At 48.0% G+C, this 57,671-nt stretch carries 30 protein-coding genes, 2 pseudogenes and 1 riboswitch (1 of these 33 running past the window's edge); of the genes and pseudogenes, 11 read left to right on the plus strand and 21 right to left on the minus strand.

The window, feature by feature from the left end; genetic code table 11:
* Nucleotides 1–639: 639 nt before the first annotated feature.
* Both QUW60_RS06990 and QUW60_RS06995 read left to right on the plus strand, forming a co-directional pair.
* Nucleotides 640–3,726 carry a SusC/RagA family TonB-linked outer membrane protein gene (locus tag QUW60_RS06990; RefSeq protein WP_434736797.1) on the plus strand — a complete coding sequence of 1,029 codons (3,087 nt, stop codon included), beginning with the start codon at nucleotides 640–642 and terminating at the stop codon, nucleotides 3,724–3,726.
* Nucleotides 3,727–3,758: 32 nt separating this feature from the next.
* Complete coding sequence (locus tag QUW60_RS06995; protein WP_289559441.1) at nucleotides 3,759–5,315, plus strand: RagB/SusD family nutrient uptake outer membrane protein; 1,557 nt, start codon at nucleotides 3,759–3,761, stop codon at nucleotides 5,313–5,315.
* 234 nt (nucleotides 5,316–5,549) lie between these two features.
* On the opposite strand, the gene QUW60_RS07000 is transcribed toward QUW60_RS06995, so the two are convergent.
* The 11 genes and pseudogenes from QUW60_RS07000 to QUW60_RS07050 all read right to left on the minus strand — a co-directional run bounded on the left by QUW60_RS07000 (nucleotide 5,550) and on the right by QUW60_RS07050 (nucleotide 26,522).
* On the minus strand, nucleotides 5,550–8,390 hold the full coding sequence (locus QUW60_RS07000; RefSeq protein ID WP_289559443.1) for a beta-glucosidase: 2,841 nt from the start codon (nucleotides 8,388–8,390) through the stop codon (nucleotides 5,550–5,552).
* Between the two features lie 862 nt (nucleotides 8,391–9,252).
* Entirely contained in the window at nucleotides 9,253–11,232 is a 1,980-nt protein-coding gene (locus QUW60_RS07005) for an alpha-L-arabinofuranosidase family protein (protein WP_289559445.1), read from the minus strand.
* A gap of 89 nt (nucleotides 11,233–11,321) precedes the next feature.
* On the minus strand, nucleotides 11,322–12,590 hold the full coding sequence (locus QUW60_RS07010) for a DUF5074 domain-containing protein (protein ID WP_289559447.1): 1,269 nt from the start codon (nucleotides 12,588–12,590) through the stop codon (nucleotides 11,322–11,324).
* An 86-nt stretch (nucleotides 12,591–12,676) separates the two neighbouring features.
* Complete coding sequence (locus QUW60_RS07015; RefSeq protein WP_289559449.1) at nucleotides 12,677–14,116, minus strand: DUF5074 domain-containing protein; 1,440 nt, start codon at nucleotides 14,114–14,116, stop codon at nucleotides 12,677–12,679.
* A gap of 1,087 nt (nucleotides 14,117–15,203) precedes the next feature.
* Nucleotides 15,204–16,328 (minus strand): annotated as a pseudogene (locus tag QUW60_RS07020) (YncE family protein); the annotation flags it as partial.
* A gap of 16 nt (nucleotides 16,329–16,344) precedes the next feature.
* On the minus strand, nucleotides 16,345–18,363 hold the full coding sequence (locus tag QUW60_RS07025) for a TonB-dependent receptor (RefSeq protein ID WP_289559451.1): 2,019 nt from the start codon (nucleotides 18,361–18,363) through the stop codon (nucleotides 16,345–16,347).
* A gap of 50 nt (nucleotides 18,364–18,413) precedes the next feature.
* Nucleotides 18,414–18,616, minus strand: a riboswitch (cobalamin riboswitch).
* Between the two features lie 209 nt (nucleotides 18,617–18,825).
* Nucleotides 18,826–19,161 carry a heavy-metal-associated domain-containing protein gene (locus tag QUW60_RS07030; RefSeq protein WP_258338564.1) on the minus strand — a complete coding sequence of 112 codons (336 nt, stop codon included), beginning with the start codon at nucleotides 19,159–19,161 and terminating at the stop codon, nucleotides 18,826–18,828.
* A gap of 21 nt (nucleotides 19,162–19,182) precedes the next feature.
* On the minus strand, nucleotides 19,183–21,402 hold the full coding sequence (locus QUW60_RS07035; protein ID WP_289559454.1) for a TonB-dependent receptor: 2,220 nt from the start codon (nucleotides 21,400–21,402) through the stop codon (nucleotides 19,183–19,185).
* Nucleotides 21,403–21,476: 74 nt separating this feature from the next.
* Nucleotides 21,477–22,046: a helix-turn-helix domain-containing protein gene (locus tag QUW60_RS07040; protein WP_289559456.1), complete on the minus strand. Its 570-nt coding sequence runs from the start codon at nucleotides 22,044–22,046 to the stop codon at nucleotides 21,477–21,479.
* Between the two features lie 236 nt (nucleotides 22,047–22,282).
* Nucleotides 22,283–24,085 carry an alpha-L-fucosidase gene (locus tag QUW60_RS07045; protein WP_289559459.1) on the minus strand — a complete coding sequence of 601 codons (1,803 nt, stop codon included), beginning with the start codon at nucleotides 24,083–24,085 and terminating at the stop codon, nucleotides 22,283–22,285.
* Nucleotides 24,086–24,092: 7 nt separating this feature from the next.
* Nucleotides 24,093–26,522, minus strand: a complete 2,430-nt coding sequence (locus QUW60_RS07050) for a polysaccharide lyase family 8 super-sandwich domain-containing protein (RefSeq protein WP_289559460.1) — start codon at nucleotides 26,520–26,522, stop codon at nucleotides 24,093–24,095.
* Between the two features lie 335 nt (nucleotides 26,523–26,857).
* Between QUW60_RS07050 and mnmA the strand changes: the two genes are divergently transcribed.
* Nucleotides 26,858–27,919, plus strand: coding sequence for a tRNA 2-thiouridine(34) synthase MnmA (gene mnmA, locus QUW60_RS07055; RefSeq protein ID WP_258338559.1), 1,062 nt, complete (start codon nucleotides 26,858–26,860; stop codon nucleotides 27,917–27,919).
* Between the two features lie 66 nt (nucleotides 27,920–27,985).
* On the opposite strand, the gene QUW60_RS07060 is transcribed toward mnmA, so the two are convergent.
* A complete protein-coding gene (locus QUW60_RS07060; RefSeq protein WP_289559463.1) occupies nucleotides 27,986–30,040 on the minus strand; it encodes a TonB-dependent receptor plug domain-containing protein in 2,055 nt (684 codons plus the stop codon).
* A gap of 237 nt (nucleotides 30,041–30,277) precedes the next feature.
* Between QUW60_RS07060 and QUW60_RS07065 the strand changes: the two genes are divergently transcribed.
* The 3 genes from QUW60_RS07065 (at nucleotide 30,278) to QUW60_RS07075 (ending at nucleotide 35,505) form a co-directional block, all read left to right on the plus strand.
* Nucleotides 30,278–34,489: an acyl-CoA dehydratase activase gene (locus QUW60_RS07065; RefSeq protein ID WP_289559465.1), complete on the plus strand. Its 4,212-nt coding sequence runs from the start codon at nucleotides 30,278–30,280 to the stop codon at nucleotides 34,487–34,489.
* Nucleotides 34,490–34,499: 10 nt separating this feature from the next.
* Nucleotides 34,500–35,129 carry a TetR/AcrR family transcriptional regulator gene (locus tag QUW60_RS07070; protein WP_258338556.1) on the plus strand — a complete coding sequence of 210 codons (630 nt, stop codon included), beginning with the start codon at nucleotides 34,500–34,502 and terminating at the stop codon, nucleotides 35,127–35,129.
* A gap of 82 nt (nucleotides 35,130–35,211) precedes the next feature.
* Nucleotides 35,212–35,505, plus strand: a complete 294-nt coding sequence (locus tag QUW60_RS07075; RefSeq protein WP_289559467.1) for a hypothetical protein — start codon at nucleotides 35,212–35,214, stop codon at nucleotides 35,503–35,505.
* Nucleotides 35,506–35,576: 71 nt separating this feature from the next.
* Here the strand turns inward: QUW60_RS07075 and QUW60_RS07080 are convergent, their stop codons facing one another.
* Nucleotides 35,577–36,845, minus strand: a complete 1,269-nt coding sequence (locus tag QUW60_RS07080) for a peptidase U32 family protein (protein ID WP_289559469.1) — start codon at nucleotides 36,843–36,845, stop codon at nucleotides 35,577–35,579.
* 87 nt (nucleotides 36,846–36,932) lie between these two features.
* Between QUW60_RS07080 and dusB the strand changes: the two genes are divergently transcribed.
* Nucleotides 36,933–37,925 carry a tRNA dihydrouridine synthase DusB gene (gene dusB, locus QUW60_RS07085; RefSeq protein ID WP_289559471.1) on the plus strand — a complete coding sequence of 331 codons (993 nt, stop codon included), beginning with the start codon at nucleotides 36,933–36,935 and terminating at the stop codon, nucleotides 37,923–37,925.
* Between the two features lie 221 nt (nucleotides 37,926–38,146).
* Here dusB and QUW60_RS07090 read toward each other — a convergent pair whose 3' ends face one another.
* Both QUW60_RS07090 and QUW60_RS07095 read right to left on the minus strand, forming a co-directional pair.
* The gene (locus QUW60_RS07090; RefSeq protein WP_289559473.1) at nucleotides 38,147–39,322 is read right to left on the minus strand and encodes a clostripain-related cysteine peptidase; all 1,176 of its coding nucleotides are present in this window, start codon (nucleotides 39,320–39,322) and stop codon (nucleotides 38,147–38,149) included.
* A gap of 11 nt (nucleotides 39,323–39,333) precedes the next feature.
* The gene (locus tag QUW60_RS07095; RefSeq protein ID WP_258338551.1) at nucleotides 39,334–40,359 is read right to left on the minus strand and encodes an endonuclease/exonuclease/phosphatase family protein; all 1,026 of its coding nucleotides are present in this window, start codon (nucleotides 40,357–40,359) and stop codon (nucleotides 39,334–39,336) included.
* 873 nt (nucleotides 40,360–41,232) lie between these two features.
* Here QUW60_RS07095 and trxA point away from each other — a divergent pair.
* The gene (trxA, locus tag QUW60_RS07100; RefSeq protein ID WP_258337233.1) at nucleotides 41,233–41,715 is read left to right on the plus strand and encodes a thioredoxin; all 483 of its coding nucleotides are present in this window, start codon (nucleotides 41,233–41,235) and stop codon (nucleotides 41,713–41,715) included.
* A 199-nt stretch (nucleotides 41,716–41,914) separates the two neighbouring features.
* On the opposite strand, the gene QUW60_RS07105 is transcribed toward trxA, so the two are convergent.
* The 4 genes and pseudogenes from QUW60_RS07105 to QUW60_RS07120 all read right to left on the minus strand — a co-directional run bounded on the left by QUW60_RS07105 (nucleotide 41,915) and on the right by QUW60_RS07120 (nucleotide 50,197).
* Complete coding sequence (locus QUW60_RS07105) at nucleotides 41,915–43,075, minus strand: SusE domain-containing protein (protein WP_289559476.1); 1,161 nt, start codon at nucleotides 43,073–43,075, stop codon at nucleotides 41,915–41,917.
* Nucleotides 43,076–43,109: 34 nt separating this feature from the next.
* Complete coding sequence (locus tag QUW60_RS07110; protein ID WP_289559479.1) at nucleotides 43,110–44,816, minus strand: RagB/SusD family nutrient uptake outer membrane protein; 1,707 nt, start codon at nucleotides 44,814–44,816, stop codon at nucleotides 43,110–43,112.
* A 17-nt stretch (nucleotides 44,817–44,833) separates the two neighbouring features.
* Nucleotides 44,834–47,824: a SusC/RagA family TonB-linked outer membrane protein gene (locus QUW60_RS07115; RefSeq protein ID WP_289559481.1), complete on the minus strand. Its 2,991-nt coding sequence runs from the start codon at nucleotides 47,822–47,824 to the stop codon at nucleotides 44,834–44,836.
* A gap of 194 nt (nucleotides 47,825–48,018) precedes the next feature.
* A pseudogene (locus tag QUW60_RS07120) lies at nucleotides 48,019–50,197 on the minus strand (glycoside hydrolase family 97 protein).
* A gap of 372 nt (nucleotides 50,198–50,569) precedes the next feature.
* Here QUW60_RS07120 and susR point away from each other — a divergent pair.
* From susR to QUW60_RS07135, 3 genes are read left to right on the plus strand one after another with little or no spacing between them, the layout of a single operon-like run.
* Entirely contained in the window at nucleotides 50,570–52,165 is a 1,596-nt protein-coding gene (susR, locus tag QUW60_RS07125; RefSeq protein WP_434736850.1) for a SusR family glycan utilization regulator, read from the plus strand.
* A gap of 37 nt (nucleotides 52,166–52,202) precedes the next feature.
* A complete protein-coding gene (locus QUW60_RS07130; RefSeq protein WP_289559483.1) occupies nucleotides 52,203–53,570 on the plus strand; it encodes an MFS transporter in 1,368 nt (455 codons plus the stop codon).
* Nucleotides 53,571–53,592: 22 nt separating this feature from the next.
* Entirely contained in the window at nucleotides 53,593–53,898 is a 306-nt protein-coding gene (locus QUW60_RS07135) for a hypothetical protein (protein ID WP_289559485.1), read from the plus strand.
* On the opposite strand, the gene QUW60_RS07140 is transcribed toward QUW60_RS07135, so the two are convergent.
* Together QUW60_RS07140 and gyrB are read right to left on the minus strand one after the other, a co-directional pair.
* Nucleotides 53,864–56,545 (minus strand): 4-alpha-glucanotransferase, encoded by a 2,682-nt coding sequence (locus tag QUW60_RS07140; protein ID WP_289559487.1) that lies wholly within the window; start codon nucleotides 56,543–56,545, stop codon nucleotides 53,864–53,866. The two genes, QUW60_RS07135 and QUW60_RS07140, sit on opposite strands and share 35 nt — an antisense overlap.
* 274 nt (nucleotides 56,546–56,819) lie before the next feature.
* On the minus strand, nucleotides 56,820–57,671 hold the final stretch of the coding sequence (gene gyrB / locus QUW60_RS07145; protein WP_258337225.1) for a DNA topoisomerase (ATP-hydrolyzing) subunit B. It continues 1,113 nt past the right edge of the window; the window shows 852 of its 1,965 coding nt (coding positions 1,114–1,965); its start codon lies off the right edge, out of view; the stop codon is at nucleotides 56,820–56,822.

A 57,671-nucleotide genomic window follows, 5' to 3' on the forward strand; every position in this document is an offset into this window, starting at 1 on the left:
TGAATTGTATTTATATAGTGTTAGAGTTACAATCAATCACAAGCGGCGGCAAGTTATTAAAAATATTTTATATAGACAAAAACTCAAGCCGGCTCATAATAGCCCATGCAACAAAATATTATGAATGTCCGCCACATACCGGCACTGTCGGATAAAGCAAAGAAGCAATCTTGCCCCGAAAAGAAGAAGCTTTGAAGCCTTTAAAAATTCTGTTTTCAGGCTAGAGATATAAATCTCCAGCCTAAGGACATATATTTTCAGGCTAGAGATACTGATCTCCAGGCTGAAAATAAACCTTTTCCAGAGGGTCCTGCTTCTTTTATGCAGTTCTTTCAGACTTTTCAGAATGGAAATGATAATGCCCGGTCGGACAATCCGATTCGGTTTGTCTTGAACTATGCAGTTGTCTTTCTTCAGCATCTGCTTTTTTTTACCGGCACGACATTGTACGGAAATTATTTCAAACTCATAAAACATGATGATTTTCAGAGAAAGACATTAGAAAAAGCACATGGTTTCCTCCATCTTTTGGATTATTTTGTCCTTTTTCTGTACAATTTTCTTCTTGATGAGATTATTTTTACTTACTTTTGTCCAACGGAAACAAACTTAATATCTAATTTTAAAAATTTAATGTCTATGAATTACATTCTTTCTTATCGAAAGGCTGTGATGAGCTTTGCGCTTTCTTGTTTATGCGTGCTATGCGCTTTTTCACAGCAATTGACGGTGAATGGTATTGTCAAAGATTCAAACGGAGAGGCTGTAATCGGGGCCTCAGTAGTGGTTGAAGGGACAACCAACGGTTCGATTACGGACTTGGACGGAGCATTCACCCTTCAAAATGTTCCCTCAAACGCTAATTTGTCCGTGTCTTATATAGGTTATAAGACACAAGTCATTCCGGTAAACGGAAAAACAACATTCAATGTTGTGTTGCAAAGCGATTCTGAATTGCTTGACGAAGTAGTTGTCGTTGGTTACGGTGTTCAGCGCAAAAGCGACTTGACGGGTTCTGTAGCATCCGTAAAGGCGACAGACGCTTTGAAGACCATGCCGACAGGAAACGTATCTGATGCGTTGCAAGGACGTATGGCAGGTGTATCTGTGTTGAGCGGTTCGGGTGATCCGAGTCAGGACAATACCATCCGTGTGCGCGGTATCAATTCAATTACGGCAGAAACGGGCCCGCTGGTAGTTGTAGACGGTTTTATCGGGGGCTCACTCCAAAACCTGAACCCTTCGGATATCGCTTCTATCGAAGTGCTGAAGGACGCTTCTGCAACGGCGGTATATGGATCTCGCGGTGCCAACGGTGTGATTCTTGTGACGACAAAGAATCCGGGAGAAGGAAAGATGATGGTCAACTTCAACGCCTTTGCCAACATCAAGACCGTAGCCAAGTATCCCGACACGATGTCGCCGTATGATTATGCAGTGATGGTCAACGAGTATGGCAATGACATCGGCCATGGCGATTATTTTGATGCCACCCAATTGGCAGATTTGCAGGCAGGACGTGCCGGTTACGACTACAGCCGTGAAATATTCCGTACAGCCGTAACGCAGAACTATGACTTGTCTATAAGCGGCGGTAACGAAAAGACCAAATTCTTGGCTTCATTCCGCTATCAGAACGACCAAGGAGTTCTGCAGAAATCCATGAGCGAAACCTATAACTGGCGTTTGAAGGTAGATACCAAGATCAAGAAATGGCTGGAAGTCGGCTTGAACTTCTATGGCAACTACCGCAAGAGTTCTTCTCCGCGTGTCAACGCTTACCGCGGTATTTTGCAGACAGCCATGTATTTTGACAATACATTGTCACCTAAAAACGAGAACGGCGAATACAACAACGATGACTGGAGCGGTACTCACATGTATAATCCGATGGGGCATATCTGGGAATTGGACAGCGAAACTCAGACCATCAACAACCGCCTGCAAGGTTATGTACAGTTCAATATCATCGATGGTCTGACTTTCCGTTCGCAAATGGGTGTTCTGTTTGACAACCGCTTGTCAACAACGCTGGAGAATGAAAACAGCTACCAGATGTTTGCACAGTCTAACAGCCGTGCTTACGCCCGCAGTTATTTTAACCTCAGTTGGCTGAACACCAATACATTGAGCTATGTAAAAGAGTTTAATGAGAATCATCGTATCAATGCTACGGCTGTGTTTGAACAGTCTTATGACAACAACTATAATCATTTGGGACGTGCTTACTTCCCAGATTATGTAGATCTGACTCACGGTTACAACAATCTGGCAATGAGCCAAAACGCGACATTGAATGAATTGTCGAGCGACCGGAGCATCAATACATTAATGTCTGGCATGTTCCGTGTGAACTATGTGTTCAAGAATCGTTATATGATAACGGCTTCTATCCGTGCCGACGGTTCTTCTCGTCTGAAAGACAAATGGGCTTATTTCCCTTCAGCAGCCCTTGCATGGGATATGAAGCAGGAAAACTTCCTGAAAGATGTCAACTTCATCGACCAGTTGAAACTTCGTCTTGGCTATGGTTCTGTAGGCAATCAGTCGGTAGAGCCTTATCGCATCTACTCAATGATGAGTGCCACACTTGGTGATGGTGGCAAAACCGTTTATGCGGTAGACCGCCCGAGTGCTCCTTATCTGAAATGGGAACGCAATGACCAGTTTAACGTGGGTATAGATTTCAGTGTCTTGAACGGACGTCTTCGCTTGACAGCCGACTGGTATAATAAAATGTCTAAAGACATTTTGCTGGAGCTTGCTCAGCCCACTCACATGGGTTATGGAGAACTGTTGCAGAATGCGGGTGAGATAAAAAATACCGGTGTGGAATTTACCATCAGTGCTGATCCGTTCGTAAGCAATGATCCTACAGGATTCAGTTGGCATACTGATCTGACTTTGACACACAACAAGGGTACTTTTAATAAAATACCAACCTATAATCATCGCCAGCAGCAAGCCGGAAACTATCAGAATGAACTGTTCCAGATGGTGGAAGGCGAAAAACTGGCCAGCTTCTGGGGATATACTTACGAAGGTTTGTGGCAGGAAAGTGATGTAAATGCCTTGTTCGTAGATGCTCAAGGCAATACAGACGGACGCACAAACGGCGATGTCTATGGTGTAGTAGCAGGTAACTCAAAGTATACCGATGTAAATAAGGATGGCGTGCTGAATGAAGAAGACCAGGGCATTATCGGTTGCGGCCAGCCTACTTTCAACTGGGGATGGAACAACACATTCAGCTACAAGAACTTTGACTTGTCATTCTTCTTGGTTGGATTCCACGGCTTCGACATTTACAATGCAACAAAGCAAATCGGTTTCAACCTTATCGGCAGTCAGCAAGTTGCTACCATTACTCCGATGAAAGATTGGCTGAATCACTGGACACCGGAGAATACCAATACAGATGTGCCTCGTTGGGATGGCAAGGGTACAGAAAACAAGGGTATGTACAGCACTCGTTTTGTAGAAAACGGAAGCTTTGTCAAGATGAAAAGCATTACGCTGGGATATACAATACCTCAGCAGGTCTGCCAGAAATGGGGCATTACCAATCTGCGCATCTATGCTTCTGTTCAGAATCCGTTCCATATCACAGGATATTCTGGCCTTGATCCGGAAGCAACGTTGGGTGATCCGTTAATTCAAGGTGTAGACTGGGGTAATTATCCGAATAGCCGTAATTACTTGATTGGTCTGAACTTTGCGTTTTAATTTGTTAAATCTAATAAACACAGTATAGCGATATGAAAAAACTAACATATTTTACAGCCCTCGCGGGAAGTCTGCTCTTTGCCACTTCCTGTGTAGATCTAGACCAAGAACCGCAATCATTTATTACGGAAGAAGACTATATAGCCAAAATGGATCAGGCTGCCCTTGAAAATGCAGTTTCAGCGTTGTATAATGATTTGTGGTATGGCAATTATGGTTTCAACTGCCGTATCCAGCGGATTCAGGTCTGTGCAGATGAAATTACTTACCGTGCGGCTAAAGCAGGTAACGCCTTGGCTTATTATGAAGAGCTTCGTCCCAATATCACAGCCTTAAACGATGATTATGCACAGACTTGGGAAGGTTTTTACAGCACGATCAACAATGCGAACAAATTGATCAACAAAACGGTTATGCCGGAAGAAGCAGCCGCAGCAGACGAATATAAGAGGGTGTTGGGCGAAGCTTATTTCTTACGTGCCCTGAGTTACTTCTATTTAGTGCGTATGTATGGTGATGTACCTCTCATCATGCAGGAAACGGATGCATCCAACAATATGCCGCGTACCTCTGTAGAAGAAATTTATAGCACAGCTATTATCCCCAGTCTTCAGAGAGCTATTGAATGGCTGCCGGAGGAACCTCGAAACAGCGGTTCGACCCCGACCAAATGGGCTGCTGAAACTTGTTTGGCCGACGTGTATATTACCATGGCAGGTTGGCCGTTGAACAAGGGTCAGGAGTATTATGAGTTGGCGGCTTCTGCTGCCAAAGATGTATTGGACAACAATCAATATCATCAGCAAGAGGTTAATTACGAAGATTTGTGGAAAGAATCCAACAAGACCAGCACGGAGTTTATGTTTTGTCTGTTCCATAGTCAGGCCAATAAGGTAATGCCCAGCAATTATGGCAAGTCTTATTATCCGGCGGATTATTACAACAATGAAACAAAGACAGTGAGAAACGGTTGGGCAGACTATTATGCCCGCAAGGAAGCTTTCTTGAACTATCCGGATGACAAGCGCAAGGACTGGAACTTTATGACCGAATGGTATTCTACCAGCAATCAGGTTGGCACTGATGAAAATAACAAGCCGATCTATGGTATTGTACAGTGGCAGAATAGCCCCGACGGTCTGCCTTGCATCAGCAAGTACTATGATTATGATCAAGGGCAAGCTGGACAAAACGCGCAGGCTAATGGTGTGACCAGCATTTATCGTTTGGCCGATACCAAGTTGATTTATGCAGAGGCTTCCACTCGCGCTTCCGGTACTGTAAACGGGCAAGCCATACAGGCTGTACGCGAATTGCAAGAACGTGCGGGTTATAGTGAAAGAGGGATTGCTGAAGTACCAGACAATGTCAGTGCTGAAGAATTCCTTAATATCGTATCAAACGAACGTAGCTATGAGTTCTATGCTGAGATGCGCCGCTGGTTTGAACTGGTACGCTTGGAGATGGTAGATGACAAACGTCCTGAATCATGGGACGGATCATTGTTCAAGGCTAACAATCACTATTATTTCCCGATTCCGTACAATCAGATTATGTTGACCGGTTGGACAAACAATCCGGGTTATTAAAACGTCAGCCAGACTATTAGTCTGTAATACGAGAGAGGATGCTTTGCCGTGTGCATCCTCTCTCTTTTTTATGCTATTCTGAAGGCATTCAGGTGCAGAATGATATCCGGAACTTCTGCATCAGAAAAGCGGACAAAAAATAAAGCCACAAAGTCGCAGAACATGCATTAAACCAGACGGCAAGTTCTGAGCCTTTGTGGCTTTGTTTTCAGAAGAGGTTATAATCAGAAAAGTCTATTCCTTCCTCAGCTCCGGCAATTTCACTTCTGCGATTTCTGCCTTTCCGCTGGTAATCAGGATACGGATGTCGCTTCCGCTGGTAAGATTGAAGCGGATGTCATCGTCGGCATTCGGCTTGACGGCTCCTTTCTGTACCGGAAGGAACTGGCCGCCTCCGCTTGAAATCTGTATCTCATAGGTCGAACCGGCCTCCGCATTCTTCCATGTAACAAGCATGTGGTCGATCTTCGTGTTGTCTGCAAGTTCAAACGAAATGTATTCGCCCTTATCGCCGGTCCATGTGGTCGAATAGTCGCCGTCTACCACGTGGATGATATGGCTTGCGTTTTTGCTGGCACTGATGAAGTCGGTCGGATCAGACTGGATCGTTTCGCCTGTTGCCCCTCTGCCGTATGCCCTTATTTCAAGACCTTTCTTCAGGCGGATATCCTCGGATGAAGCTCCGATCATCAGTTGGAACATTCCCGGTTCAACCACCCAGTGCTTGTCGATGTCCAGAAGCTGGAAGTCACGCGGAAGAAGTTCGAACTTCACTTCTTTCGTTTCACCCGGTTCCAGATGCACGCGTTCGAACCCTCTCAGACTTTTCTCGTAAGTGGTTACCGAACTGACAACATCGCGCATGTAAAGTTGCACCACTTCATCTCCTGCACGGCTGCCGGTGTTTTTGACCTTGCATGTCACCGTTACCGGCTGATGGTCGGTGATGACAGAAGAAGAAAGCTGCATGTCGGAATATTCGAATGTGGTGTAGCTCAATCCATAGCCGAACGGATAAAGCGGTCCGTTGATCCGCGCCTGGTTTCCTCCCATGCCCGGAGTCTGCCCTCCGTCAACCTGCGATGCCGGTTTGGCAGGGAAATTGAACGGAATCTGCCCTACGGTTTTCGGGAATGTAACCGTCAGCTTTCCTCCCGGGTTATAGTCGCCGAACAATGCTTCTGCAATTGCCCTGCCTCCTTGCGATCCGGGATACCACGCTTCCAGAATGGCCGGAACAAACTTGTCGGCCCAGTTGATGCTTAAAGGGCGGCCGTTTATCAGTACAAGCACAACGGGCTTTCCCGTTTCCATTACCGCTTCGAGCAGCTCCTGCTGATGGCCAGGGAGTTCGAGGCTGGTGCGCGATTTGTTTTCTCCGCAGGTCCGTATGCCTCCGCCCAACACCATTACCGCCACATCACTTTGCTTCACCTTTTCCACGGCTTCGGCTATGCCTTTCTTTTCATCGCCGGTAAGCGGATAGTCGATGATTTCCGATTCCGGCCAATGCGGATCCACCAGGTCGCATCCTTTTGCATACACCACCTCCGTGCCTTCGTTCACTTGATTTCTGATGCCCTCCAGTACGGTTGTGACTTCCACGGCAACCGGTCCGTAATGTGTAAGAGCGAATGATTTTTCATCGGCATTGGGCCCGCATACGGCAATGCGTCTGATTTTTGACTTGTCGAGCGGAAGCAGGTTGTCCTGATTCTTCAGCAGCACGAGTCCTTCGCGTGAGGCTTGCAGAGCCACGGCCTGGTGTTCGGCGCTGTTCACCTCCTTGTCGGCCAATTCCAGATCAGTCTGGTAGGGAGAGTCGAACAGGCCCAGCATAAATTTGACCCGAAGCACATCACGCACGCGGTTGTCAATGGTTTCCATGCTGATTCCGCCTTCCTTGACCAGTTCACGGAGCGGGAGCACAAACGAATCGGGCGAGCGGAATGTGCACCTCACGTTCAGTCCCGCTTCAACGCTTTGGCGGACCGCTTCTTTCATGTCCTTGGCTGTTTTGTGTTTGCTGTAGAGATATTCTACGGCATCACTGTCTGATACTACATAGCCACGGAAACCCATTTCACCGCGCAGACGCTTGGTGAGCCAGTAATAGCTTCCTTGAATCGGGAAGCCGTCATAGTCGTTGTATGAGCTCATGACGCCTAAAATCCCTGCCTCACGGATCACTCTGGAGAAAGGATATACATGGATGTTTTCCACTTCACGCCAGGACATCTGCGGATCGACGCGGGCAAAGCCTTCGCGCGCCCCTTTGTTGTTGCTGTACGCGATGAAGTGTTTTGCGGTTGACGCCACCTGCATGTCGGTCTGCAGGCCTTTAGCCATTTCAATGCCCAGTTCGGCCACCAGGTAAGGACTTTCGCCGTATACCTCTTCGTAGCGTCCCCAACGCTGGTCACGGCCTACGTCCAGAATCGGAGCATACACATTGGTGTAGCCCAACAGCCTGGCCTCCCGTCCGGTGATATATCCGACCTTGTGTATCAGGTCGCGGTTCCATGAATGCCCCAGCGCAAGCTGTGTGGGGAAATTGGTGGCGATGTAATTCTCCACCCCTCTGATGCCTTCGTTCGTGAAGTCTACCGGGATTCCGAGCCGTGTTTCTTCTATAAAGAAGCGTTGCACCTCATTCAGCGCCCACGCATGGTTTGATGCCGGCCATACCAGATCGTTCTTGAGAGGCGGCACTCCCCATCCGCGGAAAGCGTTCAGATGTTCGTCGATTGCGCCGATTCCGTCCTTCCACAGCTGGTTTTTCCATTCCGATGTAGGAAGCGAGTCCTTCAGCACCCGCTGGTAGCCGTAGAGCGTTACCATCTGGCAGGTCTTTTCTTCCATTGTCATTTGAGAGAGAAGGTCCTCGATGCGTGCATTGATGTCAGCGTTCGGGTCTTCGTAAACATCTTTCTGTCCGTTCTTGTTGAAATCGATCCATTCCTTGTGATACATGCTCTTGTTTTTGGGCACATATGTTTTGGGAATGTTCAGGGCATTTGCCTCGGTGCCGAGTGCGGTGCAGGCAAGGATGCAGTAAAGGAATTGTTTTCTCATTCGATCTTAAAGCTTTGGTTAATATGTGCATAAAGATAGGCTTATTTTTTTGAAGAACGAGAACAAAATCGTTCATAAAATGGATTCTCCTGTCAAAATCTTCAGAATTGTTTGGACGAATCTTCAGACCGCAATGAGGTTTGTACAAACCACAGTGTGGTTTTTGTAAACCGCAATGTCGTTTATACGAACCACAATGCGGTTTACAGTTTCTGGCGGGAGAAACGATTTTTTTGTCCTTCCTGCCGAAATAACGGAAGAAGGTCTTTTCTTTTTCTGAATGCGGATGCCGTCGGAACATGTATGCGGGCGGTTTGTATGGCTGAGGGAGAAGCCGGCAATGACAGGCGGAACATACAGGCATAAAAAAAGGAGTACCGCTGTACTCCAACCTTTGTTAACCTTAAAATCTAATACTATGAAAAACACATTGCAAAGATACGGACTTTTGGGTTATCTGCAAACATTTGGGTTTAAAAAGCATGTTTTATAACATGTATTAAGATTCTCTTCCGCAGAGTTAAGGGATTTTCAGTAAAATGACAATGTCATGCACAAGTCATCTCTTCTTCATCGTTTTGTCATACGGAATGGCGATTTTTGAAACCGGCAAAAAAACGTCCGGAATGAAGTGCAATTCAAATGACAAACGGAAAGCTTGGGGAGTTGCTTTGCTGATGCTGCTCCTTTCATGCGGCTATCTTTTCTTTTTGGGATACCGTCTTTGCGCATATGGAGAATGGTAGGGAAACGCCATCCCTGATGTAAAGGTCGGGCGCAGAGCCGCAAAGGCGCAGGGGTTTTCTCTGCGCCCTTTGTGGCTCTGCGCCCGAAATATTATTCAGACAGGTGCTGCCTCAGATCATTTCTTGGACTTGACGAATTTGTATACGGCAAATGTCATCGGACCAATTTGGGTGTCCAATGTATTGCCTTCGATTCCGATTGAAGTTTCTTTCGGAACGATTCTGTCCGGTTCGTCCAGCGTATTTTCGGCATCCGGATTGTCACAGTGCAGGGTAATGCATTTTCCGTCAGTCAGTTGGAACGACTTTTTCATTCCGGCGAACTCCACGTTGAGCTGCTGGGCCTTGTCGGAGGTGTTCACTACCTTTACAATGTAGCTTTGCGTCGGTTCGTCCCATACGGCGCTGGCAAAAAGCCCGTTCTGGCCTTCCTGTCCGCTGACCGGTTTTTTATCCATCGTAAGAGGAACCACATTGCTTCCGGCATTATGCCCGTAGATTGACTGGACATACCAGCTGCATGTGCGTACAGAGCGCAAGTTGTCGAACCAGATGAGGTCCGGACGCCATTGCCATCCTTCCACATGAGCCAGCAGCGGGGCATAGGTTGCCATATGAACCACATCGGCGTTGCGTTCCACACCGGTCAGGAAAGCGGCTTCCAGCAGCGAAGCGTGGAAATGGTTCCATTTCTTTCCTCTGCCGTGGCATGCATATTCGCCGGCAAAGACTTTCGGACCTTTGCGGTCGTAGTTGTCATAACGGCTGCCTGATTTCAGGAACCAGTCTTCCGGACGGTAGAAATGTTCGTCCACCAGGTCTACTTTCAGCTTTTTCATTTCGGGCCAAAGATAGTCGAAATCCTTGCCTTCAGAGTTCGGGCCGGACGAGCCGATAATCTTTATGTCGGGGTATGCCTTGCGGATGGCTTCTACAAACGGTTTCAGCCGTTCCGGGTATTCCGGTCCCCATTGCTCGTTTCCTACGCCGATGAATTTCAGGTTGAACGGATCCGGATGCCCCATGTCGGCGCGGAGTTTTCCCCATTTGGTATTGGTGTCACCGTTTGCAAATTCAATCAGGTCGAGGGCGTCCTGGATATAGCTTCCCAAGTCCTCAACCTTGACATGCGCTTCGGGCGAATTGTTCTGATACTGGCATGCAAGTCCGCAGTTTACAACCGGAAGCGGTTCTGCGCCCAGATCTTCGGCCAACAGGAAAAGTTCGAAGAATCCCATTCCATACGACTGGAAATAGTCGGGATAGAAGCGGTGGGGGAATGTGTATTCCCAACGGTTGGAATTCAACGGACGGTTTTCCACAGGGCCTACCGAGTTTTTCCATTGGTAGCGGTCGTCGATATCGGTTCCTTCAACGATGCATCCTCCGGGAAAGCGGAAAACGCCCGGCTTTGTATCTGCAAGTGCCTGTACCAGATCCTTGCGCAAACCGTTTTCACGGTTTTTCCACGTGTTGACGGGGAACAATGAAACATGTTCCAGATCGACAGTACCCGGTGAATCCAGGAAAATACGCAGATGAGCTTTTGCAAATGTAACATTCGGAGTAAGCACGACCTGATATTTTTTCCATTCCTTCGAATTGATGTTCAGATCTTTTGCCGTGATTACCTGCGTTTCCCCCATCGAAGCGTTGTCTATCAGTTCCACTCTGATTTTCTGGTTTTCTCCGCGCGCCCACACCGTGAACCGATAAGGCTCGCCGGATTTGATTCCGATGCCGAAGAAACCTTCGTTTTCAATGCCGGTGCGTTTGTGCGGATGTCCCGGAGCCGCGAGCCGCACATAATGCGGATTGCGTTCAAACGGTCCGTCGTCTTGCAGGGTGACATTGCCGAATGTGTCCCACCCCATCAGATTCTGCGGAAATTCAAACGAACGGTTCTTTACAAGTTCGGCATACAAGCCCCCGTCTGCCCCGAAGTTGATGTCTTCGAAAAAGTGTCCGTACATGGTGGGTTGAATCTCCGCACCGATCTTGTTCGTTTGAACAGTCAGCCGGTTGGCGTTCTGAGCGTTCAGGTTCAGCCCGGCAGCGATGGCCAGTGCTGAGAGAAAGGTTAGGTGTTTGTTCATGGTAATGTTGTTAAATGAGTTATCATCGGCAAATATACTCATTTATAGTGTTTCTCCTACACTTTTTATGCAAAAATGTAGGAGAATTATTAATTTGCTGAAAATCTATTGGTTGGATAGATTCCGGCTGCGTATCGGGTGAGGTTGGAAAAGTCTTTTAAAAGCCTGGGCGTTTCTTCGTTCAAGTCATAGATCAAAAGGTTAGATTCTGGGATAATGCTTTCGGAATTTTGCATGTGCGTTGAAATGTAGAGCCATCCTTTCGTCGCATCCACGGTCATGCAGTCGAATCCGTTGGCGTTGGCCGCATCATTCCGGACATTCAGCACTTCTTCGGTCCTTCCCGTCTTTGATGAGATGCGTGCAAGCGACGCATCATCTTGCGGGAAATAGATATCTCCGTTATAAGCGAATATGCCTGAGGAGGTTGCAGTGAAAACGTCCGGCGAGATGGTTTCATTGATTCTCTTTTCGTCTTTGACCGCCCAGTCCTTGATGTCTATATAATAAAGGTAGCTGCTTTTGCTCTCCCTTGCATAAGTGCCCGCCACTAACGTGCTGTCATTTAATTTGCATAAGCCGCTGATGAGGTTTCCTTTCCCAAGCTTCAGCGTGCGGTTGACTTTATCGCTTCCTTTGACAAACTCCACCAGCATGGTTTCCGACCAGAAGCCTCCGGCTCCTGCATAGATGAATCCGTTGATGGCTGTCATGCCGCTGGGAGAAATGATGGATTCGATGGTTACTCCCTGATTTCCGAATGCATAGCTTCCTTCTATCAGAGCCAGCTTTCCGGTGGTGCTGTCAAAACGATATACGGCCTGTGCGTCTGCAATGAAGATGTTCTTTTCGTCCAGTACGATGATATTCGACAGGCTGGATTCCATTTCAAGATATTCGTTTTCCTGTTTGCATCCTTCCGGGCGGGCGAACACCATTTCTTCGCGCTGATAAGCCTTCTCTTTCTGAAGAGTTTCCGCATTGGCGATAATCAGCAGACCGTCGCCTTCGGACACTCCTTCCGGTTTCAGGTAGTCGTTGCAGATAATATAGAGCTTGTTCCCGTATAAATCAAGAGCTATGGCCTGATTGCCTAATTCTGTTCCGTTGGTGCTTTTGTATATATCGGACTGGATGTTTCCGTCCGGACTGATATAGGCAAGAGAACCGTTTTCAAGCATACGTGCGCCTTCGTTTAGAATCAGCACGCTCTCCGGAGAGGCATATCCGCCTAAAGTGACAGATGCCGGTACAGTATCTGTCGGCTCTGTATCTGGTTGTGATTCATTTGGCTGTTCGCTAGTGCAGGCAGCAAGCCACAAGCTGGTGGCGAAAAAATAGGTGAATGTCTTGTTCATAAAAGTATGTTTTTGTAAAAGCCTGCTTGTCCGGTTCTGAAGAACCGCTCCGTGGGGAAAGACAAACAGGCTCTGAGGTTTGTATATCAATAGTTAAAGAAGAATCCTGCGGGGAAACGGGTGTAATTTTCAAACTTGAACAACGGCGCGTTTACATTGTCGGAGAAGTTGAATACCCAGATCTGATTGGTTGTGTAGAACGGGCCGACTCCCTTCAACGTGTTTGCATAGACATAGCCTGTGGTAGGATTTACGCCCAGCCCGTTATACAGGATAGCCGCATTGTCGTCAAGATAAGAAAGATCGACCAGCATTTCGTCCTGCGGATCTTTGCTGCCTGTCTTTACGTCCGGATTGAACACCAGGCGATAGATTGCTGTTCCGCTGGCATAATAGATTGTGTTGCCTTGCGCCGTAAAGGAGCGGCCGGAGGAGCCTTCAGAAGGCAGTTCGCTGATATAGTTCCGTTTCAATTTTCCGTCGTTTCCTGCAGACGGATCATAAAGGTTCATTGAAATTTCTCCTCCGAATTTCGAACTCATAATCCAAAGGCAGTCGTTATCGGCGGGAGCTATTCCTGTTATTCCGTAAAGCGAATAGAATGGAACGGAAATGTCTGTTGCCCTGTCATTTCCCGGAGTTATTTCAAGGAGTCCTGTCATGTTGAACGATCCGTTATAATACGTGTACACTTTTCCTCCAACCACGGCAAACGGTGCTTTGGGGGCACTCTCGGTTCCTTCAATGAATGTCAGTGACAGGTCTTCCATATTCAGCCGCCATACTCCCCGGTTGTCTCGGATATAGATATGCTGTTCATCGATGACGGCGATATGCGTGGGCCAGTCCAGCTGGCTGAACTCTTCTTTCAGGAAATTCCGGCTCTTTTTCAGCGAGCGTGCGTCTGCAACTATCAGCATGCCGTCATTTTCAAATTCTGCACCGGTCGCATTACCGTTTCCGTTTTGCGAGATGATGTAGAGTTTTCCATCGTACCGGTACATATCTTGCGGAACATTTCCCAGCTCGGTTCCATTCACCCGTTTGTATGCATTGTTAATCATATATCCTTCGGGGGTGATATAAAGAAGTGATCCGTTCTCAGAAGTCATGTTTCCTTCATTCAAGACCAAGGCTCCTGTCGGATCGTCAAATGTTGCATGATAGAAGTCAATCTGTGCCGTGGCTGTCTGTCCGCCTTCACCTTTGGCCGTCAGTTGCAGGGAGAACGTTTGGTCTGCACCGGATGAAGCGGATGGCGCCGTAACCGCTACATACCCCGAGTCTTTGCTTACGCTGACAGTCCATCCGGCGGGAACTCCGTTCGTGGAGATTTCATTTGCATGCTCAGCCAGAAACTGAGCCTTATACGTTTCATCCGAAATCAGGATTACAGGTTTTTCGCTTTCTATACTGTCTGTCAGCCTGAATGTCAGATTTTCGGGTTCTCCGCCCGCATAATCTTCTTTACACGATGCTGCGCCGACAAACGAAAGCAGCAAGAGCATTTTGCATAATTGTCTCATTTTTTCTTTTTGTTTAGATTTATAAATAGTGCTAATTGTTTTTGTGTATGGACAAAGCATTCCCTCCGGCAGACTGTATGTGGGTCTGCCGGGAGTTGGATTCAGCTGTCAGGAGTGAAGCGGATAGCTGTTTTTATCGGGTGGGAATCTCTGTTCCCAGCACATGGAGGTCTTCTACTCCGCTTACCTCAGTCGAACATTCTCCTATCCATCCGTTCTCCTGATTGACACCCGTGTAGATTCTGACGAGGTCGATACCCTGAAGTGAAACCGCATTTCCTTCAGCGTCTACTGCCCAGTCAATGTCTATGGCCGATTCGTCACTGGCATTCGTTGCATTGTCCGCGTATCCGTAGGCAAATGGATAAAGAACGAAATAAGTCCCGTTCCCGCTTTGATCTACGGCGTTTTGCGGCAGACGTGATCCTTTGAAGCGGATTTCTTTTTCTGCAATCCACTGCGGATAGTACGCTTGTCTGTTGTATGTGTTTTTTGTGATGTATCCTTGGTTGCCTTTGTTGTCTGTCCACGGAATGTATTTCTTTTGCTCTTCTTCGGTAGACGGTTCTTGGTCCGGAGCCTGGTAAACGATCTCATAGTCGTCATAGAAGGCCATGTCATTGCCGGCGTTCAAAGAGGTGCTGTACCATGTTTCCTGAGTCGGGTCGTGATGCGCGCTTCCGGCTATTTCATACCACTGTCCGTCGTCCGGCTGTCCGTCGTTATCTTCATCCACTGCCACTTGGATAATTCCAGGTTCATAGCTTCCTCCGCTGGCTGCTGTGGATGCACCCTGAAAGGCATTTCCAAGTATGCGGAAATCTCTTAATCCAGCCTTGTTTTCAATCTGGTGGTCGAAGCCAACAGTTATATATCCGCCATATCCTCCTAAAGAAACCATGCCGCGCTTGTTGTTTCCGATTGCTTCGAGTGCTTTGCGGTTCATGTCTTCCTGCGTGTCGCCTTCTTCATATTCCGGCATGGCATTGACAAACTGTCCCGGGGCAGGCATGTATTCGATCACCTTGGTGATATAGGCCGATGAAGTCGTTTCTTCCGGCGTATCGTTGTAGTAGAAATCCTCTGTGGTGAATGCGAAATGGGCGGGTATGTCGCCTGTACGTACGCTCCACTGTTTTTTCCCTTCGGGAGAAAAGCAGTACAGATACCCCGGCGTAACATAATCAGTCGCATCGCTCACATAAATTTCTTTTGTTTCCGGATTGACTGCAATGCCATAGGGCATCCGGATGTCTGCTTCCGTTCCATCGGTGATGAAATTTTCTGAAACCACTTTGCCTTGGGCTGTATTATAAATTAGATAGCTGACTTTATTGTCTGTATCCGTATAGCTCCACTCGGAAGAGATAATGTAAAGCAAGTCGTCATCGATCCACATCTGACTGGCAGACACTCCAAGGTTTCCTGTTACGGTTTCCGTTGCCGAGTCTATGACATAAATGTCAGAGCTGTTTCCGTAATAATCTCCCCGAGAGATGACATAGATATTGCCTCTTGAGTCCATTTCCATCCGGTGCAGATTGATGGCTACGTCAATGGTGTTGACAACCTGAAAACTTTCGAGGTCGATGACAGATACGGTACGGTCGTAGTTCGGATAGCGATATCCTCCCGAATTGGCTACGTACAGCCTTCCGTTGGAGATAACCATATCTTCCGGCTGATATCCCACCACCACTTCACGGGTTATCTGAAGTGTATTTGTGTCAAATTCCACAACTTTGCCCGGGCGTGCTTCGGGATCAATCTGTATCGGTCCTGCATACGAACTTACGTATGCCTTGTCACCGTTGAACGTGATGTACCGGCAGTTGGTTATGTCTACGCTTCCCAGATGTTTTGCCGTACTGACATCCATTACTTCTACAAAATGCGAACAGTTGACCACCGCATACATTTTTCCGTCGTGTATCTGGATGTCGTTGCCAACGTCACCCAATTCCTTGACGATGCTGGGGTTGCTTTCCGGATAAATGTTGCGCAAATAATAGCCGCCCCGTGCGCTGAAGAAGTCGATTGTACATTTGTTGCTTCCCATGTTTCCTTCGTTAAGCAGAAAGAATCCTTCAATAGTCTGCGGATCGGTGGGATACGTGATGTATTCTTTCTCAGAATCGAGCACCGGCAGCTCTTCACGGCAACCGAAAAGCGCAACCGGAAGAGATAAAAAAACGAATGGATATATTTTCATCTTCATGGACTGTTTTTTAGAATGTATATTGGACTATAAACTTGAAATTGATTCCGGGCATGGGATAGCAGGATACCACTTCATATTGCTGGTTCAGCAGATTGTTCACCTCCAATGTCAGTTTCAGTTCGTGCGAGCAGATTTGCTGGCGTTTTGCAACAGAAAAGTCACTGGTATACCACGATGGCTGGTAATTGACAGGCAGATTGGCTTGCGAAGAATACCTTTCTCCCGTATAGACGAAACTATAGTTCGCTTCCCACGACCTCCAGTTGAGATTAAGCGCAGCAGAGCCGCTGTGCCAGGGGATATATGGAATCTGCCCTCCATAAAACTCATCGGTCGGGTCGGTAAAGTCTTGTGCCTTCTGATAGGTATAGTTCAGCCTTCCGGAGAGAAAAACTTCACGCCCGAATTTCCAGTCTGTCTGCAGGGCGAAATCAATCCCCCTGATTTCCACTTCGCCCAAATTGACCATTGTCCAGCGGAAGAAATTTGAAGTGGGGGTGGCCACAATTTTGTTTTTTACCTCGTTGTAATAGACATCTGCCTGCAACTCGATGCGTTTTATCCATAAATCAGCAAACTCCTTTTCATAAGTGGCGCCTACGTTATACTGATTTGTATATTCCGGATCGAGATAAGCGTTTCCTACAAATGTATAGTAGAGGTCGTTCAATGTAGGCATCCGGAATATCCGCTTGTAGAACGCACGGAAGTTCAGACCGATTTTCTTGAACGGCCGGTAGCTGATGACTACAGAAGGAGTCCATTCCATTTTGTCGGAAGCCGTTTCTCCCTTTTCTTCTTCTTTCAGTTTGTCAGAAACGAAAGTGCCCAGAACACTTGCCTGCAACTTGAACTGGTCAAAGTCAAAAGCCGTGGCAGCGGCAAAAAGTCCGGTGTTGCGCCGCGGATAGACAAAATCCTTTAAATTTGCGTTGAGAAGATTGAATTGCCAGTCAACCGACAGATTGAAACTCCAGAACGATGTCAGATCAAAGCAGTTGGCTGTTGAAACATACACTTCCTGCTGGCGATAACGGTTGTTGATATACATCAGCGATTCGTCCTTATGCGGATCGGCAAGATAATGCAGGTAATCGTAGGCATATTTCGCGCTGGCCATAAAGCGATACTTGTCTGAGAAATGTTTCCGGAACATGCCTTGCGCAAAGAAGTTGGCATCGTTCTGGCGGTCTTCATGAGTAAACTTGTTGCGTACAATGGCACCGGGATAGCCTCGGTCGGAGAAATAGGTATAGAGTTTGGTTCGCCAGTATCCGTTTTTGACAGTTCCGTACAGTCCGTGCTCGATGCGCAAAGCGTTTACATCTCCGTTTTGCCGGACGGCTGTCGTGTCGTATCCGCCTTCTGTTGCGTAACGGAATTTATACTTTCCGGTTGTATACATGTATTCTGCACTGAAAGAACTGCTCAATTTGTCGTTTATCTGCTGCTCCCAAAGAACCGCAGGATTAACAACACCGAAAGAGCCGGTCTTGAAGGTTGCTTTGACATTGTATTTTTTATTGTCCTTGAATTTCGGTGTCCGTGTCTGAAGGTAGATGGTTCCAGCCGCCCCGAAATCTTTAGCTGATTGGAAAATGGCACTTTTTTGGCCGTTGTAGAGGGTGACACTTTCCATATTGTCAAGCGAGAAACGTCCCAGGTCGACTGTCCCGTTCTGTGCATTTCCCAGTTCGATGCCGTCGTAAAAAACTCCTACATGGTTTGTGCCCAAACTTCGGACATTAACCGTTTTCAATCCTCCGATACCTCCGTAATCTTTCAGTTGCACACCGGAGAAATAGCGCAACGCATCGGCAACATTGTGCGATCCGAGGCGCTGAAGCTGTTCTCCCGACAGTTTTTGTACGGGAATAATCTCTTTTTGTAGGGCGCGGGCTGTAACGAGCACTTCATCCAAGTGCTGCAAGCTGTCTGTCTGGTTTTGGGCATGCAAATCGGATGCATGTATCCCCGGGACAAACAGCGGCAACAGCCAGGCAAGCCGGCATTTCTGTCTGATCATATTTTAAAAATGTGTGTCTAAAACCAATTAACCGCATTGTCCTCGCATACGGATAACATGTAATGTTGGCAGGTCTTCTGACTGACTTCTCTTCCGGAACCTTCCCAATGCGTTTTTTGCATCAGTGGTAATGAGCCTTTACCGGAAGATTTATGAAGCTTCACAGCAGCGGGACTGTTCGGGATTTCCACCCGATTCCCTTTTAATCCGCTTGCCCGAACGGACAGGCGAAACCAATCTTTTCGGCAAAAGTAAGTCTTTTGTTTGGAATACGCAAATAATGTTTATCATTTTAAAGGCACGTTAATGAGCAGAAAAGACAAATATTCTCTCTTCCTTGTGAATATCATGGCATAATTCCGGTTGATATAAAGAATTACACCCTTTCGGGCATAAAGTCAATTCATGGATAATGATCTTATGCCTGAAAGGGTGTAGCTTTGAAGCGTAACGTCCGGCCGGTTATTCAGTTTTCTGTTTGCCTTCTTTCTGGACATGGAACGGGGTTGCCGTATATCCCAGTTTCTTGATGGCGGCCTTCAGTTTGTCGGGAGAAGTCTTGTCTTTCCGGTATTCAATTGTAACTGTTTTCTTCGGAAGATCCACATCCAGTCCCGTCACGCCTTTTTCAAAAGAAAGGTTGTTTTCAATCCGTTTCTGGCATTTCTCGCAGGTCATTGAAACGAGAAAGGTTACTTCTGCCTTTTCTTTTTTGCTGTCTTTCATGATGGCCGCTGAGGAAGAGAAAGAAAGCCCCAGCATACATGCGGTCATCAATGTGAGAATTTTTGTTTTCATTGCAGTGTCTGTTTTTGAAGTTTATAGTTTCGGTATGTTATAACGGATTCCGGCATAGAGCTTGTAACCCATAGTCGGCCCCCAGACCATGGTTGCGTCAAAGTTCCTGCTGTACGGGTTGTCGGCCGAAATGACCGGATTATCCTGTTTGAAATTTGTCAGATTCTCTCCTCCTGCGTAGATGCTCCATCTGCGGAAGCGTCGCGTTACCTGTGCACTCAGCTGAGTGAATGAATGGAACGTGCCGCCCCACAGCGGATTTGTGGCATCGGGTGTCGGCATGCGTCCTCCGCCGTTGAACTGGACCGTCATGTCGAACTGCCATTTTTTGAGCGGCGTTTCATATGAAGCCGTCAATAGAGCCTTATAACGGCTTGTCAGCGGCTTGCGCATTGTCTTTCCATCGTAGGTGCCTTTCACATCCATCCATCGGTAAGCCCCAAGCAGTGTAAATCCCTGGAACAGCGGATAGCTGGCATCGATTTGGAACACACTTGACGTTGACCGTCCGTTGAGATTGTAGAAATAGACGGCATGCGGATTTCTGTCCATATCTGCGACCACTTGATTCTGAAAGTCGGTGTAGAACCACTCGGCATTTACGGTCAGTTCCTCATTCTTTACCGGAACATGGAAAGAGGCACTTATGCCGTAGTTCCACGCCTCTTCCTGTTTCAGGTCTTCTTCAATGTAAAGTTCGCGGCTACTTGCCAGCAGATAACTGTTCTCCGGGAATACAAACATCGTGCGATAACCTTTTCCGGCAGAAGCTCGCAGGTTCAGCCAGGAGGTTGCATCGTATTTGATGTGGACTCTGGGAGTGGCAAACCAACGGTGCAGTGAGCTGTAGTCCCCCCGCATTCCCGCCATCAAAGTGAACTTTTCGTTCGGCGTCCATGTATATTCTGCGTATACGCCCGTTACGTTTTCGCTGATGTCCCGCCATTGCGGGCTGTAACGTTCGATGACATTGCCACGCTGCGAATAATTGTCCCAGTTGTAGTTTAGTCCTGCTGCCAGTTTGTGCTGCTCGCCGAACTCGCTTTCATAGAGTAAGGAAGCGTATACATTCGATTCATATACATTATATATTTTTTCTGCATAGTTCGACTGCTGGTCATGATAAGAACCCGAAACGATAAATGCCACGCTTTCGTTACGATTCGAGTCAAGTATCAGACCGTTTTTTGAGAAAGCTTCGATTCGATTGGCATCGTTGTTGATGGTATAGGGAGAGAAGCTTTCATTTCCATGCAGTGTATGCGCTGTCTGTCCGCTGGTTCTCCGGTCGGCCAGTATTTTTACTCCAGACTGGGATACAAAGCGGGGAGTCTGGTAATGCCAGCGGTTCATGGCACTGAACGACTGCATTTCGGGCATGTCGAGAAACGTATCTCCATTCTTGTCATGCGCCTGCTCTTCATTGTAATAGTTCACGAAAAGGGCAGTGGAAAGGCGGTCATTCAGTTCGACCGCTCCTACAGCGTTTCCTTCGTACCGCCCGGCGCTGCTTGCGAAAACATTCACGAAAAGAGGATCGGCCATTTTAGGCTTCTTGTATTCCACGTTGATTTGTCCTGCCACAGATTCAAAGCCGTTTTTTACAGAAGCGGCTCCCTTTGAGATCTGAATACTCTGCATCCACGGACCCGGAATATAGTCCAGCCCGTAAACGGCGGCTGCACCCCGCAGGTTAGGAAAATTCTCCGTAAGCATCTGTACGTATGTGCCGGAAAGTCCCAGCAGCTGGATTTGTTTGGCTCCTGTTACCGCATCGCTGTACGCCACGTCCACCGAAGGATTTGTTTCAAAACTCTCCGAAAGATTGCAGCAGGCTGCGCGTGTCAGTCCTTGCGAAGTCACGCTTTCCGTGTTCAGCACGCTCCGCCTGTTCTTTATCGTGCCTATTCCTCGGGCTGTAATCACCACTTCTTCCAGATTGGTGCTGGAGGTCAACACCAGAACCTGTACATCGTCCGGACGTTCCATGTCGTGAGTCAGCGTGTTAAATCCGATATAGTCGGCCTTTAACCGTTTTACATTTCCCGGCACGGTCAGTTCAAAGTACCCGTTTTCGTCCGCCACAGACTTATGTTCGTTTTCGTCATATACGTATGCGCCGGGCAAGGGTGCTCCGTCTTCGTCAAGCACATAGCCTTTTATTGTCCGGTTTGACGTATCTGCCAGCAAAGGTGCAGATACCGTCAATAAAAAAGAAATCATTAATAAAATTTTCTGCATATCGGTTTCCTTTTAATACGGTGCAAAGATAAGCGCTCCAAGAAATGAAACCGTTACATTATTATGGATATGATTTATATTTCATCAAGAGGTTTCAGCTTGTGTCCTTTCATTTGTTTGAACCGGGTAGGTGACAAGCCGGTGGCCGACTTGAACTGGGCACTCAGGTGTGCTACGCTTGAATAATGCAGCTTGTCGGCAATTTCGCTCACCGACAGTTCGTTGTAGACAAGCAGTTCCTTGACCAGTTCTATCCGTTGCGCGATGCTGTACTTTTCTATACTGATTCCCTTCATTTCCGTGAAGAGTTTGCTTAGCGAACTGTATTCGCGATGGCACTTTTCCTGCAGGTACTCCGACAGATTCTTTGTTTCCTGGAATTCGGGATGGCGCACATACTCGATAACCCCGATACGTATCTGTTCGATGATACGCATCCGTTTGTCGTCAATCACTTCAAAGCCATAGGCTTCCAGCTTGGTTTGTATGGAGTTGAACTGTTCTTGAGTAAGTGGCCGAAGCAGAGAAACGGTTCCGAGTTCTACATCAACAGGCTGCACACCGCTTTCGTTGAATATTTCTGTGACTGTCAGAATGCAGCGCCGGCAGACCATATTCTTGATATACATGTGGTTCTCCTTCATGATTTCTATTCTTCATGTTAGCCGGGCAAAGATAAGCACATTGAATCATATTGGGGCATGCGCAGAACAAACCGTCATCGGTTTTATGTTTTTTTATTGAATCCGGCATCTGTTTCAATCTGCGAGAGCTGACAGAAAAATCAGAAGAAGATGCTGCAACGGGGTGTAGAAACAAAGGCACAGAAACGATATAGCCGAAAATTCATTGGGTTTCTGTGCCTTTGCGTCTGATTCCATTACTGTTTGACAAGCTCAATCCGCAAGAAACGGATGTTGTCGTCTTTTTCATGCTGGAGGTCTTCTCCGAAAGAACCGAGCCGGTTGAAGGTACCGGTGTCATTGACAGACAATTCAAGCTTTACGGTTCCTTCCTGTTCAAAAGCGACAGTTCCGATATCGCTCCATGTTTCCGGGTATGAGTGCTGGCGTACATTGGCCAGTTCCCCATCTTTTTGCAGGGTAACCGATTCGAACAGCCTATTTCCCACCTTCAGCGTGATGTTTGCTCCTTCTGCAAAGCTTTTCCTCCAATGCCGGCTTGTAAAAACTCTTACCAGATATGTACCGGGGCTGTCCACTTCGCATTTCATCAGCACCTTTCCCGTTCCTTTGCGGAAATTCTGCGTAGCCATGCCTTCGGAAAAGCCCAACCGGCCTTCCGGTCCGGGCACGACAGTTCCGCTTGCTATGGGAATGCTGATTATGCTTTCGTTCATGTAATTGGCATCATTGAAATGTACGGGTTCTTTGCATGTGAGTTTAAGCACAGGCACACGTTCGTAGTCCAAGCTGTCGGGCAGCGTCAGTTTGCAGATGTTTTCGCAAGAGAAGCTCACTTCTTCTCCCGATGAAAGCATTTCTGCCTTTTCGATGGGCGAGAGCATTCCTTTCAGTTCAATGCTGTTTCCGGCAGGCTGGCGGAGCAAATGCAGATACAGGGTATTGTTTTTGCGTGTTACAAAGCCCCACGGGAAATTGTCGTTGAATGGATTGGCGGTAGTGCCATAGATGGATTCGGCATTGGTTTTCATCCATTCGCCTATGAAGTTCATGATATCCACACTGGGCTGAGGGATCGTTCCGTCAGCTTTCGGTCCGACATTGACTACGTAGTTGACTCCCCGGCTTGCACATTCTATCAGTGAGCAAAGAATGTCTTTTGGCTTTTTCCAGTCGTGGTCATTTTTCTTGTATCCCCATGTCCGGTTCATTGTAGCTACCATTTCCAGATCCTGGCTCACCTTTGCGCAAGGCATTTCATTGTCACCCAGCATTCCATAGTCGCCCAAATCATATCCAACCCGTCCGTTGACGATGCATTCGGGCTGAAGCTCTCTTACAGCATTTACAAAAGCCCGGCTCTGCTCTTCTGTCAGATCCATCGGGGTATCATACCATAACAGGTCTATTTTCCCGTAACGGGTGAGCAGTTCCTTTATCTGCGGCAATGCCTTTTCATTGATATACTTGTCTGCGTCAGGCCTTACTTCGGATTTCGGCTTGCCGTAGTGTCCGTCATATTCTTTTTCCATCACGGCCGCCTCTTCTTCATGCCAGTCTTGCCGGTGCGAATAATAAAGTCCGACCTTGATTCCATGTTTTCGGCAAGCCTCCACCAGCTCCTTCAACGGATCTCCCTTGTATGGTGTTCTTTCGACATCAAAGTCAGACACGCTGCTTAGATACAGGCAAAAGCCCTCGTGGTGTTTGGTCGTGAAAATGATGTAGCGCGCCCCTGCATTCTTGGCCAGTTTGACCCATTCTTCCGGCCTGTAGTTTGCCATGGTGAAGCCGGAAGCCAGCTTTTCGTATTCGGAGTTAGGTATCTTGGCGAAGTTCTGTATCCATTCTCCTATTCCGTCGATTTGCTTTCCTTTCCATTCGCCGGCGGCTACCGAATAAAGTCCCCAGTGGACGAACATGCCGAAACGCGCTTCCCGCCACCATTCCATATCCGGATTAGCCGGCTGCTGCGTCTTTCCACAGCTGCAAAGCATATTGCACAGCAACAGTATGCTTAACCATTTTATCAAATTCATACTTCAATCAAAGTTTTATTAATGAAACATAGATTGGATTCCCTTCTGCCAGTTTTGCCTTTAATATGGTATTGCCCCGTTCGTTCTGTCCGATAGTCAGTCCCGATACTTTTTTGTCCGGTTTCAGTTTCCATTTCCCTTTCAGCTCTATTGCCATCGGTGTGGGTCTGGACTCCCAATAATTCTTGCGCAGCATTTCGGGGCGAAGGTTCGGATTACATAAAGCCAGCTCCAGTCCGTTTCCGTTTTTATCCTTCCGTTCCATAACCAGCAGTTCTGTTCCGGAGGCGCATACCGTTCCATAAGAAAGTCCCGATGCCGGGGCGAAAAACGCATAGGCAATCGTTGATGTGGGGCAATGCTTTATCACATGCAGGGAGTCGCGTTCTGCCATCACCTTAAAAAGATGCCCCTGCTCTTGCTTGCCTGCAATGTCTTTCATCCTTTCGGGAGTTGCTGCCGGAACTACCATAAACTGATAATCGGCCTCCTCCGGCTTGACTCCATGTTCCAGATACGCTTTGGCCACCGTTTCCTTGCCAGACTCTGCCGCTATGCCGTTCACCGAAGGCGTTTCCTGTTCGATATACTTTATGACCAGCTTGTCGTGATTCCGGGGAATATAATAGCCGGTTGTGACAGGAGTCACCATCCACACGCATTCTTCGGGACCGATCGCCGTTTCATGCCCTTGCGGGAAATCTTTTCCGTTTACTGTCAGCGTTCTGTATCCTTTGGAAGTGACCGCCTGGAAAAGATTGGTGGCTGTGATGTAGTCATCCGGATATTCCCCTTGGGCTTCTATGCCGGTGCCCAGGCTGAACAACATACCGTCTATGGCGAATGTAGACTTACAGAATTTCAGGTTTGTAGCTCTGAAGCGCGGATTTCCCCAGCGGTCGTCCTGATCGAAAGCAGCGGCAAATAGTCCGCAGTCTTTCCAGGCCAATGCTCCGGAAAAGTTGGTTGTAGACGACTTTTGGTCAAACCGGTCCGTATCATTTCCTCCCGGCATCATATCCTTCCAGTCCGTATAATGTACCGTTGTGCTTCCCGGCATCATGTTCCAGTCCCATCCTCCGTCTTTCTTTTCTTTGTCCGCCGGATAGCCGCTCGGCACAAGCCCTCCTTCATAGAGCACCTCCAGTGTTCCATGACTTTGATACCTTCCGAAGCGGTTTTGCCTGCTGTAGATTTCTCCGCCCCAGAATACAGTGGTGGGGCATCTCATGACGGCTACCCAATTATCTTTTCTGTATACGCCCGCCGGGCTGAAATTGAACTGGTAATAGCCGTCGGCATTCACTTCGGGAGCATCCGCATATTTTTTTGTCTTGTAGAAATAATTATACCATGAAGCCAGTTCCGGATCGTATGGCACACCGTCTATATCTCCTCCCACTTCGATCAGCGTTTCAAACAGGTCTTGCGAGAAAGCCACTTCCGTTCCATAAAACGGATGTCTTCCCGCCATGCTGTTTCCGAAGATGCGGTTCTTGTCGGAGTCGGAGCGCACGGCCATCAGATAAAGGCTGACTATGGCTTTGCGCATCCTTTGATAAGCGTCCTTTTTTATGCGGAAAGAAGTGCCTTTCAGTTTTCCCATGTATTCCACCCATGTTTTGTAAGCATACATGTATCCGTTATAATGGCTGTTGTGATGAAACCCTGTGCCATCGGGCTTCAGTACATCCTGTCCGCTGGGACTATATTGCGTGCAAGCAGAGAGGAAATGCGAAAAGGCCGACAGATCCCTTGCTGCAAGCTTGTTGTCCGGGTTGTGCAGGGCGCAGACAAACAGGTGAGGAGTAACATTATAAATATAGTCCGAATTGACTTGTTCACGGATTTTCTCTGCGCTTAAATACATCTTTTCAGCTTCCACCAGATGCTGCACGGCTGCTATCAGCCTCATCTTCCTTTGTCTGTCGCATACGGGCAGGGCACTTAAAAAATCGGCAGGCACATTGCGCACGTCACTGTAGTTGCTGTATCGGAATGCAGGAATGCCCTCTATCACATTTTGGGTAAAGAGGTAGTCGAGAAAAAGGTTGAGCTGTTGGACGCACTGTTTTTCCTGTACGGCGGCTGCGGCCAAGGCACGCGCCATGCTGCCAAGCTTCCGGGCTTCCTGCTGGGATACTGTCCCATTTTTCAGCAGGTTTTTTCCTGTGACCTCAGATTCATTTACACGCTTTAATTGATGTAATTGCAATTGAATCCTGGCCGTTTCAATTTCTTTTTCACTGGCTTTCGGGTAAGCCAGTCTGTATTTTTCCCGAAGCATGTCCAGTTCTTTTTGCCGGATGCTTGATACATCTTCTGAACTGTCCGGATGTTTTGCTTCTGATGACGCGGGAATATCCGCCGCTGCAGGAGTGAGCAGCAGCACGCCTCCTGCCAAAACCAACGTTTTTATGATGTCTTTTAATTTCATGTTTTTCATTTTCAGCATTAAAAGCCTGCCGTTTGAATTTTCCGATCAAGTAATATATCAGGCTCTAAAGATATATAATTTTGAAGAAATGAAAAAGAAACATTGCAGCTTATAAATTTCTGTTTTTATGATGAGATTCATATCTCCAGGCTGAAAATACATATCTTCAGGCTGGAGATGCACATCCTTAGACTGGAGATTTATATCTCTAGGCTGGAGATGCAGATGTTTCCGGAACCTGCCTGTTTTCTCTCCGCCAGCCAAGCAGCCACCTTACGCAGGCGAGGGCAAGGAAATTGCCATTCTGACCGAATTTATTAACTTTGCACATGATTATGGATACAAACAACAAAGTTTTGCTTGGGATGAGCGGAGGAACGGACAGTTCTGTCGCCGCCCTCCTGCTTCAGGACGCAGGCTATGAAGTGACCGGCATCACTTTCCGATTCTACGAGAAAAATGATGACACGGAATATCTGGACGACGCACAGGATTTGTGCAAACGCCTGCATATTCCCCATATCGTATATGATGCACGTAAAGCTTTCAAAGAAAAAATCATTCGCTACTTTATCTCCGAATACATGGCAGGACGTACGCCCGTTCCCTGCACGCTCTGCAACAACTTTCTGAAATGGCCGCTGCTGAGAGATATGGCTGACAAGCTCAACATTTTCTATCTGGCCACCGGACACTACGTAAAGAAAAACTTTATCGGAAAACATTGGCATATCTCCTGCGGAGCTGACCGGGACAAAGACCAGTCGTTCTTCTTATGGGGGCTTCCACAGGATATTCTGGAGCGCATGCTGCTGCCTTTAGGGGAACTGACGAAAACGCGGGTACGTGAGATAGCAGCAGAAAGGGGATTTCTGAAAGCAGCGAAGAAGAAAGACAGCCTGGGCGTATGCTTCTGCCCTATGGACTACCGGACTTTCTTAAAGGAACATGCTCCACACGGCAGCATTGCGCCGGGGCATTTTTACGATACGGACGGAAAAATTATCGGCACACACGAGGGATACCCGTTCTATACTGTTGGACAAAGAAGGGGATTGGGTATAAATCTGAACAAGGCGTTGTTCGTAAAAGACATCTTCCCGAGAGAAAACAAAGTCGTGCTCAGCGGCAGCTTGCAGGATCTGGAAAAGAATGAAATATGCCTGAAGGACTGGAATATCACCAATCCGGCCGCCCTGCTCGAAAAAGATGATGTCATCATAAAAATCAGATACAGAAAACAAGCCAACCGCTGTACTGTACATCTCACGGAAGACAACCAGCTCCGCGTGGAGCTTCACGAGCCGCTTGCGTCTGTGGCATCGGGACAGGCCGCCGCATTCTATCGCAAGGACATTGTTTTAGGAGGCGGCATCATCGAAGCCGCCTTCCCATAAAAAAGTCCAGCGCATCATTCCGAACGCAAAGGCACAACGTTACGGGCCTCTGCGTTCGGCACAGAACTACCACTTCAGCCGCCACACGGCACCGGCACGTACCCAGATGCCGGGCTGAGGGATATTGCCGTAGTCATAATAGGTTCTGTTCAGCAGATTGTTGGCTTCAGCATACACCCGATAAGAAGATGTATCCCACGACAGGCGCGCATCGAGCAGTGAATAAGGCTCATAAGCCACCATTTCTCCGTTCTGCTCATAATTTCCCATACGGTCCTGCCAACGGTAAGATACGTTGAGGTTCAGATTCCGCCAGACACGCAGATTCGCCTGTGCCACAACTTTGTGGCGAAGATACTCCAGCGCATATCTTGACTGGACATCCGGCTCCGACTTCTTATCCTGATCAATGTAAGCGTATGATACAGTCAGGTTTCTGATGAAAAAAGTCCTGTGCAGCATTTCGTCGAAACTCACATCCAGCGAAGTTTCCACTCCGGTGGTATTTACTTTTGCATGGTTGACAGACTGCCAGGGAGCATCGGCTCCTTCCGACAAATCCTTTATCCAGTCAATCAGATTCGTGCCCCGGTAATGAAAAAGACTGACAGTTCCCCGGATTCCCGGAGTCAGATATTTCACGCCTATCTCATAAGCTTTCATCTCCTCGGGCTTCAGGTATCTGTCGGCCTTGTATCCGTTCACCGAATAATAAAGTTCGGTAAAGGTAGGCATTCTCAAGGATGTGTTGAACGAGGCATACAGCTTCCAGTCGCGTGCAAACTGCCAGCTCGCGTCCACCCCCGGATAAAACCGGAAATTCATTTCATTTCCTGTATTTTTCACGGCTATAACGCCAGCCGAAAGCGTAAACCCTCTCAGCAGGATATTATGCTCCAGATGGAAACTCAGGTTTGTGCGGTTCAGCCCTGCCGTATATTCTCCTCCGCCGGGAGCCGGTTCAGGAAAGTGCAAAGGCTCTCCCAAAGTGGTACTGACTATGCCTTCGTTACGAAACTCCGCGCCGAAAGCGGTCTTTCCCAACGCTGTTTCCAATGTATTGTTCAGATTCAATCCGTAGACATCCGTCCGATGATAATTGAAAGGCACCGTTTCGGGGCGGTTGCGCACCAGTTCAAAACGGTCTTCCGAACGGTTCCAGTAAACCGAGGGCTTGAAACGATAGACATCGCCCTTGGTTTCCGCCTGGACGGCTGTATAGTATTTGCGTGTATGCTCAAACTGATCGTCATACTTTGCACTGTAGAAAGTGTTTGCCCCATAGTCTTTTTGGGTAAATCCGGCATGCCATCTTACCTCCGCTTTCTCATGGGCATATCCGCCCTGATAAAAGGCTTTCGCCTGTTTGAAGTCGCTGTTCAAACGCCCTGCCGCATTCCGGCTGAATCCGTCACTCCGGCTGAAACCTCCGGAGAACTGGTTGCTGAATGCTCCTTTCGTCAGATTTATATGGCCTCCTCCGTCGAAAAAGCCATACGAACCGCCTTCCGCCCGCAGCTCCATCCCGCTCTGCAAATCGGGACGGGTCACAATATTGATCGCTCCGACCAGTGACGATGTGCCATACACACGTCCTGCAGGCCCTTCAAGCACTTCAATTCGTTCTATTTCACTGATGTCAACTGGAAAATCGGCCGCATTATGGCCAGTCTGGGGGTCACAGATATTGATTCCGTTCAGAAGAATTGTGATTTGGTCGAACGTCCCCCCTCTGATACTGATGTCCGTTTGTACTCCCATGTCACCCCGCTGGCGGACATCAATCCCAACGGCATACTTCAGCAAATCGTTCACACTTTGCGCAGGAACCGCAGCAATGTCGTCACGGTCGAGCACAGTTACCATCCGTGCCGCCTGACTGACGGTCATCGGAACGCGCGTGCCGGTCACCTCCACTTCTCCCAACTCGTACAATTTCTCCTTTGCATGATTTTCTGTCTGCGCTGAAACAGAATCGACATTTGCGAATGTCAGCATTGCAGCCGACAATACACCGATTGTCACCTCCACTTTCAGGCTTATGAAAACAGCATAGGGACGGCGAGAGAAACGTTTGAAACGGACTGCACTGCTGCCTCTCTTAAAGTTTTCTTTTTTCATTGTGAATAAATATAGTTAATAAATACGAGGCAAAGAAACGACAAATAAACCTTACCAGCAAATCTCATCTGCTGAAAATACCCTTGTCACATTCGCCGCATTACGGCAAAGCACATGTTTCCAACACATTATATTTGAACTGTTAAATATTCATATTTTCATGGCTTACGACGTTTGCATTCGCTTCCAATTGCATACATTTGCGTTTGACAATAGTGTAAAACATGAGAAACTGATATGATTCGGATAGGTATAGATATTGGTTCAACAACCGCAAAGGTTATTGTGCTTGATGAAAAAGGGAAATTGCTTTTCTCCAGATACGAACGTCACAATGCACAAGCAAACGCAACTGTCACGCATATGCTCAAGCTTGCGCTCCGCACCTTAGGCGACATTGAGGCAAATGTAAAAGTAACCGGTTCTGTAGGCATGGGATTTGCCGAAAGATATGCTTTCCCCTTTGTCCAGGAAGTTGTCGCAGCCGCCAAGGCTATTCAAAGGAACTATCCCCAAACAGCATCTATGATTGACATTGGAGGAGAAGATGCCAAAATTGTATTTTTCAGGAACGGCAAAGCATCCGAACTGCGGATGAACGGAAACTGTGCCGGAGGAACAGGCGCATTCATCGACCAGATGGCTGTCATCCTCGGAGTGAACGTACAAGAACTGAACGAGCTTGCGCTGCAGTCTACTCAAATCTATCCAATCGCTTCACGCTGTGGAGTTTTCTGCAAGACAGACATACAGAATCTGATTGCCAAAAACGTAAGAAAAGAAGATATAGCGGCATCTATCTTCCATGCCGTAGCCGTACAAACCGTTGTCACATTGGCTCACGGATGCGACATCGCTTCTCCGGTTCTGTTCTGCGGCGGACCGCTTTCATTTATCCCTGCACTCAGAAAAGCGTTCATCAACTACCTGTCTGTCAGGGAACAGGATATTATCGTTCCTGAAAACGGGGCTATACTGCCGGCCTTAGGAACAGCTTTGTCTGATTCTGACAATGATATATCATACCGACTTTCTTCCCTCATAAGCAGGCTGGAAGAAAAAACCGGAAACAAATCTCCGCAGTCCCATCTGAAACCTATTTTCAGCACAGAAGAGGAATACGAAGAATGGCAAGTGAGGATGTCTGCCTGCAAAGTGGAGGCAAGCGAACTGAAGCCTGGCAGACAAAATGCCTTTATCGGCATCGATTCCGGTTCAACCACCACCAAAATCGTTGTGACTGACGAATGTGCCAGAATCCTGTACTCTTACTACGCCCCCAACGGAGGAAATCCGATTGAAGCAGTGGAAAAGGGACTGAATCTGCTGAAAGAAAAATGTGCACAAGCAAATGCAGAACTGCAAATAAAAGGAAGCTGCGCCACCGGATATGGGGAAGATCTGATAAAAGCGGCTTTCCAATTAGATTCGGGCATCGTAGAAACAATGGCACACTACAAGGCCGCACACTACCTCAACAAGGACGTTTCGTTTATCCTTGACATCGGCGGACAAGACATGAAAGCCATCTTCATCAGTCAGGGCACCATCGACCGGATTGAAATCAATGAGGCCTGCTCTTCGGGATGCGGTTCATTTATCGAAACATTCGCCAGAACTTTGGGCTTTACCGCTCATGAATTCTCAACAGCCGCCTGTCATTCGCTGTCGCCTTATGACTTGGGAACAAGATGCACTGTTTTCATGAACTCAAAAGTGAAGCAGGCACTGCGCGAAGGGGCAGCCATCGAAGACATTGCAGCAGGACTGGCATACTCTGTCATCAAGAACTGTCTTTATAAGGTGCTGAAACTGAAAGACACTTCTGCACTTGGAAAGCATATTGTGGTTCAAGGAGGTACGATGAGAAACGATGCAGTGGTGCGCGCTTTGGAAGTTCTGACAGATACAGAAGTTACCCGATGCAACATTCCGGAACTCATGGGAGCTTTCGGATGCGCCCTTCATGCCATCACCTGCCAAGGTGCTGAAACAGAACTGGACAACCTCATCTCCAAAGCTCACTATACCTCCCGCCTGCTTCACTGCAAAGGATGCAGCAACCAATGCCCGGTGGTCCGCTATCATTTTGACAACGGAACAAACTATTATTCGGGCAACCGGTGCGAAAAGATATTCACAAACGAAAATATCCGGAAAAAACCGGGTGCAAATCTGTATCAGGAAAAAAATGAACTGCTGTTCAGCCGCTGCAATACAAAAGCAGGAGCTTGCAAACTGACGATCGGTATACCCAGATGCCTGAATATGTACGAAGACTTCCCATTCTGGCATACATTGTTCACCGCATGCGGCATTCAGGTCGTACTTTCCGCCCCCTCCGACTTCAGACATTATGAACACAACGCCAGACTGGTCATGTCCGACAATATCTGTTTCCCGGCAAAACTGGTTCACAGTCATATTCAAGACCTCATAGAAAAGAAAGTAGACCGTATCTTCATGCCTTATGTCGTTTTCGAACGGAACGACAAGGGACAGAACAGCTATAATTGCCCGATTGTTACCGGATATTCTGATGTCATAAAAAGCGTACAGGCATCCGATATCCCGATAGATACACCTGCCGTCACATTCAAGCACGATGAATTGCTGCTGAAACAATGCAGCATCTACTTGAAAAGCCTTGGCTTGAACATGGATGACAAAACCATCAGACAAGCATTCGCCAAAGCTAAAAACGAACAAGAACTGTTCGGTAAAACGCTGGCAGAACGCTGCCGGGAAGCCCTGCGACAGGCAGAACAGGAGGAAAGGCTCGTTATTCTTCTGGCCGGAAGGCCTTACCACACGGATCCGCTGATCCAGCACAAAGTAGCCCAAATAATCTCAGACATGGGGATAGATGTCATTACAGAAGACATCATACGTGACACAGACATCGATATAAACGACAAAAGCACACACTTTCTGTCGCAATGGGCATACCCGAACAGAATTTTAAAAGCCGCCAAATGGTGCAGCATGCAGAACAGCCGGATTCAGTTTGTAGAAATGACTTCTTTCGGATGCGGCCCGGACGCTTTCCTCAGCGATGAGGTGCGCGATCTGCTGATCCGCCACGGAAAAGCGCTTACCTTGCTGAAGCTGGATGACATCAACAATGTAGGATCCATGAAGCTGAGGATTCGTTCGCTGGTGGAAAGCCTGAACGCCGCCATCAAAGCCGACAGGCTGCATAAAGCCACCGCACAGACCATGCCGGCAACGGCTCCTGAGGAAAACAATTGGCGGCAACGAAAAATTATCGTCCCCTATTTCACTCCTTTCCTATCTCCACTCATTCCTGCCATCATGCGCTGTGCCGGCTATGATGTGGAAAATCTTCCGCTCAGCAATCAAGCATCGTGCGACTGGGGACTGAAATACGCCAACAACGAAGTTTGCTATCCTGCCACATTGATTGTCGGTGATGTCGTGCGAGCTTTCAAGGAGAACCGGTATGACCCGGGAAACACAATCGTTGCATTGACCCAAACAGGAGGGCAATGCAGGGCAAGCAACTATATCCCGCTTATCAAGAAAGCGCTGGCGGATGCCGGATATGCACAGACGCCTGTCGTTTCGCTGACATTCGGCAATTCCATCAACGACGGCCAGCCGAATCTGAAGATAAACTGGCTGAAAATACTTCCCATAGCCTTGCGGAGCATTCTATACAGCGACTGTATCTCCAAATTCTATTATGCATCCGCAGCACGTGAGAAAGAGCCCGGACTGGCTGCAGATTTAAAAGATTATTACCTGAAAACAGCCGGACAAATGATTGCCGAAGGACACTCCGACAAACTGTTTGCCCTGCTTGCAGAAGCTGCCGGAAAATTCAACGGCATTTGCCGCAAGGTTAATTGCCGCAAAGTAGGCATCGTGGGCGAAATCTTCCTGAAGTTCAATCCTTTCGCCCAAAAGAACATCATCGGATGGCTGACAGAGCGAGGCGCAGAGGTTGTTCCGCCGATCATGACCGATTTTTTCACCCAAAGTTTCGTGAATGTCAACGTAAGGATTGCTTCCCACATCGACAAAAAGGAAATGCCTGCCTTCATCTACAAACTGGGATACTCGCTCGTCAAAAGAGAAATCAAGAAAGTGAACGGAATTGCCGGCAAATTCCGCTATTACATCCCTTTCAAGGATATATTCGACGAAGCTGAAGAAGCACGGAAAATCGTTTCACTCAACGCACAGTTCGGTGAAGGATGGCTTCTCCCGGCCGAAATCATGTCGTATGCAAAACAAGGGATACAGAATGTTATCAGCCTGCAACCTTTCGGCTGCATTGCCAACCATATCGTGTCAAAAGGTATAGAAAAACGCATCAAGCATTTCTACCCTGACATTAATTTACTATCTTTAGACTTCGACAGCGGTGTAAGCGACGTAAACGTAACGAACCGTATGCTGCTTTTCATAGACAACTTAAAATAACGAACAGACCATGAATACTGACAACAACGACAATCTGGAGCAGAAAATCATCGACACAGCCAGAGAAATATTCATAGAAAAAGGATTCACAGATACCAGCATGAGTGAAATCGCCGCAAAAGTAGGCATGAACCGGCCGGGAATACACTATTATTTCAGAACCAAGGACAGAATGTTTCAGGCCGTATTCGGAAACATCGTCTTATCTTTTATCCCCCAAATAAAAGACATCATACAGAACAAGGAAAAGCCAATTTCACAAAGAATAAGGGAAATTGTAGACGCCTACTACAGAGTGTTCAAAGAAAATCCCTACCTGCCACTGTTCATGCTGAAAGAAATCAACAGGGACGTATCTCACCTGATCGCTGCCATCGAACAACTGGGAGTAAAACAATACATGACCCAAATCACGGATGAACTGCAAGATGAAATGGCAGAGGGCAGGCTGCGCTCCGTACCTCTGCGGATTGTATTCATGAACTTCTACAGCCTGCTCACCGTTCCTTTTCTCACACGCGACCTGTGCGGCAAGATTTTCATCAACAAAGAGAAAGAAACGTTCGATACACTGCTCGAGCAATGGAAGATACATATCGTCAGCCAAATGACCAACCTGCTGGAGCCAACAAACAACTAAACAATACTAAAAGCATTACAAATCTTTAAAAAATAGAGTTTTTATCCCATTTTATGCTTTCTTTGTAGAAAAGGACCTGAATATGGAGAAAACTTTATTTTTATCAGCAAGCGTCGAGGACGCTTACATCACTCAATTTTGGGCAAGACTTGATGCACTGGTCCAAATGTACAATGAAAGGTACAGCAACATCATATTTGCTGACCTGAAAGAGAAAGAAGCGAACATCTTCTTCGTATACGTAAGAACTAAGGAGAAGGAAGAATTTGAAACGCTTAAGAACGCATGCGAAGATTTTGCCCAAAACGCTTCTTCTTTGATTCCGACCGATTATGTCACATTAAATTTGTTTATCAAGAACTTAGAAAAACAATAATATGATGGTCGTATAAAAGACAAAGGCTGTTTCACTGCATTCTGAAACAGCCTTTGTCTTTATTCCACTTATTATTGCATGTTCTTTTTCAGTTTCTCTGAAGGAACAATCTTGTAGAGCTTGTCGCTGGGACGTATGCGATCAGGAACTTTAAAGGATACATGCACGCCTTTCTTCACAACATCCACCGGCTTCAGATCCACACGGGCCTCATCAAGCGTAACATACATAGCTCCGGTTGTAGGGCCGGTAATCAGCAGCTTGTCGCCGACATTAAGCTCGGCTGCTTCTATCAAAAACTCAGCCACTCCGATATTGGAAAAATACTTAATGCCTTTGCCTGCATACACCTTCTTCTCTGTTGCTTCCGAGCCGTAGTTCCTGCTCCATTCTCCCAAACGCTGGCCCAAATAATAGCCGTTCCAGAATCCACGGTTGAATACAGTCTTCAGGCGCTCATCCCAGTCTGCCACCTTCTCTTCCGTAAATGTCCCGTCAATATACGACTGTATGGCTTCTTTGTAGCATTCTACCACAGTCTTCACGTATTCGGGACCGCGGGCACGTCCTTCTATCTTGAACACACGCACTCCCGCTTCAATCATTTCGTCCATGAAATGAATTGTTTTCAAGTCTTTGGGCGACATGATGTATTTGTTGTCCACCTCCAGTTCAATGTCGCTTTCCTTGTCCTTCACGATATAGGAACGGCGGCACACCTGCATACATGCCCCCCGGTTGGCAGAAGCGTTCAGTTCATTCAGGCTCAAATAGCACTTGCCCGACACCGCCATGCACAAAGCTCCGTGACAGAACATCTCTATGCGGACCAGCTCACCCATCGGACCTTTGATCTGCTCTTCCTGGATGGCATCGTATATCTTGCGCACCTGCTTCAGATTTAGCTCGCGCGCCAGCACCACCACATCTGCAAAACGGGAATAGAATCTCAAGGCTTCCACATTGCTGATATTCAGCTGGGTGGAAAGATGCACCTCCTGTCCCACCCGATTGCAGTAGTCCATAACCGCCACATCAGCCGCAATGACCGCACTGATGCCGGCCTCTTTCGCTGCATCCACAATCTTACGCATCAGCTCAAGGTCCTCATCATAGATGATGGTATTGATGGTCAGGTAACTCTTCACTCCATGTTCATCGCAAACTTTCGCAATTTCGCGCAGATCGTCAATCGTAAAGGTGTTGGCCGAACGCGCCCGCATGTTCAGGCTTTCAATTCCGAAGTAAATGGAATCAGCGCCGGCATGAAGGGCTGCCGCCAGCGATTCGCGCGAACCTACCGGAGCCATTATCTCAAAATCTTTGATAGAATAACTCATTTCTTTTTCAATTGATTGAAGCGCAAAGGTAGGCATTTTTCGGGATATAATAAAATTTCGCTACCTTTGCAGTCCAATATCAACGGAATGAAAATAAGAAACATCGAATTAGGAGATAAGCCTGTATTTCTGGCCCCCATGGAAGACGTAACCGACCCGGCTTTCCGCCTGCTCTGCAAAGAGTTCGGAGCAGATATGGTATATACGGAGTTCGTATCAAGCGATGCGCTCATACGCTCGATCGGGAAAACAGTGGTGAAGCTGAACATCAGCGAAAAGGAACGTCCGGTTGCCATACAGATTTACGGGAAAGATACGGATACAATGGTAGAGGCTGCACACATCGTTGAAGAAGCGCAGCCGGATATTCTCGACCTGAATTTCGGATGCCCCGTAAAGAAAGTGGCAGGAAAGGGAGCGGGAGCCGGAATGCTTCAGAATGTTCCCAAGATGTTGGAAATCACACGGGCTGTAGTAAATGCCGTAAAAATTCCGGTCACGGTAAAAACCCGTTTGGGATGGGATGCTGACCATAAGATCATTGCCGACCTTGCTGAACAGTTGCAGGACTGCGGCATTGAGGCACTGACTATTCACGGACGCACACGGGCACAAATGTATACGGGTGAAGCTGACTGGACATTAATCGGTGAAGTAAAGAAGAACCCGCGAATGCATATCCCCATTATCGGAAACGGTGACATCACGAGCCCCCAGCGTGCCAAAGAGTGCTTCGAGCTTTATGGAGTAGACGCCATCATGATCGGGCGCGCCAGCTTCGGCCGTCCGTGGATCTTCAAGGAAGTGAAACATTATCTGGAAACAGGCGAAGAGCTTCCTCCCCTTTCGTTCGGCTGGAAGATGAATGTGCTGCGCCGCGAAGTACAGGACAGCGTGAACTTGCTCGACGAACGGCGCGGCATCCTGCACGTGCGCCGTCATCTTGCCGCATCGCCCTTGTTCAAGGGAATCCCCAACTTCCGCGAAACACGCATTGCCATGCTGCGCGCCGAAACGCTGGAGGAACTGAACCGTATCCTCGACCATATTGAAGAAACCTACGGGAAAAGCCAGCAATAACAGCCAACCGCAACGGAGCACAACGGAACCTATGCCGCCGAATGCTCCGAAACGGTATATTTTTCTGTTCAGAAACGCAGATTTACGCGGATTCTCGCAGATGATTGTGCCAATTATCTGCGAAATCTGTGTTTCTAATATAATATATATCATTTAATCTTGCACACTTACCTATATCAAACCTTACAGTAAGGACAAACCATAAGCCGGTTCATAGCTGACTAATGCGTTGCCCGATACCAATCTGTATCCACCCAGTCTGCGGCTTGCGGACTTATACTGGGAGCAGAAGTCGTAATGCCTGAGAAGGTCCAGACAGACTTTACTCCTCCGGCGGCAGAATAATACTTTTCCGTATGGGCCTTATAAGGAACCGCACGGCCAAGCCGCTCGTTGAACTGCTCCAGCAAGACCGAATCGCTGCAAAGGTGCGATACATAGTCACCGTAATCATAAAAAATAGCCGGGTCATATCCGTCCATCGGTTGCAATTTCGCGCGCTCCGTTTCATCAAACACAAACAGTCCGTTTATCTCTTTCATCAGAGAAGCCAGTGTTTCCAGCTCAGAGCTACGGGTTATTCCGAACGTGGCATACGGATAACGATAAGCGGCATAGAACTTCTTGAACTCGCGGCAGACGGCCTCATAATCCGGCTCGCCCAACAGATACTTTCCGATTTCCGCATACGGCATGCCGAACGCCATAATCTCCGTGGGACAAGCGATCAGATAATCTGCCACATGACGCAATGTGTATGCCACTTCAATGGAAGACATATAGCAATCATCAAAAAGGATAAACTCCATCGGCATGCCGGCCCGCTCCAGGCTCTCCGCCAGCGTACTTATATCGGTCTGATAGGCACTGCTTGCTCCCCCGAAATAACGTGTCGCCCAAGCGTTGTCGTACTCCCAGTGAGGCTTGAAGCTTTCGGCGCTCCGGCTCTTCCGGCTCCCATGCACAGGAAGCCAGCCCATGCCGTGGCATCCGATTGTCATGGCATAGCTGCGTGCCGGAGCAAAGCTTTTCACGTCGTTCAAAATGGCGGCAAGCCCTCCGACGGTAGTGAATGCCGGAGAATCGTATGTTTTCAACGTGTTTCTCCGGGTTTCACCGTTCTCATAAACGATTTCGAACATGGAAGCCTCGGAAGAGGTTGTGGACAGAAAGACAACAACCCGCTCATTGTCCAGTCCCTTCTCACGGACAGCCTTCTCCATATCGGATATGTTTGTATAGAAATACGGAGTCAGGTTCGTAGACCACGGGAGATACATGAATAACGTCCTCTCGCAAAACGGTTCTTCATCCGTTTCGTTTTCCCGGCATGCAACCAAAAGAACGATTGCCGCCAGAAGGCAGAACCGGCACGTAAAGTTCAAGAGCTTCACCATACTTTCCGCAATCATTCAACCAGTTCAAACGTAACCAGCACTCCCTTATGGTCGGTAGGCCATACGCCAAGAGGCTCTACAAACCGGTCTTTCGAGGTTTCGACAATCCGCTCCGACTTCCGGATGCTCCCTTTCGGGCCGAACAGCACCGCATCCTTCAGCTTCAGCCTCCGGTCGGGATAAAAGAACACATAATCTATCCGGTCGCGCTCGTCCGATTCGGGAGCCCATGTGAGCCTGTTCACTTTTATCAGGGGATTGTCGGCCGGGAAAGTGAAGCCGGGATAGCTGAGCACATCCGGATACACCGTACGGTAAGCATCCACGAATCCGGCATTGTCAAGAAGCAGAGGAACGGTCCACGGGATAATCATGCCGTTGTGGTCATACAGATCCTTCGTTTCCCTGATCCAGTCGAGATGTGACGGCTCGTTGAAATCGCCTCCCAAAACTACCATCACACCATTTTCCACATCCTTCCGCGCTGCCTTGATGAAGCATTTGATCGCATCGTCACGGAAAGAAGCATCATTCACAGCCAGAACCTCGGCGATACTTTCCGGCTTCGGTATCTTTTTCCACGTGGAACCATCATAACCTCTCACATTATAATAAGCGTCGCTCAGATAATCAAGATGCGCCGTATACACGGCTATTTTCCGCCCGTAAATCTCTGTCAGCATCCGGTGGACAGTCCCATGGTCATCATGCAGCGGATAAACCACCGTGGAATCGGCAATGGGATACCTGCTGAGCAGTCCGGTGTCGTCGGAATAGAACGAATGGTAAGTTTCGCCTCTTTCCTTAAGCGAAGCGACAATCCGATCACAGAAACGGGTGGAATGATAGTTTCTGACCTCGCTGAACGTAACGAAATCCGGCTTCAGGCGCACGATTTCGTTGACTATGGCATCATAACCTCCGGGCACCACCGTACCTTCCTGCCAAATATTCCATTGCAGGACGGTAAACTTCTCCCCAGCCCGGACCGACAAGCTGAAAAATAAAACAAGCAAACTAAGAATTACGTTCTTCATATAATCTGATTTTTAGTTTCTAAACCGCCAAATGTCGGAAATGTTCACATAACCAACAACACAAATGCGATATTCTCTGATAATTTAAACTTTATGTTCCAACGGCTTCCCGCACCGTCTTTTTCCGGATATCTCGCAGGGCTGACGCATTACTAAAGTCATTGATATTCAGAGTATCTGATATTTAGAGATATACTAAAGCCAGATAAAAAGGCTGTTTTTTACCTATAAAATCAGTATATGCTGAATAATAAGTACTTAATAATCAATATTCTTTTTAATGCGTCAGCCCTGGGATATCTCGAACCATAAACCTCTTCACTGGAGTGATACGATCGTATCACTTAAGTGAGGAGATCGCCTCACTGGAGTGAAGAAATCGTATCACTCCAGTGAAGAGGTAACTTCAACCCGATATCTCAGGGCTGACGCATTACTAAAGTCATTGATATTCAGAGTATCTGATATTTAGAGATATACTAAAGCCTGATAAAAAGGCTGTTTTTTTACCTATAGAATCAGTATATGCTGAATAATAAGTACTTAATAATCAATATTCTTTTTAATGCGTCAGCCCTGCGATATCGTATTGTTTTTATCTCTTCACTGGAGTGATACGAATGCATCACTTAAGTGAAGAGATCGAATCACTGGAGCGAAGAGAACGTATCACAGGAGTGAAGAGGTTGTGATAATAGGCTGTTGCATCACGTTTTCGTGGGGATGCGGGCAAGTGTGCCGTGCTGGCGGGTGAATTGTGCCTCTATAAATTGTAAAAAATAAACAATTTCCCAAGGAAATTTGTTTGGGAAGAAATAATGCTTTATCTTTGGCTTCTGAACAAAGGATGTAGAACCTAACTTGAAGAAAGAAATGAAGAAACTGTTAAGTCTTGCATTGTGCGTGTTGCTTGTCAATGCGGCATGCGGAAGTGAGGTGAAAAAGAGTAATAATTTAGAAAGGACTGAAAATATGGAAGCTACTCAGAACGCTCAGGTGATTCACCTGAACAAGGCAGAATTTTTGGAGAAAGTGTATAATTACGAAAAGAATCCGGACAAGTGGACGTACGAAGGCGACAAGCCGGCGATTGTGGATTTCTATGCCGACTGGTGCGGTCCCTGCAAGATGATTGCTCCGATTCTTGAAGAGCTGGCGGCTGAATATGCCGGACAGATCGTTGTGTATAAGATCAATACGGACAAGGAGCAGGAGCTGTCGGCCGCTTTCGGCATCCGCAGCATCCCCACCCTGCTTTTTATTCCGAAAGAAGGCACTCCGCAGATGGCTCAGGGAGCCATGCCTAAGGCTGAGCTGAAGCGTGCGGTGAACGAGGTGCTGCTGGGGCAGAAGTGATTTGCCTTTTGGTTTTTACCGCAGATTCACGTGGATTGGCTCAGATTGTGACTGGATAATCAGGACTGTATCGCCCCGCGTAACTGGCATTGCGGAAAAGTAAAGTCGCCAGAAGTTTTTTCTTTATACGTCAAGAGGCTGTCTCAGAATGAAAACTGAGGCAGCCTCTTGTGTGATTCTCCGTTTCTAGGTAACGGCCTTATTGTTTTGTGACGGTCACTTTCTGTTCCGCTTTGTTGAAGTACCATTTGATTTCATACTGTCCGGTTCCTTCGGTCAGCTTGAAATTGTTGCTGGAGCCGTCTTTAGCTACATCTCCTTCATAGCTTATATTATCAGCGTTGATTTCACCGTCCCAGTCATGGTCGGGGCGGATTTTAAACGTGTCGTGAGTACTTCCGTCAGTTGATGCCTGTACTTCTACCGTGGCACTCAGATAGTATTGTGTCTGTCCGCTCGCATCGGTTTCTTGTCCGAATGCCAAGTCGATGTCATCGCTTGTTCCCCATTTGTTGTTGATTCCGATGACTCCCCAGTAATCGCGTGCCTGCGACATTTCCAGTACAAGCGTTGACCTGTTGAATGTGACGTTATAGCTCTTATGGCTGTATGCCGTGATGTTACTTCCGCCGGCGGTCAGCGTTGCCGTGGAAGCCTCGGCTTCTACATCGCCTCCCCAGTTCTTGTCGCTATCCCAACTGCTTGCGGCCAGTTTCCAGCCGCCATCGGGCAAACTGTTGAAATAAACCATTCCGCTGTAGGTGTCGTTGCTCTCAAGCGAATAAATTTTCTGGCTCGTTGCAAAGTCCCAGTTGCCGTCTATGCCCACTACATCAAGCGACGGATAAATCGCTTCTCCTTCATACGGTAATACTCTCACGTTAAGCACTTCGGAGAAAAGCGAGTCGGATGCGCTGCCGGTGATGAAACTGGCAAGGCGGAAGTTCAGGGTTACGGCTTCTTCGGGTGTAGTAGGGGTTTCCATGCCGTATGCGTTCAGCAAGGTTTGGATGTTTGCATTCAAATTGCTTGCGATGACAGCATAAGAGGTGATTTTGACATCAGTTTCGGTGGTCAGAACCTGTGCATTGGAGAAATTCTTTCCATCGATGTCCATTTGCAGAACGTTGGTGACGGGCACTTGCAGGCCGAAGTTTGGTTTGCTCCAGTCGATAGTAAACACGTTGACGGAAGCGTTGCTGGCATCAAGTGTGTAGAGGTCTTGTGCTGTTCCGTTGATGGAAAGCGTGGCGGGAGTAGCTGTGGTGCTATCAAATGTCGCCATCTCTCTGTCGGTTTCGCATGCCGTTAGGGCAAGGAGCGGCAGGCAGAGAGCTGCCATATATTTTGTCATTTTCATACGTTATTGTTCTTTTGTTGTTAGCATATGTTGGTTAATATCCGGAATTTTGTTGCAGACCGCCATTGGCTTGTATATCTGACACCGGGATAGGATATAAGTTATAGCGTTCATTGGTTGAGGAGCCGTTTTCTGCTCCGTTTTTCCATTCCCACAGATAACTGTTGCCTGTGAAAAGCCCGAAGCGGATAAGGTCTGTACGGCGTTGTCCTTCCCAGTACATTTCCCGGCAGCGCTCATTCAGAATGTTTCCGAACTGTACTGTCGGACCTTCGTAACCTACTTGTGCATTTGCGGTTAGCCAGCTTGCCGTGATGGTGTAGTTGCCTTGTCCCTGGTAAGCGCGGGCACGCAGCTGGTTCACGTAGTTTACAGCCGTTTCAAGGTTCTGGCCGGTGCGTGCGGCAGCTTCGGCATACATCAGATAGACGTCGCCCAAGCGGAGCAGAGGGAAGTCTGTGCTGACGAAGGCAACCGTAGAAGCAACGCTTGCATCGTACAGCGGCTGGCCGTTGTGGTCAAGGTTTGTCCATTTGTACACCCACCATCCATTGGTGTGGAACGTTCCCGTAACGGTGCTTCCTATGCGTATGGAAAGTTCTTCGTCATCGTAGTTGCTGTCCCGGAAGATTCCCCGTTTGTCCAGAATTTCGCTGGCTTTCGGATTGTTGTTGTCCGTATATTCGAAGGTGCGTATCAAATCACTTGTTCCGCGGTATCCGGCCCAACCTTCACGCGTTCCCCAGTTATTGAGGCAGAACTGGAATTTGGTATCTCCGGCAACCTCTTCAACTGCAGCGCTGACAGTGTTCGGGCGTGAAGCCGAAACCAGGTTCGCATAAGTTTGTGTGGCATCGCCGTCGAGCATGATGGGGAAGATGATTTCTTGTGTTGCGTCAGGGTTTTCGCCGTTGTCTCCACAGAACAGGGCACTATATTGATCTGCCAGTCCATAGCCCAAATTGATGACTTCCTGACAAGCGTTCATGCAGTCTGCATAGCGTGCGGTTCCGGTGTAGACTTCAGCGTTCAGGTACATGCGTGCAAGCAATGCCCATGCAGATCCTTGGTCTGCGCGGCCGTAATCGTTGCCGGTAGCACGTTGAGGCAAAGCGCCGCTTTCTATGATGGCTTTCAGTTCGGTTTCGATGAAATTGAAGATTTCTGTGCGTCCGATCTGAGACGGAGTGATTGAATAATTGTTCTCCGTTATATAAGGCGGATTGCCAAATGTGTCCATCAGCGTGTAGTAGGCTAAGGCACGGCAGAAACGTGCCTGAGCACGCAGACTTTCCTGGTTGATTTCTTCCGGTGCGTTGGGCAGGTTTTTCAGGAAGTCGTTTGCCAATGCTACGATGTACATGCACCGCTGGTATACGGCTTCGATCGGTTCGATTTCGGCTGTACCCCAGTTCATGTAGTTCAGGTTGGGCACCCAGGCATCATTGTTTGCGTTCTTCAGTTCGTCAGTCGGATGTGTCTGAAGGATGAACCATGAGCGCAACAAGGTAGTGTTACCTGCATCGCCCAAACTGATGTCGCTCGTTCCGGCTCCGTCTTGTCCTGACATTGCCCAGATTGCATACACCTTGGCCAACGCATTTTCATAATCTTCTGCATCCTGATAGGCACGGTCTGCCGTGTTGATTGTCGGGTCAAGAGGGACGACATCAAGATCGTTTACACAGCTTGTAAAGCTTAATGCCAAAATGGCTGTATATAATAATTTCTTTGTTTTCATAAGTTGTTTCCTTTCTGTTAGAAGTTAAGGGTCAGTCCTAATGTAAAGGTACGGGGACGCGGCCATGATGAACCGTCGATGGCACTGCATTCCGGGTCGAGTCCGCTATACTTGGTGATAGTAAATACATTTTGTACAGAAGCACTGATGCGTCCGGACAGTTTCGCTGGAGTGAAGTTGTTGAATGAATATCCCAGCGTGATGTTGTCCATCTTCAGGTAGGAAGCGTTTTCCAGGAAATAGTCCGAACGTTTCTGCTCATTGCTGGAGATGGCTGTCCACCCGGTTTTAAGACAGTCTGCATACAAGTTCGACAAGAATCCCTGGTCGCTGTAGTTCATCAGTGTCGCGTTGTCGGCAAAGGTTCCGTTGTATACATAATTGCCCAAGCTTGCACGGAGGTTGAATCCCAGGTCCCAGTTCTTGTAAATGAACTGAGAGCTAAGTCCCATATAGACTTTTGCTACAGGACTCTTGTCGCTGATGTAACGGTCGTCTTCCGTGATGCTTCCGTCGTTGTTGCGGTCTACCAGAGCGTTCTGTATAGGATTGCCGTTCTGGTCATATACCTGCTGGTAAACGTAGAAGGCGTTAGGAATATAGCCTACCTGATTGCGTTGTCTGTCACCTACAGCCATGCCATAATCAGGATTTGGAGTAGCTGTCAGCTGTGTTATCTTGCTGTCATTCCACGTAATGTTATAGTTCAGTTCCCAAGAGAAGTCTTTGGTTTGAATAGCCATGGCATTAACGTTGAATTCCACACCTTTGTTTTCCATTGAACCGACGTTGGCTGTCAGCTCGGTATTGAAATTGGTTCCGGCGGCAGAGGCAACGGTGTTCAGCAAATCTTTGGTGTCCTTTTTGTAGAACTCGATGCTACCGTTGATGCGATTGTTCAAGAATCCGTAGTCAATGGCCACGTTGTAAGTGGTAGTCGTTTCCCATTTCAGATTAGGATTGTAGCCGTCGGGCTTCATCAGCTGGTGGCCGAAGTAAGTAGAGTGAGGATCTGTATTGGTCGTATACGTTCCCAGATAACCGTAGTAAGAGCTGATTTCCTGCTGTCCTGTTTTACCGTAGCCCAGACGGAGCTTCAAGTTTGAAAGCCAGTTATGGGTTTTTTCCATGAACGGTTCGTTGATGATGCTCCACGCAACGGCAGCAGACGGGAAGATACCCCAGCGGTTGTCTTCGCTGAAACGTGAGGAACCGTCACGGCGTACGGTTGCTGTCAGCAGATAGCGGTCCATCAGGTTGTAGTTCAAACGCGCGAAGAATGAAATCAGATAATATTCGTAAGGTTTCCGATAGTCGGTGGTTGAATAGTAGCGCTGTTCTTCTTCGTTATATTCATATCCGCTTACGGCAGTATCCCGTTCAGGCATGACATTTGAGCGGTTCGTGTTCAGATCGGCAAAATAGAAATGCTGGTAAGAGTAGCCGGCCGTTACGTCTACATGGCTCTTGATAGCATCAATCTGCTTTTGATAGTTCAGATAAAAATCCAGAAGCTGGTTGCGGCGCAAGTTGTGCCATGTTGCACCGCCGCCGTAATTGGGGAAGTTGGTGTTGGTGGATGTGCGGTATGAATTAGGAACGTCATAATTGTCGCCGTCTGTCATTGCCACGTCATAGCCCAGATTCAAGTTGACGCGCAGGTCCTCCAGACCATGAATCTTATAGTCCAGCTGGATGTTTCCAAGGCTGCGTTTTGTTGTTCCTGCATTGTTAACGTCGTATAATAAAGAGAGCGGGTTGTGTCCGGCCAGCGTTGTACCTGTCCACTGCCACCAGCCGTTATATGAGCCGTCTGTGCTGTTTACCGGCTTGGTAGGGTCGAAATAAGCTGCTCCGCCCACAGCACCCGAGTCGGCGAAGGTGTTGTTGTTTATAGTTCCCTTTACGTTGATGTCAACGCTCAGATGTTCATCAAAGAATTTCGGACTCAAGCTGATGGAGCCGGTGTAACGTTCGTAGTCTGAGGTTTTCAGCGTACCACGTTCTTTGTTGTATCCGAAAGAAACGCGGAAAGGAAGGAATCCTGCTTTTCCCGACACGCTGATGTTCTGGTCGGTAGCTAAACCGTTCTGAAATATTTCGTCCTGCCAGTCGGTAGCTTGGTCAGGATATTGATTCAGCAAGTTATATACTGATGATTCGGTTCCCCAGAAGTTGGTCATTACTTCACGGTATGTGGCGGCATTCATCGTGTTCATTCTGTTATAGGGATTACGCAAGGTGTAAGTGCTTGAGTAAGTCACTTTCAGCTTGTCTTGCGTGCCTTTTTTGGTTGTAATGATGATGACGCCGTTGGATGCGCGCGAACCGTAGATAGCTGTGGCGGAGGCATCTTTTAACACGGTGAAGGTTTCAATGTCATTCGGGTTGATGGTACCTAATGCCGAAGGAGTTCCTGGGGCTGCATCATTGGCTACGGGAATACCATCGATTACAATCAGCGGGTCGTTGCTGGCATTCAGTGAAGAGCCTTGGCGGATACGGATGGTAGAACCGCCGCCCGGCTGGCCGTCTGGTTGTGAAATGGAGAGGCCCGGTACTTTTCCCATAAGCAATTCCTGAGGAGAAGTAACCGCACCGCGGTTCATTTCTTCTGCTTTGATGGCCACGACGGAACCGCTCAGGTCACTCTTTTTAACAGAACCGTAACCGATAACCACTACGTCATCCAGCAGCTGGCTGTCATCTTGCAGAACCACGCTCATATTGGCAGCAGCAGGAAGTTCCTGTGTCTTGTAGCCGATGAACGAGATTACAATGATGTCGCCTTTCTTTGCTTTGAGAGAGAAGTTTCCGTCGAAGTCGGTGATTGTGCCGTTGGTAGTGCCTTTTATCACTACGCTGGCTCCGATGACGGTTTCGCCAAGATTGTCTTTCACATTACCGTTTACGGTAATCTCTTGTGCAAAAGCCTGCACTGTCAGCAGCATTCCTGCAAGCCATAGCAGGAAGAATCTGCCTGATTGTTTGATTGCTTTTGTTTTCATGTTATTAAATTAAGTTAGAGTTAATGTTTTATACCTCCTGAAGAGAAAAAATGTTCAGCCTATTGAAAATTTTCGTGCTGCCGGTGAAAAAGGATTCTACTTCCAGCCAGAAGCGATGCATCCGCCTTCTGACCGGAAGTAATGGCATTTCCTGAGAATCAATCTTTACCCTAAATCAGTAATTGTATCTGTTTTTATTTGATTTCTTTGATAGAGATGGCATATCCGCCTCCAACCGCAGCTTTCAGTGTCAGCTTGGTCTTGCTGGTCACTTTCTTCTTTGTGATGGTGTAGGCTTGGGGATTTTTGTCCCAGCTTGCATCTTTTGCATCAGCATAGATGGTTGCTTCATATTTCTTGTCCGGATCAAGGAAGTCGAAGGACAGTTTGGACGTATGTCCGTTATAGCCTGCTGAGCATCCAACGAACCAGTCGCCTGAATTTTTCGCGTGCCGTGCGATGGTGATGTATTCACCCGGTTCAGCTTCCAGGTATTTCGTTTCCTGCCAGTCAACGGCCACATCCTTGATGAACTGGAAGGCATCCATGAAGCGTTCGTAATTCTCCGGAATATCGGCTGCCATCTGTAACGGACTGTACATTGTCACGTACAGTGCAAGCTGGCGTGCCAGTGTGGAGCGTACGCGTGAATGGTTGGTCGGATTCATTTTGCTGCAGTCTGTTTCGAAAATTCCCGGTGTATAGTCCAGGGCCTCCGATCAGCCGGGTGAACGGAAGGATGGTGGTATGGTTCACATTGTTTCCTCCGAACGACTCGTATTCAGTTCCCCTTGCCGATTCATTGCCGATGAGGTTGGGATACGTGCGGCATAGTCCGGTAGGACGTACAGCTTCGTGTGCATTTACCATAATCTTGTAGTCGGCTGCCTTCTTTACGGCATACATGTAATGGTTTACCATCCATTGTCCGTAGTGGTGTTCTCCTCGCGGGATGATGTCGCCCACATAGCCGCTCTTTACAGAGCTGTATCCATTGTCTGCCATAAACTGATATGCTTTGTCCATGTGGCGTTCGTAATTGCGTACGGAAGAAGAAGTTTCATGGTGCATCATCATCTCGATGCCCTTGCCTGCCGCATAGCGGTGGATTTCTTGTACGTCAAAGTCAGGGTAAGGTGTTACGAAGTCGAACACATAATCTTTGCTCTTTCCGAACCAGTCTTCCCAGCCTTGGTTCCATCCTTCAACCAGCACGGCATCAAATCCATGTTTGGCGGCAAAATCGATGTAGCGTTTTACGTTAGCCGTGTTGGCCGAATGCTTTCCGTTCGGCTTGGCCTGCGAATAGTCGGTCTGCCCCAGTTTCACGCTGTATACGTCATCCGTATAGGCCCACGAACCTTTTCCGGTGATCATGTCCCACCATATGCCTACATACTTTACCGGATGAATCCACGATGTGTCTTCTATTTTGCACGGCTCGTTCAAGTTCAGTGTGATGCGTGAAGCCAAAATGTCGCGTGCGTCGTCGCTGACGATTATTGTGCGCCACGGTGAGTTGCATGGTGTCTGCATATATCCTTTGTCGCCTTTTGCGTCAGGAGTAAGCCATGATTCGAAGATCATGTTCTTGTCATCCAGGTTGAGGCTCATGCAAGCGTAGTCAACCAATGCGGCTTCGTGCAGGTTTATATAAAGTCCGTCGTCTGTCTTCATCATTAAGGCCGTCTGCACGCCGGTCGGAGAGAAAACGTATTGAGAAGAATTTTCAGTGACGGCTGTTTTCATTTTTCCTCTGATTTCAGACAGGCGGGAAGTGGTGTAATCGTATTCCTGAGTGTCATAGTCGCCCGGAATCCAGAAAGCAGTATGGTCGCCGGCCATGGCAAACTGCGAGTGTTCTTCCTTGATGACGAAATAGTTCAGATTTTTCTGCTGCGGAAATTCATAGCGGAAGCCTAAGCCGTCGTTGAACAGGCGGAAGCGGATGATTATGTAGCGGTCGTTTTCCGGCTGGTCCAGTGTAACTTCCAGTTCGTTGTAATGGTTGCGTATAACACTTTCTTCTCCCCATACCGGACGCCACGTTTCATCAGTGCTGGAAATGCGGGTATTCCGAATTTTGAATCCGTTCATCAGATTGGCCTTTTTGTCAAGCTGATCCTTGTCTTTTCTTTCTGTCCACTCAAAGTCGGTTTTTTTGTTCGCGTCTTCCTTTTTCAGCTCCAGTCCGAGAGTGCTTGGCTTGATAACCGTTTTATCTTTAAAAGTAAGGTCGTAAGTCGGGCATCCCTTTTCGTTAAGACTGAAGTTCATGACCAGGCTTCCGTCGGGTGATGTCAGTTTTTGCGCGTTTGCAAAGAAGATGTATCCGCAGAGCGCAACAAAAGTAAAAGTTCTTTTAAGGTTCATAGTTCTTTCTGGTATTAGCGTAAAAAACAATTTCTGAAAGCAAAATTATATCTTACATAAGACATCTGTCGGAATAATGATGAAAATATAAATGAGATTAAATGATATATTATTGTTAATCAGTGTTTTAATGCTTTGCTGACAGGCTGTAAATATAAATGATTTATAACTTTATACCCCGGGAAATAGGGGTATTTTTATTGTGCCATGAACAAGTAATGAAAAAAGTTTTCTATCTTTAGAGCCGGAATTCAGTTCTTTTATGCGATGCCGGTCTGTTCGTCCTGAAAATGTCAGCATTGTTTTCAGCGACCGTTTCCGCACCGCATGACAGAAGAGTGTGATAGATACCTTAAAATCCTTGATTATTCGATGAAACGGGTGAATGTATTAATTTTATTATTGCTTTTGTGCGGCGGAATTTCCAGAATGCAGGCCGATGCGCCAACGCATGGAGCATTGAACAGACTTGATGAGGTAATGGCGGGGAAGACCTTCTGTCAGGAACGAAGAGAGGATTCTATCCGTGTGCTGAAATTGCGTCTGACGCGTGCCGAAGATGACATGGAACGTTATGGACTGTGCAATTCTCTTTTTGAGATCTATCTGCATTACCAGGCAGACTCTGCCCTTCAATACATACAGAAGAAACTCAGCTTTATAAAGCCTGCCGACCATCCCTCGCTGAAAAATGAGATTCTGGTGAACCGTGCGGAAGTGATGGGAGTGATGGGTATGTACATCGAAGCCTTGGAAGCTTTGCAGCGGGTGGATTCCAGAACCTTTGATGCCAGACAGCTGATTTACTTTTACAGCACATACCGGGCTTGTTACGGATGGCTGGCAGACTATACGGTGAACTCCGACGAAAAGCAGAAATACTTTGAGCGGGCTGATATCTATCGGGATTCTGCGATTTCCGTCCTGCCCGTGAGCCCCGAACGCAGGCTGATGGAGGTTGAAGTGATGTTGAGGAAGGATGAGCCTGGAAAGGCGTTGAAAGTGCTTGACAGCCTGGAAAGCTATTGTCCGGACGATAAATACCGGGCTTATCTGTTTTTTACGGAATCGTTGGCTTGGGAGCAATTGGGCAACCGCGACAAAGTTATCGACTGCTTGGTTCGTACTGCTGCCGTTGACTTGAAGATGGGCGTGCGTGAGTATGCCGCTTTGCCTAAGCTGGCGCGGCTGATTTATGAAGCGGGCGATCTGGAGAGGGCTTATCGCTATCTGAAATGCTCGATGGAAGATGCCGTTGACTGTAATGCCCGGCTGCGTTTTATGGAAGTAACGGAGGTCTATCCGATTATAGATAAGGCATATGTGGAGAAAGAAGGGCAGGAACGGCGAATGAGCCGGATTCTGTTCTGGTGCATTACTTCGCTGGCTTGTCTTCTTGTAGTGCTGGCGGTGTATCTTTATTATGGCATGAAAAAACTGTCGACGATGAGGCGGCATCTTTCGAAAGCAAACGATGAGCTGCATGAAGTGAATGAAGAACTGGTGCAGACAGGAAAGATAAAGGAAGTGTATATTGCGCGTTATCTTGACCGGTGTGTCGAGTATCTTGACAAGATGGCTCAGTACCGCCGTTCGCTTGAAAAGCTTGCCATGGCATCCAGGCTGGAAGAACTGTTCAAGGCAATACGTTCGGAACAGTTCTTGAAAGATGAAAGGAAGCGTTTCTATAACGAATTTGACCGTTCGTTCCTTGATCTTTTCCCTGACTTTATAGAGGATTTCAACGGCCTGCTTGTTGAGGAAGGGCGCATTTATCCGAAGTCGGGCGAAATATTGAATACGGAACTTCGCATTTTCGCCCTGATTCGTCTGGGCGTGACTGATACTGCCCGGATTGCACACTTCTTGGGCTATTCGTTGGCTACTGTATACAATTATCGCAGCAAGATCCGTAACAAGGCTGCAGGCGACAAAGACCGCTTTGAGCAGGAGGTTATGAATCTGTAAGGGTTGACACTAAGATAATCAAATAAAATAAAAGACGATGAAAATTCCTGATTTAAGTTTCTGGAAGCTGTGGAACATCAGCTTCGGATTTTTCGGTGTGCAGATTGCTTACGCCTTGCAGAGTGCGAACATTAGCCGTATTTTTTCAACGTTGGGTGCAGATCCCCACAGTCTGAGTTATTTTTGGATTCTTCCGCCGCTTGCGGGCATCGTGGTTCAGCCTATTATCGGAGCATTGAGCGACCGGACGTGGTGCCGTTTCGGGCGGCGCATTCCTTATCTTTTTGTAGGGGCGCTGATAGCCGTTCTGGTGATGTGTCTGCTGCCTAATGCCGGAAGCTTCGGCATGTCGGTTTCCGCGGCCATGGTTTTCGGCCTGTTTTCTCTGATGTTTCTCGACACCTCCATCAACATTGCGATGCAGCCTTTCAAGATGATGGTTGGAGATATGGTGAACGAGAAGCAGAAAGGATTGGCCTATTCCATCCAGAGCTTTTTATGCAATGCCGGAAGTCTGGCCGGATACCTCTTCCCGTTTATCTTTGCGGCCATAGGAATCAGCAATGTAGCTCCGAAAGGCATAATTCCTGATTCGGTTATCTTTTCGTTTTATATCGGTGCCGTAATCCTTATTCTTTGCGTTATCTATACAACCGTGAAAGTAAAGGAATATCCTCCCGAACTGTATGCGGCCTATCACGGCATCAAGGAGAAGGAGAAGGCGGAAAAGACGAATGTGTTCAAACTGCTGGCCCATGCGCCCAAAGCATTCTGGACGGTAGGGCTGGTGCAGTTCTTCTGCTGGTCGGCTTTTATGTTTATGTGGACTTATACCAACGGAACGGTTGCTGCAAATGTCTTTGACACTCCGGTAGTGGAGCAGATCAAGGACGGGGTGACTCATCTGGTTCTTGACACGCAGTCGGTGCAGTATCAGACCGCAGGCGATTGGGTCGGCATCCTGTTTGCGGTGCAAGCTGTCGGTTCGGTGATTTGGGCGGCCGTGATTCCTTCCATCGCAAACAGAAAGTTTGCCTATTCGTTGAGTCTGGTGTTGGGCGGCATCGGCTTTATTTCTGTTTTCTTTATGCACAACCAGTATGCGCTGTTTTTCTCTTTTCTGCTGATAGGCTGTGCATGGGCTGCCATGTTGGCTCTGCCTTTTACCATTCTGACCAATGCGCTGACAGGAGGTCACATGGGTACCTATCTCGGATTGTTTAACGGTACTATCTGTGTGCCTCAGATTGTGGCAGCCATAGCCGGCGGCTGGGTGCTGGGCATGTTTACTGATGAAGGGGCTATTGCTCCGGAAGTGAATATGCTGGTTCTTGCCGGTGTGCTGCTGATTGTCGGAGCCTGCTGTGTCGGGATTATCCGGGAGTCGGATCATGCGGAGGCTTGAATGAGATGAAATAGATGTGGATGTGTTTCTGCTTTTGCCTGTGCGCTTGTTCAGGCAAAAGCAGACATCAAGCTACACCGCACCTGTTGTCGGGCAGTATGGCTTTCCTGTGAAAGTGGAGTGGCATGTGGATGACCGTACGCTGGATGGAATGCCGGCCGACACGTTAAAAACCGATCTTGTATTTTCAAACATGTCTTCAGGGAGTAATGTTCCGTATCGGTTGTATTATTTGAAGCATAAAAGAATGCCCCAAAAGCCTGTTCTGTGGATGGCTTTTGGGGCATCGTTCTTTATCCTCGGTGGCTTTCAAGAATCATTTCCTTGATTTCTTCATTGAAGAGCTTCTGTTCCATCAGGTCTTCCAGCGTGATGTGCATCCGCCACCTCCAGTAATGATGCGGGTTTGCCGGAACATTGATGCGTTCTGCCTGGACATCCGGATTCCGCAGTTCCTCGCTGATGCTTGTCCAGTCTTGCCAGGTGAGAATGCACAGCATGGAAGGACTGTACAGGTGTTCATACACAATGTCCTTGCATAGCCAGCCCGGAGCATGTTCCGGAACTTCTCCCCAGCGGCGCATTTCGTGGTGATAGAAACGTTCTGTCACTTCAGGCGATTCTTCCCACCATCCTCTCAACGTCGACATGTCGTGCGTGCCTATGGTGCATACGGAGCAGTACGGATATTCATACACATGTCCGAATTCGTGCTGCGGATTCTTGGGCATCCGCTGAATCTCCAGTGAGAGAATCTGAAGCTGTTTCATGACCCATGGCACACAGTCGGGCACCATTCCCAGGTCTTCTCCGCAGGTCAGCATCGGCGTCGATTGGGTGAGGATCGGGAGTTTCTTCATCGCTTCATTATACCAGAATTCATTGTGGCGCTGGTAGAAGTAGTGATTATACAAATGGTTGAATGCGTCTTGCGCCTGTCCGTCCAGTTGCCTGTAGACAAAATCATTCTGTACGGCTATTCTGGGGTGATACATCTCTGCATTTTTCCGGTCGGGCACGAACAGCACATCACTGATAAGCGAATAGAGCTTTTCTTTGAGCGCGATGCTTTCCTCATCGGTTTTGTCCTTGAAGTAGGCCTCCACTTTCCGTTGTGTGTCGAACTTCGGGCGCATGGTGTAGATGTCATGATGAAGATGCTGTACGAATGTATTGCGCACCATGTCGCTCTGTTCGCCGAACACCGTGTTCAGTATGTAGTCATTGATGAAAGGTTTCGTCATGAATTCCTTGTCAAAATTCAGTCCGAAACTTCTTATTTCGTCCGCACTCATGGGAAGGGCAGGCGAGAACTGTCCCAGGAGTCCATGCACCGAGTGGACAGGTATTTCCCAGATACGGAAGAAGCCGAGGATATGGTCGATGCGGTAAGCGGTGAAATATTCCGCCATTTTAGAGAAGCGTTTTCTCCACCACAGATAGTTGTCTTTTTCCATGTCGTCCCAGTTGTAAGTGGGGAAGCCCCAGTTCTGTCCGTTTACGGAGAAAGCGTCAGGCGGTGCTCCGGCCTGTCCGTTCATGTTGAAATAGTGCGGCTCCGTCCATGCTTCTACGCTTGTGCGGCTTATGCCGATGGGAATGTCCCCCTTCAGAATGACTCCGTTCTTCCGGGCGTGTACGGCGGCAGCCAGCAGTTGCCTGTGAAGCTGGTACTGGATGTAATAATGGAACGCTATTTGCGTATAGGCTTCGCTTTCGGGGGCGCACAGTCTGGCGATATCCTCCTTGCTGTAAGAAGCGTGTTCCGGCCACTCTGTAAAATCTGCCGTCCCGAATGTATCTCTCAAATAACAGAAAGCGGCATAGGGCATCAGCCATTCTTCATTTTGCTTGAAGAACTCCTTGAAATCTGCGGAGGCCAATACTTTGTCTTTTTCCTGCCCGTACACAATGCTCAGGTATTCGCGCTTCAGTTTGTTTACGGCCTCGTAGTCTACCTGCGGAAGGGCGTTCAGCAGCTTGCGCTCTTTTTCCATCCGTTCGGCCGTTTCGGGGTCTTCAATCGGGATGAGCTGGCGCAGGTCGGTATACATCGGGTGGAAAGCATAGATGGAAATGCTTTTGTACGGATAGGAGTCGAGCCATGTTCCGGTCATCGTCGTGTCATTGATAGGCAGAATCTGCACGGCTTTCTGTCCTGTACTTTCCGCCCATGTAATCAGGGTCTTGAGGTCGCCGAAATCTCCCACGCCGAAGCTTCCTTCCGAGCGGAGGGAGAAAACCGGGATGGCACATCCTGCGATGCGTGGAGCCGGCAGAGCGAAAAAGACTTCTGCTTCGGGCACGATATAGGTTTCGCCCCGTTGCAGAGGGCGGGTGTGGAATATCCGGTTGGGGCGTGCCTCCCATTCAACCACTGCACCTGTCTTGATGCTGACAGCCACGAACTTGTATTCGAATGGTGTCTGCAAGGTTGAGGCATCGAGCGTGATCTGCCAAACGTTCGGCTGGATTTCGGTCATCCTCAGCGGACGGCAATACTCCCAGTTTCCCAGGGCGCTGCAGCTTCCGATAAGCCCGAGTGCCTGCTCTTTCGGAGTCAGTCCGGGGCAGAGCGCACGGAAGGTGATGCAGTTGCCCACCTTGTCGGGAAGCACGTTGGGGCGGCACGGGGTTGGCTGCATGCTGTTGAAAGCCGAGCTGTAGCGGAAAGCGTCGCCTGGCAGATCTCTCCAGCAGTCGTCGACTGCGTAATGAGTCTGCTGTGCGTTTCCTGAGTAAAACGAGTGGGGGATCATTCCCAGTTCTTTCCGTATGATTTTACCGTCGCGTACCACGCAGTAGCGGTAAGTGATGAGTTGTCCTTCAGTCGGATTCGTGTAATAGCATTCGCCCCGCCATTCTATTCCGTCGCGTGTAGAAAGCTCTATAATGTTGAGTCTGTCGTCGTTCAGTATAACGCTTAGACTTTCTCCCCATAGAGTCCGGTACTGGATGTGGAAAGTTAGTTTCATATTTTTCTGAGGTATTGAAGGTTTGTTTTATATGTGATTGTTCAAAAATAATGAATTTAGTTGACAATTCTTTTTTATGGGGCGTAAAATATAAAACGAAAATCTTGCAAATCCGCTTTGTGGATGCCTGTACGGCCTTTCTGCCGGAATTAAAATATAAAGGGAAAAGTGTGCGCATAAAAAAATCCGGAAGCAGGCTTCCGGATTTTTGCTCTCTTTTGCAAGATGCGAGAGGCTTTACGTGTAAGTATTAAGTGAGTATTAAAAGTCGCTTTTATGCGTCGATGTTCGCATAAGTAGCGTTCTTTTCGATAAATTCCCGGCGGGGAGCCACATCGTCACCCATCAGCATCGAGAAGATGTAGTCGGCATCAGCCGCATTTTCGATGTGCACCTGTTTCAGGATGCGTGTTTCCGGATTCATGGTCGTTTCCCACAGCTGTTCCGGATTCATTTCACCCAAACCTTTGTACCGCTGGGTGCGGATGCCTTGTTCGTTTCCTTCGCCGTATTTCTGGATGAATGCCTGGCGGGCTTCGTCCGTATAGCAGTATTCGCTGATTTTTCCCTTGGTGCATTTATACAGGGGAGGAGTTGCGATATATAGATGCCCTTCCTGGATCACTTCGGGCATATAGCGGTAGAATAGCGTCATGATCAGCGTATCGATGTGCGAGCCGTCGACATCGGCATCGGTCATGATGATCACCTTGTTGTAGCGTAATTTTTCGATATTCGCCTTCTTGCTGTCTTCTTCTCCGTCTACGCCGAAGCGGACGCCCAGCGCCTGAATGATGTTGTTCACCTCGTCGCTTTCGAATGCCTTGTGCCACATCGCTTTTTCTACGTTGAGGATTTTTCCTCTCAGCGGGAGGATGGCCTGGAACTGACGGCTGCGTCCCTGTTTTGCCGAGCCGCCTGCCGAGTCACCTTCGACAAGGAACAGTTCGCATTCTTCGGGGTTTCGGCTGGAGCAGTCGGCCAGTTTTCCCGGCAAGCCGCCTCCGCCCATCGGGCTTTTGCGCTGCACCGACTCGCGTGCCTTGCGTGCCGCGATGCGTGCCGTTGCCGCAAGAATCACCTTGTCGACAATCGTCTTGGCCTCTTTCGGATGCTCCTCCAGGTA

This window comes from Bacteroides gallinaceum (genome assembly GCF_030373775.1).
Lineage (GTDB): Bacteria > Bacteroidota > Bacteroidia > Bacteroidales > Bacteroidaceae > Phocaeicola > Phocaeicola excrementipullorum.

Bases quoted from the DNA above. Each gene is read 5' to 3' on its own strand.
- QUW60_RS06990 (WP_434736797.1), top strand. From the start codon at position 640: ATGAATTACATTCTTTCTTATCGAAAGGCTGTGATGAGCTTTGCGCTT.
- QUW60_RS06995 (WP_289559441.1), top strand. From the start codon at position 3,759: ATGAAAAAACTAACATATTTTACAGCCCTCGCGGGAAGTCTGCTCTTT.
- QUW60_RS07000 (WP_289559443.1), bottom strand. From the start codon at position 8,390: ATGAGAAAACAATTCCTTTACTGCATCCTTGCCTGCACCGCACTCGGC.
- QUW60_RS07005 (WP_289559445.1), bottom strand. From the start codon at position 11,232: ATGAACAAACACCTAACCTTTCTCTCAGCACTGGCCATCGCTGCCGGG.
- QUW60_RS07010 (WP_289559447.1), bottom strand. From the start codon at position 12,590: ATGAACAAGACATTCACCTATTTTTTCGCCACCAGCTTGTGGCTTGCT.
- QUW60_RS07015 (WP_289559449.1), bottom strand. From the start codon at position 14,116: ATGAGACAATTATGCAAAATGCTCTTGCTGCTTTCGTTTGTCGGCGCA.
- QUW60_RS07025 (WP_289559451.1), bottom strand. From the start codon at position 18,363: ATGATCAGACAGAAATGCCGGCTTGCCTGGCTGTTGCCGCTGTTTGTC.
- QUW60_RS07030 (WP_258338564.1), bottom strand. From the start codon at position 19,161: ATGAAAACAAAAATTCTCACATTGATGACCGCATGTATGCTGGGGCTT.
- QUW60_RS07035 (WP_289559454.1), bottom strand. From the start codon at position 21,402: ATGCAGAAAATTTTATTAATGATTTCTTTTTTATTGACGGTATCTGCA.
- QUW60_RS07040 (WP_289559456.1), bottom strand. From the start codon at position 22,046: ATGAAGGAGAACCACATGTATATCAAGAATATGGTCTGCCGGCGCTGC.
- QUW60_RS07045 (WP_289559459.1), bottom strand. From the start codon at position 24,085: ATGAATTTGATAAAATGGTTAAGCATACTGTTGCTGTGCAATATGCTT.
- QUW60_RS07050 (WP_289559460.1), bottom strand. From the start codon at position 26,522: ATGAAATTAAAAGACATCATAAAAACGTTGGTTTTGGCAGGAGGCGTG.
- mnmA (WP_258338559.1), top strand. From the start codon at position 26,858: ATGGATACAAACAACAAAGTTTTGCTTGGGATGAGCGGAGGAACGGAC.
- QUW60_RS07060 (WP_289559463.1), bottom strand. From the start codon at position 30,040: ATGAAAAAAGAAAACTTTAAGAGAGGCAGCAGTGCAGTCCGTTTCAAA.
- QUW60_RS07065 (WP_289559465.1), top strand. From the start codon at position 30,278: ATGATTCGGATAGGTATAGATATTGGTTCAACAACCGCAAAGGTTATT.
- QUW60_RS07070 (WP_258338556.1), top strand. From the start codon at position 34,500: ATGAATACTGACAACAACGACAATCTGGAGCAGAAAATCATCGACACA.
- QUW60_RS07075 (WP_289559467.1), top strand. From the start codon at position 35,212: ATGGAGAAAACTTTATTTTTATCAGCAAGCGTCGAGGACGCTTACATC.
- QUW60_RS07080 (WP_289559469.1), bottom strand. From the start codon at position 36,845: ATGAGTTATTCTATCAAAGATTTTGAGATAATGGCTCCGGTAGGTTCG.
- dusB (WP_289559471.1), top strand. From the start codon at position 36,933: ATGAAAATAAGAAACATCGAATTAGGAGATAAGCCTGTATTTCTGGCC.
- QUW60_RS07090 (WP_289559473.1), bottom strand. From the start codon at position 39,322: ATGGTGAAGCTCTTGAACTTTACGTGCCGGTTCTGCCTTCTGGCGGCA.
- QUW60_RS07095 (WP_258338551.1), bottom strand. From the start codon at position 40,359: ATGAAGAACGTAATTCTTAGTTTGCTTGTTTTATTTTTCAGCTTGTCG.
- trxA (WP_258337233.1), top strand. From the start codon at position 41,233: ATGAAGAAACTGTTAAGTCTTGCATTGTGCGTGTTGCTTGTCAATGCG.
- QUW60_RS07105 (WP_289559476.1), bottom strand. From the start codon at position 43,075: ATGAAAATGACAAAATATATGGCAGCTCTCTGCCTGCCGCTCCTTGCC.
- QUW60_RS07110 (WP_289559479.1), bottom strand. From the start codon at position 44,816: ATGAAAACAAAGAAATTATTATATACAGCCATTTTGGCATTAAGCTTT.
- QUW60_RS07115 (WP_289559481.1), bottom strand. From the start codon at position 47,824: ATGAAAACAAAAGCAATCAAACAATCAGGCAGATTCTTCCTGCTATGG.
- susR (WP_434736850.1), top strand. From the start codon at position 50,570: ATGAAACGGGTGAATGTATTAATTTTATTATTGCTTTTGTGCGGCGGA.
- QUW60_RS07130 (WP_289559483.1), top strand. From the start codon at position 52,203: ATGAAAATTCCTGATTTAAGTTTCTGGAAGCTGTGGAACATCAGCTTC.
- QUW60_RS07140 (WP_289559487.1), bottom strand. From the start codon at position 56,545: ATGAAACTAACTTTCCACATCCAGTACCGGACTCTATGGGGAGAAAGT.